Raw genomic sequence first — 55,211 nt, 5'->3', positions numbered from 1 at the left:
GAGCAGATGACGTCGGCGGAGGGGTCGTCGAGGTCCTCGGCGAAGTCGATGAGGGCCTCCGACAGCGGCTCGCGGATGCGCAGCCGGTCGACGAGGAGGTTGAGCGAGGACCGGATGGAGGGCCCGGCGTTGACGGCCGTGGCGGGGATGGCCTGCTCCAGCCCGACGGCCCCGGCGATGGTGTCGCGCAACGACTCGGTCCACGTGGCCAGCGCCTCGAGCTTGTTGATGCCGGCGGTCTCGGCGCGGGAGTCGCCGGTGAGCTGGTCCCACAGCCCGGCGAGCAGCCCGATCCCGACCGCGGCCACCACCCAGCGGGTCAGCAGGAGCACGAGCAGGCCGACCACGACGCCGGCGACGAGGCGACGGCTGACCCCGCCCAGCGTGACGTTCTCGAAGCGCCGCGGCGTGGACGGGTCGCGCTCGGGCAGACCGACGACCGCGAGGACGGCGACGTAGAGCCCCAGCCCGACGACCGCACCCGTCGCCATGGGCAGGAGCAGCGTGTAGAGCTGGCCCATCAGTCCCACCGGGTGACCGGCGTCGGCGTGTAGCCGAAGGGCACCAGGTCGTCGATGCACTCGATGGGCGCCTTGGCCCGCGCCACGCCGTCCGGTCCGGCCGCGAAGACCTCGGAGGAGAGCACCCGCCCGTCGACACCGGTGACCTCCCGGATCGACTGCACCCCGCGCATGAGGCCGCCGCCGGTCGCGTGCTCGTTCTTCTTGCGGAGGAACACGACGAAGTTGACGGAGCCCGCGATGAGCATGTGGGTGGCCTCGACCGGGAGGTTCTCCTCGGCCTGCAACGCATACGTCGCGATGCGGTTGAACACCTCCATCGAGGAGTTGGCGTGGATCGTCGACAGGGACCCGTCGTTGCCCTGGCTCATCGCGTTGAGCATGGTGACGATCTCGTCGCCCAGCACCTCGCCGACGATGACCCGTGAGGGGTTCATCCGCAGGCTACGGCGCACCAGCTCGGCCATCGACACCATGCCGACGCCCTCGGAGTTGGGCAGCCGCTCCTCGAAGGCGACGACGTTGGGGTGCTGGTCCTCGAACTTGTCCAGCCCCAGCTCCAGCGCCCGCTCCACCGTGATGAGGCGCTCCTCGGGCGGGATCTCGGCGGCCATCGCGCGCAGCATCGTCGTCTTGCCGGAGTTGGTGGCCCCCGCGATCATGATGTTCTTGCGGGCCGCGACCGCCGCCTTGAGGAAGCGCATGACGTCCTCGCTGAAGGTCTGGGTCGACAGCAGGTCCTCCAGGCTGACCTGGCCGAGCCGGGCCCGGCGGATCGACAGCGACGGCCGCTGGCAGACGCCCATGACGGCCGAGAGCCGGGAGCCGTCCGGCAGCCGCAGGTCCAGCTGCGGGTTGGCCGAGTCGAAGGGTCGGGAGGTCAGACCCACGTTGGCCGCGAGGATCTGGATGAGCTCGATGAGCTCCTCGTCGCTGTCCGCGACCGGGGGTGCGATCTCCTCGTGACCGTCGGCATACCCCACGAAGACCCGGTCGCAGCCGTTGATGTCGATGTTCTCGACCTCGCGGTCCTCCAGCAGCGGCTGCAGCCGGCCGACCCCGAAGAGCGCGGCGTGGATCGCCGCGGCGACCCGTTCCTCCTCCTCCGCGGTGGGCGGCACCCGTCCCTCGGTGATCATGAGGGTGGCGTGGTCCTCGAGGACCTGGACGATGAGGGAGCGGGCGAAGTGCCGCTCGTCCTCGCTGCTCATGGGCGAGCGTCCGGCGACCTCGTCGCGGCGGCGCTGCTGGTTGAGCCGGTCGGCGACCTGCGAGCGCAGGGTGCGGACCAGCTGGTTCATCTCCGCCTGCTGCTCGGGGCTCGCGCCCGCCAGCAGGGGGGTCGAGGACGTGGTCATCGCAGGCTCCACCTGGTCTTCCTGGGTCGCTCGCGGCGCCGGCGCCTCTCGCCCCGGCCCGCGTCCTGGTCACCGGCGTCGGCGTCCGCGGCCTGGCCCTCGGGCTCACGCTCGGGTATGCCGTCCGCCCGCTCCTGCTGCCCCGTCGCGGGTGCGGGGGGCTGGTCCCCGGTCGCGGCGTCTGTGTCCGCGTCCGCGTGCCCGGCGGCCCCCGTGTCGAGGACCACGGCGGGGCCGAGGGCCGCGACGAGGCGCTCGACGAGGGAACGGCCCGAGCGCACCAGCATGGTGCGCTCCGGGCGCGACACCGGGTCGCCGTGGAACATCCGCTCCGGGCGGGGGTCGAGGGCGACCTGGCCGAGGTCCAGCACGTCGGGGAAGTCGGCCCGCACCGTGGTGATCGCCGAGGACGCCTCGTCCTGACGCTGCACACCGGAGAGCGCGACGAGCCCGACCCTCGGGGCGTCGGCCCCCAGGGCGGCGAAGGTCTGGGTCAGCACCGTCAGCCGCTCGCGCATGTGCATGACGCTGGCCGGCTCGGCCCGCACGACCCCGACGACGAGGTCGCTGCGCTGCACCAGCGAGAGCTGGCCGGAGCGCGCGGCGAGCTGGCCGGCGTCGACGACCACGTCGGTGCCCGGCACCTCGCGGAAGGCGCGGGCGAGGGTCGGCCACAGCGCGGCCGACGCCTCGGCCTGCTCGGAGGTCTCCAGTCCCACGAGCACCTGCTGGCCACCGAGGGCCACCTGCGAGTGGTCCAGGACGACGCCCGAGGACAGTCCGTGCCGGGCGAGCGGCAGCAGGGTGAGCAGCCCCGGGTGCTGGGTCAGCGGCAGGCCCGACTCGGAGGGGAGCCGCATGAGCAGGTCGCCGCCGTTGCCGTCGGCGTCGACGAGCAGCGTCGGGCGCGGCCAGAGGGCGGCCACGAGCATCGCCGTGCTCGTGACGCCGGGTGCGCCCTTGGCGCTGAAGAAGGAGATCAGGGCCATGTCGAGCTCACTCCGTGCGCCAGTCGACCACCGGCGCGGTGTCGGCCGGCAGCAGCGACAGCGCCACGGTGCCGGTCGCGCTGGCGGCGACGACGGCAGGTGCGGCGTCCTCGGGCAGCAGCAGCGTGACGTGGATGGTGTCGCTGGTGTCCACGACCGGACCGACCGCGACCACCTTGGCGGCCTCGACCAGCTGCTGGGCGTCCTCGGCGGCGGCCACCGCCGACTCGGGGGCGGTCGCGAAGACGCGCACGATGTCACCGGCCCGCATCGCGTCGGCCGGCCGCCCCGCGGACGCCACGACCACGCCGACCTGCTGCACCCCGGGCTCGGCCAGCTCGGACGGGGTGAACATCTGGCCCGAGACGAGGCTGCCCTGGGGGATGGTGCTCACCGCCTGGGAGCCGACGAACTGCGGCAGCGACTCGGCGCTCACCACCTGGGCGCCCTCCTCGAAGGCGATCTCGGTCACGGTGAAGTCGTCCTCGGTCACCTCGGCACCCTGCTGGATGGTCTGGGAGGCGACGAGGACCGGCACGCGGTTGCCGGTGCGGTAGACGAGCAGCGCGCTGCCGAGCGCCCCGACGAGGACCAGCAGGAGCGCGAGCAACGCGAGGGCGGGACGCTTGTCGCGGCTGCGCGCAGGCAGGCGTGACGCGTTCGCGCCAGAGGTGGCGGTGGTCATACGGTGTCGTCCCCTCCCGGCACAGACCGGAACATCGAGTCGGTGGTGCGGCGATCACCCTTGTGCGGTGCCCAGCCGCGGACCATGCTAACCCCGCCGCCGACTTCCCCCTAGCGCCACGCGACCGGGAGCGGTGCCATAGTGAGGGCATGAGCGACATCCCCAGCATCCCCGTCACCGAGCTCGCGGACGACGCGGTCGTCGTCGACGTGCGGGAGCCCGAGGAGTGGGCGGCCGGCCACGCGCCCGGCGCCGTCCACCTCCCCCTGGGCGACATCCCGGCCCGCATCGACGAGCTGCCCGAGACCTCCGCGTCGCTGCCGGTCGTGTGCCGCAGCGGTGGACGGTCGGGCCGGGCCGTCGAGTGGCTCGTGCAGCAGGGTTTCGACGTCGTCAACGTCGAGGGCGGCATGCAGGCGTGGAACCGGGCGGGCAAGAGCATGGTCGGCGGGGCGGACGGCCAGGAGCCGACGGTCGTCTGACTGCCTCTGCGCGAGTCTTCCTCTTTCTTACCGTGGGACAAGAGATGGGCATACTCTCCTCGCGAGTCCGGTGGGGTGCCCGTGCCTGATCCCCGTCGACGACCCCTGACGGTCGGATCCCGGGTCGTGGTGCGTCACCTCGTCGAGGCCGGGGAGCGGGCGACCGACACCATCGGCGAGCTGATCACCGCCACCGAGGACGAGCTGGTCGTCGTCGGCCGGCGTGGCGAGGTGCGCATCCGGCAGGTGGACGTGGTCGCCGCCAAGCCGGTCCCCGACCGGCCCTGGCGGGTCGCCGCCTTCCTGCGACGCGCCGGCGTGGCCGTGCTCGACCTCGACGGGGTGCCTCTCCATGGCCCCGTCGTGCCGCTCCTCGACACCCTGGCGACAGGCGGCGCACCCGTCGTCCCGCTCACCGACCGGCCGGACCGGGTGGCGGCCGAGCTGGAGGAGATCGGCCTGGCCCGCGTCATCCCGATGCTGCTCAACACCGACGACCTGGGCGCCGCCAAGCCCGACACCGAGGCGTATGCCGCAGCGCACGCCGCGATCGAGCGGCGCCTCGGTCGTCGCGTGGCGCCGGCGGAGGTCGCCTTCACCGACGACCGCGCCGACCACGTCGACGGCGCGCGGGCCTTCGGCTGGCGCGGCCGGCTGTTCACCCTCCCGCGCTGACCCGCTCCGCGCAGCCCGACGTCCCGCTCGGCCCGGTCCCGCGTCCGGTGGTGCGCGACTGCAGCGGATGTGTCGCCCAGCAGGGCAGTTGCGCGACATACCCGGTGCAGTCGCGCGCTGTCCGGCCGGGAAGCGCTCAGCGCAGGAGGCGGGACATGCGGCGGTCGGCGAGGGGCTTGCCGCCGGTCTGGCAGGTGGGGCAGTACTGCAGGGAGGAGTCGGCGAAGGAGACCTCGCGGACGGTGTCGCCGCACACCGGGCAGGCCTCGCCGGTGCGGCCGTGGACGTTCATGCCGGCGCGCTTGGCGTCCTTCAGCGCGGCCGCCGGCTTGCCCTCGGCCGCCATCACCGCCGCCTGCAGCGTGGTGCGCAGCGCCTGGTAGAGCTCACCGACCTGCTCGGGGGTGAGACCGGCCGCCAGGGCGAAGGGCGAGAGCCGGGCCGCGTGCAGGATCTCGTCGGAGTAGGCGTTGCCGACCCCGGCGAGGATCGACTGGTCGCGCAGCACCCCCTTGATCTGGGTCCGGCGTCCCTGCAGCAGCGCGGAGAGGGCCGCCTCGTCGAAGTCGTCGGCCAGGGGGTCCGGACCCAGCGAGGCCACCCCCGGGACCTTCGCCGGGTCGGTCACGACGTAGGCCGCGAGGCCCTTCTTGGTCCCCGCCTCGGTGAGGTCGAAGCCGGCCCCGTCGTCCAGCCTCACCCGCAGCGCGATGGGGCTGCGCCCGGGGCGGACCTGCGTCCGGGGCACCTCGTCGTACCAGCGCAGCCACCCCGCCCGGGCCAGGTGGAAGACCAGGTGGGTGCCGTCGACGTCGAGATCGACGAACTTCCCGTGCCGGCGGACCGCGTCCACGGGCGCCCCGACGAGGGCGGACGGCGGCGGGTCGAAGGTCTTGAGCACCGCGATCGAGCCGAGCTCGGTGTCGGTGACGACCCGTCCGGTGACCCGCTCGGACAGGAAGTCCGTGAGGGCCTGGACCTCCGGCAGCTCGGGCATCAGGCCTGCCCCCCCGGCCGGGTCCGGTTCCGGGCGCCGACGAGGAGCTGGTGCAGCCCGAAGCCGTTGGACGCCTTGAGCATCGGCACCTGCACGCGCTTGCCCAACAGCTCGTCGGTCGCGACCGGCAGACCGCTGGAGAGGACCTGCTCGGCGGGGGTCAGCTCACGCAGGCAGATCGCCTCGACGGCCTCCGGGTGCTCCTGGGCGAACTGGCCGTAGATCACCGGGTCGTGCTGGCCGTCGTCACCGACGAGGATCCACCGCATCCCGGGGAAGTCCTCCCGGAGCCGTCGCAGCTCGGCCTCCTTGTGCTCCTGCCCCGACCGGAACCAGCCGGTGTTGGTGGGCCCCCAGTCGGTGAGGAGCATCGGGCCGACCGGGAAGTCGTGGCGCCGCAGGAAGCGGGTGAGGGCGGGCGCGGTGTTCCACGCCCCGGTCGAGAGGTAGAAGACCGGCATGAGCGGGTCCTCGGCCAGCAGGGCGCGGTACATCGCGCTCATGCCGGGGACGGCCTGGCGCACCTGCTCGGAGCGGACGAAGGTGTTCCACCCCGCGATGAGGATGCGGGGCAGGTGGGTCACCATCACCGTGTCGTCGATGTCGCTGACCAGCCCGACGCCGACGGCGGGGTCCACGACCAGCACCGACACCGTGAGCGAGTCGCCGTTGCCGAGGTCGAGGTGCGCCTCCTGCCAGCCCGGGCCGAGCCCGTGGCCCTCCAGCTCGACGTCGACGTAGCCACCGCGGTCGCTGCGGGCGCTCGCCTGCGCCTCGCCGAGCCGGACGTGCACGGTCACGCCCACCGCGGGCGCGGTGAGGAAGAGCCGCCACCCGCGCTGCGCGATGTCGAGCAGCGAGTCCTGCGCGTGGGTGAGTGCGGTGCGCGACTCCTCCGGTTCGTGCCGGGACAACAGCACCCGCGCGAAGACCCGCACCCGGTCGGGCGTGCCGTAGCCGGTGTAGCCGAACAACCGCTCGTGCCAGCCACGTCGACGCAGGCTGGAGCTCATGCGCCGTCGGACGGAGTCCTCGAGCTGCGCGGCGATGTGGGGACGCGCCATACCACCCACCCTATCCGCCCAGCCGCGACCAGGCCGCCGCGAGCAGCAGCAGCCCGGCGAGGACGCTGCCGGTCCGTTCGAGGACGCGCGAGTGCCCGGCCAGGAAGGTCTGCCACCCGGGTGACCCCAGGCCGATCCAGAGCAGGACCGCCCAGGACCGGGAGAGGCCGAAGGCCGCGCCCAGGAGGACGGCGACCCACCACGGCGGCACGACGAGCAGGACGAACAGCGCAGCGAGGTATGCCGCGGCCGACGGCACGAGGGTCCGCCACCCGCAGCCGTACTCCAGGCCGAAGCGCAGCCCGCCGCGGGCCATGCCCCGGGCGAAGACCTCCTGCGGGATGAGGATCGAGCGCTGCGGCAGCGGCAGCCGGGGCGTGAGCGCGTCGAGCACCACCAGGGCCAGGACGAGCACGACCAGCAGCACCAGGCGCACCTGCTCGGGCACCGGGCTGACCAGCCCGGCCAGCACACCGAGGGCCAGCCCGGTGGTCGCACCGCCGAGGGTCGTCCCGGCGGCGAAGGCTCCCCAGAGGGAGAGCTGTCGTTGTCGGCCCCGGACCGAGGCCACCAGCGCCCACGCGCTGTTGACGCCTCAGGTGGAGCCGGAGAGCGCCACCCCGGCCACGGTCACCGCGAAGAGGGCCGGGACGACCCACGTCGGTCCGGACACCGGGAGCAGCAGCAGGCAGGCCAGCCCGCCGGCCCCGAGGAGCAGCAGCAGCGGCAACGGGTCGGCGGCCCAGCGGCGACGCGCGGAGACCCCGGTCGCGGCGTCCGCCACGACCGGCAGGTCCGGGTCCTCTAGATCGCCCACGGGCAGATCGTCGCGACGCAGGAGCCGGAGCCGGAGCAGGTCCAGCCGTCGGAGCAGCGGTAGGTCCGGCCGTCGCTGAACTTCCAGTGCCAGGAGTCGTAGACGCCGCCCCAGCAGTCGTCCGGCCGGTGGGTGTAGTAGCGGTCGACGCCCGGTCCGTTCTTGTGCCAGGCCACGACGTTGCCGGCGCCGGAGCGGTACTTCCAGCAGCAGGACCCGTCACGGCACATGGGCGAGGGACCGCACTGGATGCCGTTCTCGGTGTGGTCGCGGGCGTAGGTGGCGCACGGCCCGGTCGAGGTGTCGGTGTAGTCCAGGAAGTAGGCGGCCTGGGCCCGCACCTGGCTGCCCCCGCGGTTGACCAGCGCCAGCGACCCGACACCGACCGCCGTGCCCGCCCCCAGCACGCGGGCCAGGAAGCCGCGCCGGCTGGGGCTCTCCCGCAGCCGGTCCCGCAGCCGGCCGGTGTCGGCCACCGGCAGGTCCTCGAAGCGCATCATGACGGGCCGTCCTCCCTCGTCGACGGTCGTGCCCCGGCCTGGTGAAGCGTCGTGTCGGCCTGGCGGAGCCAGCCGCCCAGGTCGGTGTCCTCCTCGGGCAGGAGAGCCGCCCGGAGGGTGCCCGAGGCGTCGAGCAGCGCGAGGTAGGGGGTGGCCGGGACGGCCAGCCGGTCCATCGCCGTCCGGCCCTGCGGCAGGCAGCGCAGCCGCCCGGCCCCCTCGGCGTCCCGGAGGGCGGGTGCGCAGGAGCCCGCGGAGACGAGGGTCAGTGCCACCGACCCGTCCGCGACCTCAGGGTCCAGGGCGAGCGCGCGCAGGGTGAGCGAGCACGAGCTGCACCCGGGCGAGACGAAGGCCAGGAGGGTATGCCGTGCGGCCGGGTCGACGAGATCGGTCGCCAGATCACCCGGTAGCCGGAAGCCCACCAGCTCGCGGGTGGTCCGTGCCCCGGCGCCCTGGCGCGGTGCCGCCGCGCCGCCCTCGAGCTGCTGGGTGAGGAGGCTGACCTGCCGCAGCAGCCCGGCCAGCCCCAGCGCCAGGAGGGCGATGGCGACGAAGGCGAGCACCAGGGCGGAGGCGGTGAAGCTCATCGCGCCGCCCCGGTGAGGGTGGTGAGCCCGGCGGGGACGGCGCGCGCGGCGGGCAGCGCGGCCGTGGCCACGGCGAGCGCCAGCCCGCCGGCGGCGGCCACGACGACCTGTGCCCAGACCGGCGCGCCGGTGCCGGCGTCCCACGGACCGGTCGGCAGGGCCGCACCCGTGAGCGCCAGGGCACCCAGCAACCCGGCCCGCACCACGCTCCAGCCGGTGACCGGGGTGGTGCCGAGGCCGCAGCCGCAGGGGACCTCCTGCCCGGCGGTGCGCCGCCGCACCACCCGGAGGTAGGCCGCGAAGGCCAGGCAGAGCAGGGCGGCGCCCAGACCCAGGGCTCGCACCGCCGCAGCGTCGAGCACGCCCAGCCCGCCCGCGAGCAGGCCCAGGGCCAGCACGAGCTCGACGGGGCCCAGCACGAGAGCCACCCCCCGGTGGGCGGCGGGCGGGAGCGTGCCGTGGGCCCGCAGCGCCACCCGCGTCGACCGGGGCGCCCGCGCGTGCGACAGCCCCGAGACGAGCAGCACGAGGCCGACGGCCCACAGGCCGGCCGCCGCGAGCACGCTCACCGGACCAGCCCCACGGTGACCTCGGTCATCGAGGCGATGACCGCGTCGACGGCCTCCTCGCTGCCCGGCATGCCGTAGGTCACGAAGTCGGCGCTCTCGAGGACGGCGTAGGGGTGCCGCTCCTCGCCCGAGGACCGCGACAGCAGCCCGCCCCGCACGGGTGCGCCGGAGGAGCGCCCGCCCTGCAGCTGACCGGTGCGGGCCCGCCGGATGTCGAGCAGGTAGCCCGGGGGCGAACCGTCGCCGCCGCCGGTCCCGGCCAGCTCGACCACCTGGGCGAGGGTCTGCGTGCGGTAGGGCGACCAGCTGGCCCGGCCGGTGGGGGTCAGCACCGGTCCCAGCCGGTCCTCCCGGACGTCCACGTCGGCGAGGTAGCCGCTGAGGGCCTCGACGTCCATGGCCGGGACGGTCGAGCCGTAGACGTGGTGGGCCCCGACCGCGACCGACCAGCCCAGCCCCTGCTCCGGGTCGCCGCCGAGGCGGCCGTAGCGCAGCGACCGGCCGTCGCGCAGCGCCACCTCCCGCTGCAGGGTGGTCCCGGTCACCTCGAGGTAGAAGCCGAGGTCCGCCTCGGTGCCGGAGGTGACCTCCAGCTGGCCGGCGCCCTCCAGGGCCAGGACCGCCAGCGCCGTGCCACCCGGCAGGGCGGTGGCGTCGGGCACGTCGACGAGGACCCCCTCACCGGAGAGCAGTCGGTGCGTGGTCTGCATGGGTCCTCCTCACCCGACCTGCGCGCCGACCTGGTCCATGACGACCGAGCTCAGCGCGACCTGCCCGCCCAGCAGGACCCCCCGCAGCGGGTCCAGCGCCTGCAGGGCCGACCGGGCGTCGCTGACGAGCTGGTCCTGCCGGGTGAGGACCACCGGCACCCCCTGGCTGCCTGCGCGCGCGGCGCCCACGAGGGCGTCCGGGAACGCGGTGCCGGTGGCGACGTAGACGCGCGCGGGCTCCTCGTCGAACTGGCGGGCGACGGCGGCGGCCACGGCATACCGGTTGCTGCCGGTGAGGCGGGTCACCGAGCCCGAGGTGTGCCGGCGCAGCTGGCCGACCACGGTGTCGGAGACCGCGACCGGGCCACCGACCACGACGATGCGGCCCGGGTCGAGCCGGCCGATCTGCTCCTCCACCGCCGGGTGCAGCCCCCCGGTCGGCGTGAGCAGCACCGGGGCCCCCTGGTCGCCCGCCAGGGCACCGATGGCCAGGGCGTCGGGGAAGTTGGCGCCGCTGGCGACGTAGAGGACCGGCCGGCCCGGGGCGTAGGTCTCGGCGAGCGCCGCCGAGACGTCGTAGCGGGTGGCGCCGGTCACCCGGCTCGTCGTGCCGGCGTAGGCCCCGGCCTCCTGGGCGACCGTCGAGCTGACCGCGCCCGTGCCGCCGAGCACCACGAGGCGCTGCGGCGAGAGCCGGTCCAGCTGGGCCGCGGTCGCGCCGGGCAGGCGGTCCGAGCGGGTGAGCAGCACGGGCGCGTCCCGCTGGGCCGCCAGCGCCGAGGCGCCGATGGCGTCGGGGAAGTTCTCCCCCGTCGCGAGGTAGGCGACCGGCACCCCGGCCGGGTACGTCGCCGCGATGCGGGCGGCGGAGGCATACCGGTCCGAGCCGGAGATGCGGGAGACCGGCGCGTCCCGGCAGGTGTAGACCTGGACGTTGTCGACGTCCCAGCGGGTGCTCGCCCCGTCGCGGCTCGTGTGCTCGAACCACGTGCCGAGGTGGCCGTTCTCGTCGTCCGTGGCGGCGGTGACGTCGTAGACCCGGCCGTCCCAGGACGACCCGGCGTAGACCCGCAGGTCCACGGAGTTCATCTGGACGCGGGTGTGCGCCGAGTTGCCCTGGGTGCCGCGGGTGGACAGGGCGAGCATGGTGCGACGGTCGACGGAGACCTTGACGTAGGGCAGGAAGAAGTGGTCGCTCGGGTCGGCGGCGGACACCACCGCCCAGGCGGCCCCGCCGTCGCGGGAGGACACCCGGCCCCAGCCGTCGTTGAACCGCGCCTGCGGGACGGCCGAGTCCATGCTCCAGCTGCCCACGCTCACGCGCCGCGTCATGCCCTCCGGGCAGGGGGCCTGCCCCAGGCCGGACCACCCGACCGCTCCCGGGGTGGCCGCCTGCACCTGCGACCAGCCGGGCTCCCCCTCCGCCCCGGGGTCCGCCGCCGAGGTCGCCACCACGCCGAGACCGCCCGCGCCCAGGATCCCCACGAGCAGTGCGGAGGCCAGGACAGCGCCGCCGCGACGTCGACGTGGGTGGCTCATCCGCGGGAGGGGCCGGTCAACGGCCGGCGTCCTCGACGGCCGCCTCGTGCCGCTCCCGGGCGCGCTGCCGCTCCAGCTCGGCCTCACGCTCCTGACGCTTCTCCTCCTGGCGCTCCTTCTCCTTCGCGGCCTCCTCGCGGGCGCGCTGCGCCTCCAGGCCGGGGGCACCCGCCACGCGCTCGGCGTCGATGGCCGCCGCCTCGACCGCGACCCAGGTGGGGCCGTCGACCTCGCCGGTCGCCTCGAGCCCAGCGTCCTCCTGGACCTCGCGGACGGCCTGCGCGGTCAGCGGGCCGAAGCTGCCGTCGGCCTCGACACCGAGCAGCTCCTGGAGCACGGCCACCGCGCCGCCGGCGTAGGGGCTGTCGTCACGACCCTCGACCGCGGCGCGGGCGGCGAGCTCGCCGTCCGGGTCCGCGCCGATGTCGCGGCTGCCCTCGGCGAGCTCGACGTCGCGCAGCGCCATGGTCGGGTGCGCCGCCCGCTCGAGGTAGACCCAGGTCAGCGGGGTCACCACGGCGGGCTCGTCACCCCGCCGCTCGGCCTGCTCGGCGAGCACCGGGACGGTCTGCTCCCACTCCGCCAGCGCCTCGGCGGTCTTCGGCCCGAAGTCCCCGTCGGGCTCGGCGCCCAGGGCCTCCTGGAGCACCGTGACGGCCTTGCCCTGGTCGCCCTGGGTCACGGTGGTGCGCCGGTAGGGGGTGAACTGCGAGACCTGCCAGTCCTCGGGGGTGACCGAGAGCGCCGAGGCCGGGACCTCGTCCAGGTCCCACCCCTGGGCCGCGGCGTAGGTCAGGGCGTCCGCGACGCCGGTCGCCGGCAGCTCGTGCTCGGTCTGCCACTCGACGAGGGCGGTGCGGGTGGGCGCGTCCAGGACCCCGGTGGGCTCGATGCCGAGGACGGTCTGCAGCATCGACACCCCCGGCCCCGACTCACCGGGACGCACCCGCGCGAGGTCGCTCGCGGGGGCGGCCACGGCCGGGTCGGCGCACGGCTCGAACCGGGGGAAGGTGTGCAGCGCGGCGTACTCCCGCGTGACGGTGTCGCACGGCCCGAGGTCGGGCCGGGTCACCGCGACACCGGTCCACCAGGAGGTCCGCATCATCGCGCCGTCCCAGGTGAAGGACAGGTGCACGTGGTCGGTGTGCGGGCTGGGGCCGACGTAGTGCCGCCACTCGTTGTCGTCCTTCATGAAGACGAGGCCGTTCCAGATGATGTACTCGATGCCGAAGCGGCGCATCATCTCGCCGTCGTCCTCGGTCAGCCAGGCCACGGCGGCGTCCCCGATCCGACGCTCGTGCGGGTCGAAGGCGTCCAGCTGCCAGTCCAGGGCACGGCCGTCGTGGTGCTGGCTCATGTAGTCGATGCACGGGCGCGCACCGGTCCACCCCGGGCGGCCGTAGTGCTCGGTGAGGAGGAGCGCGAAGGCGATGACGCCCGGACGGTCCTCGGGGTCGCAGGACAGCTGGTTCTGGTATGCCGTGTCCTCGTCGACCTCGACCGGCAGGTCGTCGTTCTGCGGGGGCCCGGGGACGGGATAGGCGGGGTCCTCCGGCAACTGCACGAAGCTCGCCGGCCCGGCGGGCGACCCGCTGTGCGAGTACCCCCCGCCGCCCGGGGCGGGGGCGGTCGGGGCGCCGGTGCCCTGGGTGCCGTCCCCCGAGGCGCCGTCGGCGGGCGGGTCGGCGTCACCGGTGTGGTCGTGCCCGTCGCCCGCACCCCCGGTGCGCTCCGCGCCCGCGGCGACCGGGGCGGCGGGATCGGTGCTCGTCTCCTCGTCGGCGACCGCCACCGAGCAGGAGAGCGCGAGCGCCCCGGTCAGCATCGTCGTCACGAGCAGGCGGACCCCACCCCGACGTCGTCCCCCTGTGCCTGCCATCGACCTCTGACCCCTGACCTGTCTCGTGGACGCCGCGGCGACCTGACGTGTGCATGACGAGCGCCGACCACCACCTCGGTGGGGCGGTCCGGCGCTGCCGTCAGCCTACGTGGCCCGCGCCGCCCGCGGTACCCCTCACCAGCCCTTCTTTACCAAGTCGTCATCCGCGCGCCCCCAGAGTCCTCACTGACCACACCATTCCCTTGCGCACCACGGGTGCACCCCGCGAGCCTTCTCGGGTTCACCAGACCGTGACCTTCTCGTCGGGTGCGGGCGGGCGACGATGGGCTACGTTGCTTCCGGCGGGTTCGCCGAGGAACCTGCGACGGACACCCTCATGAGGAGAACACCACGCATGTCCCCCCAAACCCCTTCCGCACGTCGTGGCCTCGTGGCCGTCGGCGCAGCGGTCGCCCTCGTCGGTGGCGGTGCCGCCGCCGCGACGAGCGCGCCCAGCCTGCCCGCGGCCCCGGAGATCGATGACCCCACCCAGGTGCACCGCATCGCGGGCGCCGACCGCTACGAGACCGCCGCCGAGATCGCCCGTGCCTTCCCCGAGGAGGCGACGGGCACCGTGGTCATCGCCTCCGGGCAGTCCTTCCCGGACGCGCTCAGCGCGCAGATGCCGTCGGGCTCCGCCGGCGCCGCCGGCGGGATGTCCCGCCCGGACAACGCCGAGGCCGCCGGCCTGCCGGTGCCGATGCTGCTGACCAAGCAGGACACCCTGCCCGAGGCGACCGCCGAGGCGCTGAGCGACCTGGCGCCGAGCCAGATCATCGTCGTCGGCGGCACCGTGGCCGTCTCCGACGAGGTCGAGACCCAGCTCGAGGGCTTCGGCGCCGAGGTGGTGCGCGTCTCGGGCGAGAACCGGTACGACACCTCCGCCGAGATCGCCGCGCTCTTCCCCAGCGGCCTCCCGGTCCTCTACCTCGCGACCGGCACCGACTTCCCGGACGCCCTCACCGGTGGGGCGCGCGCCGGGCGTGACGGCGCCCCCCTGCTGCTCACCGACCCGGACGAGCTGCGCGCCAGCACGGCCGAGGCGATCGCCGCGCTGCAGCCCCAGTCGGTCGTCGTGCTCGGGGGGTCCGGCGCCGTCTCCGACGACGTCGTGGAGGCGGTCACGGCCCTGGTGCCCGACACGACCCGGGTCTTCGGCGCCAACCGCTACGAGACCGCCGTCGCCCTGGCCTCCTCCTACGAGTTCGACTCGGTGTCCTACCTCGCCAGCGGGCAGGACTACCCGGACGCCCTCACCGGTGGGGCGCTGGCCGCCTACTACGGCGGTCCGCTCCTGCTGAGCCGCGCCACCGAGGTGCCCGCACCCACGGTCGGCGCGCTCGACCGGATCTCCCCCCAGGGCATGGTGCTCTTCGGCGGCGAGGGAGCCCTCTCCGACGCGGGGGTGGCGACGCCCCTCGAGACGTGGCTGCCCGTCTGGGTCGACGAGCTCGTCGTGCAGATGCTCTCGTTCAACGACTACCACGGACACATCGAGGAGGAGGACGGGACGCTCGACGAGGAGCAGGACCCCGACCAGAACCTCGTCGGCGGTGCGGTCAACCTCAGCTCGACGCTGGACGCGCTGCGGACCCGGTCCTTCGAGGACCAGACGCTGACGGTGGCGGCGGGCGACCTCATCGGCGGGTCGACGTTCGTGTCCGGTCTCTTCCAGGACGAGCCGTCGGTCGAGACCCTGGAGGTCGCGGGCCTGGACATCTCCGGCGTCGGCAACCACGAGTTCGACGAGGGCGTGGACGAGCTCCTGCGGATGCAGGAGGGCGGCTGCCACCCCGAGCGGGGCTGCTTCGGTGACGAGCCCTACGACGGGGCCGACTTCCAGTGGCTCGCGGCCAACGTCGTGGACAAGGAGACGGGCGAGTCCATCCTGCCCGCGACCGAGGTCCGCACCGTCGACGGCGTGGACGTCGGCTTCATCGGCATGACCCTCGAGGAGACCCCGACGCTGGTCAGCCCCGGCGGGGTCGCGAGCGTCGACTTCCTCGACGAGGTCGAGACCGCCAACGCCCAGGCCGCGCAGCTGCGGGAGCAGGGCGTCGAGTCGATCGTCGTGCTGCTGCACGAGGGCGGCTACCAGACCGGCACCTACGACCAGTGCGAGGGCATCTCCGGGCCGGTCGTCGAGATCGCCGAGAACCTCGACCCGGCCATCGACGCCGTGGTCACCGGTCACACCCACCAGCCCTACGTCTGCTCCATCCCGGACCCGGCCGGTGCCGACCGCCTGGTGACCAGCGCCAACCAGTACGGCCGCGTGGTCACCGAGACCGCGCTCACCATCTCCCGCAGCTCCGGCGACGTGACCCGCGACCGGGCCTACGCCGACAACCACCTGGTGCTGCAGTCCATCGCGGACGACCCGGAGATGGCCGAGGTCGTCGACACGTGGGTCGCCCGGGCCGAGGTCCTGGCGGGCGAGGTCGTCGGCACCGTCGCCGAGGACATCACCGGTGACGCCGGTGGCGACCGCGGCATCGAGACCCCGATGGCCAACCTGGTCGCCGACTCGATCCTCGCCGGCACCGACGGCGACGACGAGGGCGGGGCGCAGATCTCCTTCATGAATGTCGGCGGGGTGCGCGCGAGCCTGCTCGTCGACCAGATCAGCAACGACGAGGAGGCGGGCGAGGTCACCTACCAGGAGGCCTACAACGTCATGCCGTTCGGCAACATCATCGTCTCGATCGACATGACGGGTGAGCAGATCAAGGCCGTGCTCGAGCAGCAGTACGTCCCCGACCGTGGCCGCCAGTACCTCGCGCTGGGCGTCTCGGAGGGCTTCACCTACACCTGGGACGACAGCCAGCCCGAGGGCGGCAAGGTGAGCGACATGGCGCTGGACGGCGTCGCGCTGGAGATGGACGAGACCTACCGGGTCTCCACCCTGAACTTCCTCCAGCAGGGCGGCGACAGCTTCACCGCGTTCACCGAGGGCACCGACCTCGTCGGCGGCCCCGAGGACCTGGCCAACCTGGTCGACTACCTCCGGGCCAACCCGGACCTCACCGCTCCGGAGAGCCGCGTCGACGGTCTCTGAGCACCACGGTCCCGCGGCGCCGGACGCCGCGGGACCCACCCGCCGCTGACCTGACGGTCCGTCGGAAGGACCACCGAGGGCCGCCACCCATCCCGGGTGGCGGCCCTCGGTGCGTTCGTCGGGGCCTCACGGCCGCCCTCCCGGTCCTGAACGGCGACGACCTGACCGCGACGGCCCCCACGCGGTACAGTCAGCCTACGTTGTTCAATGATCGTCACACTTTTGTCCTAGATGGAGAGGCGGCCGCGACCATGGGGCAGGCGCGCTACACGGTCAAGCAGGTGGCCGATCTCACCGGGGTCGCCCCCGCCACCCTCCGCGCCTGGGAGCGCCGGTACGCCGTGGTCGAGCCGCAGCGCAGCAGCTCGCGCTACCGGCTCTACGACGACACCGACATCCGGCGGCTGAGCCGCATGGCCGAGCTGGTGCGCGGGGGCAGCCCGGCCTCCCTGGCCGCGACGCAGGTGCAGGAGGAGACCTCCGAGCCGACGAGCAACGGTGAGTTCCGCCCCGGTGAGGGCCCACCCGTCGCCGACCTCATCCTGGCCGCCCAGCGCTACGACCAGACCCTGCTGACCGCGGTGCTCGACCGGGCCATGGCGCGGACGTCCTTCGAGCACGCGCTCGAGGGGTGGCTCATGCCCGCCCTCACCGAGCTGGGGCACGCCTGGGAGCGCGGTGAGGTGGACGTGGCCAGCGAGCACTTCGTCTCGGCCGCGGTCCACCGGCGGCTGTCGGCCGCCTTCGACGCGGCCGGGCTCAACGAGGGCGCCCCGGTGACGCTGGTCGGACTGCCCCCCGGGGCGCTGCACCAGCTCGGCGCGCTGGCCTTCGCCGTCTGCCTGCGTCGTCAGGGCATCGACGTGCGGTTCCTCGGCGCGGACGTCCCGGTCGCCAGCTGGGACCACTCGGTGCGGACCCTCGGCCCGGCGGGTGTCGTCGTCTCGGTGCCGATGCCGCAGGACGCGGAGCCGGCGGGCGAGCTCATCGAGCGGCTGACCCAGGCCCACCCCGGCCTCCCGGTGTGGGTCGGCGGCCACGGCAGCTCCACCCACCCCTTCGGGCGCACGCTGCCGCCCTCGGCCGTGGAGGCCGCGCGCGCCGTGTCGCGCGACCTCCTGCGGCGGTGACGGGAGCGCTCAGAGGTTCCCGTCGACGAACTCCCGGGCCACCTCGGCCGGGTCCTGGCCCTCGGTCTGCACCTGCACCATCATCGAGGTGAGGTTCTCGGTGTTCAGCGCGGCCGACACCTCGTTGAGGGTCTCCTCGATGGTCGGGTTGACCGCGTCGGCACGCAGGAGGGGCACGATGTTCTGGGCCGCGAAGAGCGACTCGGGGTCCTCGAGGACGACGAAGCCGTTCTCCTCGACCGCGGGGTTGGTGGTGAAGATGTTGGCGACGTCCACCTGACCGTTGGCCAGCGACTGCACGGTGAGGTTGGCGCCGGCCGCCAGCGAGCGGAAGCTGCCGAACTCCAGGCCGTAGACCTCCTGGAGGCCGTCGACGCCGTTCGGTCGGGTCTCGAACTCCGGCGGGCCCCCGAGGGTCATGTCCCCGGCGTGCTCGGACAGGTCGCCGATCGTGGTGAGCCCCAGCTCCTCGGCCGTCTCCCCGGTGACGACCAGGGAGTCCTTGTTCTCCGCCTCGCTGATCTCCAGGACCTGCAGGTCGTCCGGCAGGTTCTCCTGCAGGTCGGCGAGCACGTCCTCGGAGGAGGTGGCGGTGATCTCGGGGTTGAGGTAGGTGGCGAGACCACCGGAGTACTCCGGCAGCGCGTCGATCGACCCGTCCTGGATGCCGGCGATGTAGGCCTCACGGCTGCCGATGTTGAGCTGGGTGTCGACGTCGACCCCGGCGTCGGAGAGGGCGGCCGCGTAGATCTCCGCGAGCAGCTCGTTCTCCGGGAAGTTCGCCGACCCGATGGTGATGCTGCCGGCGCCGGCGTCCTCGCTGCCACCGGCGTCGGAGTCACCGCCGGTGTCCATGGGGTCGCTGCCGCCGCCGCAGGCGGCCAGGCCGAGGGTCGCGCTCAGGGCAAGGGTGATGACTGCGGTGCGTCGCATGAGGGGTGTCCTCCCGATCGGGTTGGGTTGTCTGGTCGAACGTCGGGTCCGGGTGGGGTATGCCGGGTGCTGGGTCACGATGTGGTCACGGGATCGGGGCGCCTCAGTGCTCCTTGGCGACGACGAGCCCGGGCGAGACGACGACGCGCTGGACGCCGGCCATGACCAGGTCGACGAGCAGCGCGAGTAGGGCGACGACGATGGCGCCGCCGGCCATGACCTCGTACTGGCGGGAGGCCTGACCGTCGATGAGGTAGCGGCCCAGCCCGCCGATCCCCACGATGGCCGCGATGGTCGCCGTGGCGATGATCTGCAGCATGGCCGAGCGCAGCCCGGAGATGAGCAGGGGCAGGGCGGCCGGGAACTCCACCTGCCACAGGATCTGGGCCTCGGTCATCCCGACGCCGCGGGCGGCGTCCCGGGCGGCCGGGTCGACGGCCTCGACCCCGGCATACGTGCCGGACAGCACCGGGGGGACGGCCAGGAGCACCAGCACGAGGACGACCGGCAGCTCGAAGGCCAGGTTGCCGCTCAGCCGCGGCAGGAGCAGCAGGGTGGCCACGAAGAGGACGCCGAGCGAGGGGATGGCGCGGAACGCGCCGGCCAGGTTGATCGCCAGCCACCGACCACGGCCCGTGTGGCCGATGAACAGGCCCACGGGCACGGCGACGAGCGCCGCCAGGACCAGCGCCACGACGGAGATCCGCAGGTGGGTGAGGCTCTGGGCGATGATCCCGCCGGGGCCGGTCCAGGTGGCGGGGTCGACGAGCCACTGCCAGGTGAGCGAGATCATCGGGCCACCCCCGCCCGCAGCCACGGCGTGAGCACCCGGGAGAGCAGCGCGATCCCGGCGTCCAGGACGAGCGCCAGCGCGACGCACGCGGCGATGCCGACGACGATCGGCCCCATGTCGTTGCGGTTGAAGCCCTCGGTGAACAGCTGCCCCAGCTGGCTCACCCCGATGAGCGCGGCCACCGAGACGATGGAGACGTTGCTCACCGCGGCCACGCGCAGGCCCGCGGTGATGACCGGGACGGCCAGCGGCAGGTCCACCACGAGGGTGCGGCGCAGCTCGCCGTAGCCCATGGCCGTGGCCGCCTGGCGGGTCGCCCCGGGCACCGAGCCCAGGCCGTCGGCCACCGTGCGGGTGAGCAGCGCGACCGAGTAGAGGGTCATCGCCACCAGGACGTTGGCGTCGTCCAGCACCCGGGTGCCCAGCACCAGCGGCAGCAGGATGAACAGCGCCAGCGAGGGGATGGTGTAGAGCAGCCCGGTGCCTGCGATCATCGGCGGGGCCAGCCAGCGGTACCGCGTCGCCAGCCACCCGAGGGGCAGGCTGATGAGCAGCCCCACCAGCAGCGGCACGCCGGCGAGGTAGAGGTGGCGCAGGAGGAGGTCGCCGACAGTGGACCAGGCGACGCCCCCGATCACGCGGCGCTCCCGCCCTGGGCCCTGATCGCCTCCAGCACGCGCTCGGGCACCACGGTCCCGACCACCCGGCCGTCCTCGACCACGACCCCCCGGCCGGAGGGCGCCGAGAGCGCGGCGTCGAGGAACACCCGGGCGGAGTCGCCGACCTCGGCGAGCGACCCCATACGGTGCAGCTCCTCCTCGCGCACCGCGCCGCCCGGACCGGACCGACGGTCGACCCACCCGAGCGGCTGCCCGTCCTCGTCGGCGACGAGGACCCAGCCGCGCCCGGCCGCGACGTCCTCGCCCAGAGCGACGGTCTCCTCCGGGTCGGACTCGACCTGCGTGGTGGTGAACCCCAGCTTGCGGTAGCCGCGGTCCTTGCCGACGAAGCTGGCCACGAAGTCGTCGGCGGGCTCGGTGAGCAGCTCCCCGGGGCTGGCGAGCTGGGCGAGGTGACCGCCCTGGCGCATGACCGCGACGTGGTCGCCCAGGCTGATGGCCTCGTCGATGTCGTGGGTGACGAGCACGACGGTGATGCCGAGCTCGCGCTGCAGTCGTCGCACCTCGTTCTGGAGGTCGGTGCGCACCAGGGGGTCGACCGCGCTGAAGGGCTCGTCCATGAGCACCACCTCGGGGTCGCTGGCGAGCGCGCGGGCGACACCGACGCGCTGCTGCTGCCCCCCGGAGAGCTGGGCCGGGTAGCGCGAGGCCTGGTCGGCGGTGAGGCCGACCTTCTCGATGGCCTCCATCGCGGCCGTGCGGGCACGGCCCTTGTCCCACCCGATGAGGGTGGGCACCGTCATGACGTTGGCCAGCACGGTGCGGTGCGGGAAGAGCCCCGCGTGCTGGATGACGTAGCCGATGGACCGGCGCAAGCGGGCGGGCTTCCGGTCGGCGACGTCCTCGTCGTTGATGAGGATCCGCCCCTCGGTCGGCTCCACCATGCGGTTGATCATCCGCAGGCTCGTCGTCTTGCCGCAGCCCGACGGCCCGACGAAGACGGTGATGCCGCCCCGGGGGACCTCCAGACTGAGGTCGTCCACGGCCGTGGTGCCGTCGGGATACCTCTTGGTCACGCTCTCGAAGCGGATCATCACCCAGACCCTACGGGGTGAGCCCGACACCGGCACCCCAGGCGGTCCCCGGGAGGGTGGGCGGGCGCGGGAGGCGCTGCCGGCACGGGCTAGCGGGTGCCGACGGCGGACCGCACGGCGTCGCGGTAGGGCGTCGGCCCCCCGGGCGGGGCACCCACCATCTCGCGCAGGTCGTCCTCCTGGCAGACGACCTCGTGGACCAGCGAGCCGACCAGCGGCTTGGCCACCCCCGCGTCGACGGGCGTCACGAGGCCGACCCAGTGACTGGCGAGCCACGGGGTCAGCACGGGCAGGGTGACGATCATCCGGTGCCGCAGGCCGGTCTCCTCGGCGAAGCCCTGCATCATCGCCTTGTAGGTCAGCACGTCCGGGCCACCGATGTCGAAGGTCCGGTTGACCTCCGGCGGCAGGTCCGCGGCCGCGACGAGGTAGTGCAGCACGTCGTCGATCCCCACCGGCTGGATCCGGTTCTTCAACCACTTCGGCGCGACCATGACCGGGAGCCGCTTGGTGAGGTGGCGCAGCATCTCGAAGCTCGCCGACCCCGAGCCGATGACCGTCGCGGCCTGCAGCACCGCGGTCGGCACCCCGCAGGCCATGAGGATCTCGCCGACCTCCACCCGGGAGGCCAGGTGCTTGGACAGCTTGCCCTGCGGGTGCAGACCGGAGAGGTAGACGATGCGGCCCACCCCGGCCTCGCGGGCCGCGCGACCGAACTCGCGGGCCAGCCGTCGGTCCCGCTCGACGAAGTCCCCCGAGCCGTCCATCGAGTGGATGAAGTAGTAGGCGAGGTCGGCACCGATCAGCGCCGACGCCAGGTCGGCCGGCTCGTTGGCGTCCCCCTCGGCGACCTCGACGCGGTCGGCCCACTCCTCGGGCAGCTTGTCGGCCGACCGGGTGAGGGCACGGACCGTGTACCCGGCGTCCAGCAGGCGCGGGACGAGGAGCCCACCGACGTAACCGGTGGCGCCCGTGACCAGGGCCACGCGGGCGTCGCCGGCGGGGGTGGGGGTGTCGGAGGGGGAGGAGGTCATGGTGTCAGCTCACGATCGACAGGAGAGGGGGCAGGATGAGGAGCATGCCGGAGGACCAGGTGATGTGCGTGATGGCCGGGCCGAGGATCCCACCGGTGACCCGGCGCTGCAGCCCGCACACGAGCCCCAGGCACACGGCGGCGAAGACGAGCAGCGGCACGCCGGCCACGACGGTCGTCAGGGCGTAGATCGCCGTGCTGAGGATAACGGTCCAGCGCTCGGGGATGGCGGCGTAGAGCGCCCCGCGGAAGAAGATCTCCTCGGCGATGCCGTTCATGACCGTGATGACGAGCACGAGCGGGACCGAGGCGAAGCGGACGTGGTCCAGCAGCTCGTTGACCGGGCCGAGCAGGAACGGCACCTGGGCGATGAGGAGGGCACCGGCGGTGAAGACGGCGAGGAGCAGCACGCCGAGGGCGAGGGACTGCACGACCGGGCGCGCGTAGGACTCCCCCCGACGGGTGTGGCCGCGCCCGAGGTAGAGGCGACCCGAGGCGAAGGCGCCGACGACCCATGTGGCGGCGAGGGCGGTGCTGCCCAGGTAGAAGAGCGGGTTGCCGGGCTCCAGGCGCAGGGACCACCACAGCAGGGCCGTGCCGACGAGCAACGTCAGGCCGGCCACCACCTGGCGGCGCACCCGGACGGCCGGCGGGTCACGGTGGTCCCGGGGCACCTTGGTCACCAGGGCTGCACGGAGGAAGGCGCGCAGCTCGGTGACGGGGTTCACGCTTGCCCACCCTGCCGTACCTGGCACCGGTCCGCCTCTCGAAGCCTGTCGTCCCTCCTGTCACAAACATGCTACAGCCGGGCCGAGGCGGGCGCCTTCCGGACGCGCACAGGACGCCAGGGCGGCAGAACCACGCGGCTGAACATGTGACAAACCCTTGACAACAGCGGGCCTTCGGCGTCATCCTGGTGGTGGTGACGCCGTGTCCGTCTCCGTCGAGAGCGGGTGCGGAAACCCCCTCCGGGCTGTGCACGGGACAGCGGCCGGTACGGGTGGCGGGAAACACTCGTACCGTCCGCCGTCGCGTGCACAGCCCACTTCCGTGTGGGATCGCGCCTCTGGTGCAGGCCGGCCCGTCAGCCCGCCGCCACCGGGCCCCGCACGGGGCGAGCGAGGACCACCTGGCCCACGTCGATGGTTCCGGCCGTGAACCCGGCCTGGCAGTAGGCGAGGTAGAACTCCCAGATGCGCCGGAACCGCTCGTCGAAGCCGAGCTCGGCGATACGCGGCCAGGCCTGCCCGAAGCCGGTCCGCCAGCGGCGCAGCGTCTCCGCGTAGTGCTGACCGAACACGTGCGCCTCGCGCAGCCGGAGCGAGGTGTGCCGGGTGCACGTCCGCTCCATCGCGTCGAGGCTGGGCAGCGCGCCGCCGGGGAAGACGTACTTCTGGATCCAGCCGTAGGTGTTGCGGGTCGACAGGTAGCGGTCGTGCGGGAGGGTGATCGCCTGGACCACCGCCGTCCCTCCCGGGGCAAGCCGGGCGTCGATGGTCCCGAAGTAGGTCGGCCAGAACTCCTCCCCCACCGCCTCGACCATCTCCACCGACACCACGGCGTCGAACTCGCCCTCCACCTCGCGGTAGTCCTGGACCCGCACCTCGACCCGGTCCGCCAGCCCGGCCTCGGCCACCCGCTTCTCGGCCCAGGCCGCCTGCTCGCCCGAGAGGGTGATCGTGCGCACCTGCGCCCCCCGCTGGGCCGCCCGGACGGCCAGCGTGCCCCACCCCGTCCCGATCTCCAGCAGCCGGCTCCCCTCCTGGACCCCCGCCCGGTCCAGGGCCGCGTCGACCTTGCGCAGCTGCGCGTCCTCGAGCGTCTGGGCGTGCCAGGGGGCGTCCTCGTCGAAGAGCGCGCAGGAGTAGGTCATCGACTCGTCCAGGAACGCCGCGAACATCTCGTTGGACAGGTCGTAGTGCGCCTCGATGTTGCGGCGCGACCCGTCCAGGGTGTTGCGGGTGGACCGGGGCAGCGCCTGGTCGGCCAGGTGTCGCAGGGCCCGCAGGGGGCGGGGCAGGCCGTCACCCAGCCGCTGCGCGAAGGGGAGCAGGACCGCGGCGAGGTCGTGGCCGGGGGCCGGGCTCCAGTCGCCCTCGGTGTAGCCCTCCCCCACCGCCACCTTGTGCGAGGCGCCGAGGCGGGCGTAGAAGCACTCCGGTTCGTGCAGGACGACGACCGGCCGGCCCTCGGGCCCGGCGGCCCGGTCGGTCCCGCCGGCGGAGCGGCGGCGCTCGTCCGCCTCGTCGACGAGCTCCACCTCGACCCGGCGCAGCACCTGCTCCATGACCCGTCGGGCGGCGGCCGCGCGGGCCCGGGCCACGGGGTCGGTGCGGACGGGGATGGGGGCTGGGCCGGTCATCGGACGGCCTCCTTCGGGTGCGTGAGGCGGTCGTGGAGGGGCAGCCGGCGCCACAGGCGCAGCCCGTGCAGCCGGATGAGGAGGGTGACGACCTGCGGCATGAGCAGGTGTCGGCGGACCACGCGGGCCACCGCCCGGGGGGTCGCCGGGCGGGGCGTGCCGTCGGTCACCGCGGTGATGACCCGCTCGCCCTCGCGCTCGAGGCCGACGCCCACGACGACGCGCCCGGGGGTCAGCCGCAGGGACACGGCATACCGCCCCCGGGTGTCGTTGAAGGGCGAGACGTAGAACTCCTTGTCCATGCTGCCGCGGCCGGCCTCGTCGAGGTCCAGCAGGTAGCCGTGCCGCTCGCCGTAGGTGTTGTGGACCTCGAGGACGACCGTCCGCAGGCGCCCGTCGGCGGTGCGGACCCAGAACACGGTGAGCGGGTCGAAGACGTAGCCCAGCACCCGGGCGTTGGCGAGCATGAGCACCTGGTCGTCGGGCGCGAGCGGCACCCCGCGCCGCGCGCAGAACCGCTGCAGGTCGCCGCGCAGCCCGCCGCCCAGCCGGCCGCCGTCGAGGTGGTCGGCCGCGGAGAACCCGCTGACCAGACGCCGCCACCCGCGGTGGGCAGGAAGGTCGTCGATGTCGACGAGCCACTGGTAGGCGCGGTAGCGGAAGGCGTGGTGCACCGGCCGGTGCCGGGTGTGCGCCACGGTGCCGACGACCAGGGCGGGCACCGCCGGGGGATCCAGGACGGCGCTGCTCATGCCACCCCGCCGAGCGCCAGCTCGCCCTCCAACGCTCGCGCGGCCTGCAGGCCCGAGCGCGCGCCGTCCTCGTGGAAGCCCCAGCCCAGGTGCGCGCCGGCGAAGGCCAGCCTCGGCCCGCCCGCCTCGCGCAGTCGCGCCGCGGCCCCGATGGCCTCGTGCGTGAACACCGGATGAGCGTACTCCCGCTCCACGAGCACCCGGGCCGGGTCCACCCGCCCGACGTGGTTGAGGGTGACGACGTAGTCGTCGGGGACGTCGGGGCCCAGCCGGTGCAGGGTGTTCATCCAGTAGCTCACGAGCACCCGGTCCTCGCGGGCCTCGCACCCCGTGAGCCGGTAGTTCCACGCCGCCCGGGCCCGACGGGCCGTCGGCAGCACCCCCGGGTCGGTGTGCAGGACGGTCGGGTTGAGCGAGTAGCGGATGGACCCGAGGTCGGCACGCTCCGCCTCGGTCGCGTCGTCGAGCACGCGCAGGGCGACGTCCGCGTGCGTCGCGAGGACCACCCGGTCGACGGTCTCGGTGGCCGGCGCGGCACCACCGGTGCTCACCTCGACCCGGTCCGCGTGCCGGCGCACCGCCGTCACGGGGACGCCCGTGCGCACCGTCGCCCCGGCCGCGAGCAGCGCCTCCCGGATGCGCTCGACGTAGATCCGGCTGCCGCCGACGACCGTGCGCCACGTCGGCGACCCACCCACGGTGAGCAGACCGTGGTGGTCCAGGAACTCGAAGAGGTGGTGGGCGGGGTAGGCCGCGGCGTCCTCGTGCCCGGAGGACCAGACGCAGGAGATGAGCGGGATGGCGTAGTGCTGCACGAAGTAGGGGTCGAAGCGACCCCGCTCGAGGAAGCCGCCCCAGGTGATCGGTGCGGCCTCGCCACGGCGGGACGCCGCGAGCTCGTCGAGCGCGGCCCGATGGAAGCGGGGCACCTCGCGCAGCAGCCGCCGGTAGCGACGGTCCAGCACACGGGTCGGCTGCGCCAGCAGCCCGCCGAGACCCTTGGCGCCGGCGAACGACAGCCCGCACCCGTCGCAGGTGACCGACATGGACATCTCGGTCTCCTGCGTGGGGATGTCGAGCTCGTCGAAGATGCGCCGCAGCACGGGGTAGGTCCGGTCGTTGTGGACGATGAACCCGGAGTCGACGGCCAGCCGCTCCCCCGGTCGGTGAGCACGTCGTGGGTGTCCGCGTGCCCGCCCAGCCGCCCGTCGGCCTCGAGCAGCAGCACCCGGTGACTGTGACGCAGGTGGTATGCCGCGCTCAGGCCCGCGACACCGGCACCGACGACGGCCACGGAGGGTCGCTCGTCGGTGGCGTCGGTGACGTCGGCAGCGGCGGCGTCGGAGGTCGTCGGCGGGGGGCTGGTCATGCCGGGTGTTCGTGCCCCGGGCACCGATCGGATTGCCCCACCGGGGCCGGGCACCCACGCTGACCTGCACCCCCGTCCCGTCGGGGCACCGCCCGCACCTCGGGCGGCCGGTGCCCGGACGGGGACCTAGGCGGTCCGGCCCCGACCCTCGACGCCCGGCCGGGACCGGGCCAGCGCCCACACCGCCACGGCGGCGACGACGACAGCCGTCAGCGCCGCGGCGACGCCGACGACCTCGGAGCGCAGCTCGCCGGTCAACCGCCCTGAGGCCACCCAGGCGGTGCCCCAGACGACGGCCGCGGCGAGGCCGAGCTGGAAGAGCCGCTGGTCGGTCCTGCGCAGCAGGAGGGTCGCGATGACGACGACGGCGGCGAGCACCGCGACGGTCACCCAGGTGGACGCGGCGCTGTCCGTCGCCACGCCCAGGCCGACCAGCCAGGAGGCGATGTTGGCGCACGTGGCGACGCAGATCCAGCCGAGGTAGAGCCCGAAGGTCGCCGACACCCAGACGTCCGCCCCCACGCCCTGCCGGGGCAGGCCCGCGGTCGCGCGCAGGACCAGGCCGAGCGAGACGACGATGCCGAGCATGACGAGCACGGAGACCAGGATCCATCCGGCGAAGACGACGAGCAGCCAGATCCCGTTGAGCGCGATGGCCGCCGCGGCCGGGAGGCGGGTGACGTCGGCCCAGCGGGAGCCGGCGACGGCCGGGAGCCACTGCCACACGACGTAGCCGGCCAGACCGAGGTAGATGACCGACCAGATGGAGAAGGCCGGGCCCTGCGGCGCGATGAGCGTCGCGCTGTCGGAGAAGAGCCCGCCGCCCTGGGTCTCCACCCCGCCGCCGGCGACGACGCCGGTGCCGAGGAGGGTCCCGCCGACCCACACGACGGCGGCCAGGGTCACGAGGACCTGCTGGGCGCGGGTGCTCACGGCAGCTCGACGACGGTCGGGCCGGCGTCCTCCTGGTCCCCCCTGCCGGTGATCATCTTGAGGGTGTCGATGGCCGTCCCGACCAGCGACCCCCCGCCCCAGTACATGACGGTGTCGCCGTTGACCTTCAGCACGACGTTGTCCGGGTTGTCCGGACCGCCCTCCATGAAGGCGTCGGCGCCCTTGGACCACAGCTGCTCGACCAGCTCGCGGTCCTCGATGACGGTGGCGCTGCCGGCGAGGGAGACCCAGGCCTTGGCCGAGGAGTAGGCGACGTTGACGTTGGGGTGGGCCCGCACGTCGGTCACCACGGCGCTGCTCGCGCGCACGAGGAAGAGCACGTCGCCGTCCTCCTCGTGCACCTGGGTCGACAGCGGCCGGCTGGTGAGGCGGCCGTCGCCCGAGCTGGAGTCGACGGTGGTGAGCATGGCCACGTCCATGGTGGACATGACCTCGTGGGCCTCCTTCACCGCCTCGGGGTCGGAGGTGACGGTCACCGGGTCGGACGGGCTGGAGTCGTGGTGCTCGGTCATGGTCGTGCCTCTCGGTCGTGGGGGGACGTGGTGTCGGTCAGGAGGTCGGTGGCCACGGGTGGCGGGTCGGCGGGGACGGCTCCGCTCGCGCTGGCGGTCTGCAGCTCGCCACGGACGAGGCTCTCGCCACCGTGCGAGGGGTCGCCGTCCACCTGCTCCCGCGAGATGTCGACGACGGGGTACTCCTCGAGGTCGACGGTCGCGGGGAGGCTGAACTCCGCGGTGGTGCCCGAGATGACGCCGACGGTCACCAGCCCGCTGACGTCCGGCCGCAGCAGCCACACCTCGAGGTAGCCCGACCCGGTGTCGGGCAGCTCGTCGAGCTGCACCCGCAGGCGCCGCTCCCCGTCGACGCTGATGACCTCCGCGCTCCCGTCGACGGTCTCGCCGGCCTCGGGCAGGTCCTGCAGCGTCGCGTCGGCGACCACGATCTCCTCGTCCTGCTGGCCCGCCCCCACGACCTGCGTGCCGACCCAGGCGACCAGGGCACCGGCCGCGGCCGCCGCGAGCAGGGGCCAGCGCCCGGGTCGACGCCGCGCGCCCGCACCCCGCGCCCGGCGGCGCGACGCGAGCTGGTCCTCACCGGCGACCTCCGCGCGGATGCGCTCCCACACCGCGGGCCCCGGCGCCTCGTCCAGGGCGCCGCCGCGCGCCAGCAGCTCCGGCGCACGCTCCGGCGTGCCGTCGTCGTCGGCGGGCCGTCCGGCATACCGCTCATCGTGGTTCATCGCGCACCTCCGAGAAGAGTTCGGAGCCGTGCCAGGGTTCGGTTCGTATGGGTCTTGACCGTGCCCAGCGGGAGGTCGAGCCGCTCGGCGATCTCCCGCTGCGTGAGGTCCTCCACGTAGGCGAGCAGGATGATGCGGCGCTGCGGGTCGCCGATCCGCTCCAGCTCCTCGTAGATGGTGAGCAGGTCGGTGCTGTCGGCCGCCGTCCAGGCGCCGTCGTCCGGGACGTCCTGCTGCTCCTGCGCGACGGGGGCCTGGCGCTGCCGGGCACGCAGCTGGTCGGCGATGCGGCGTCGGGTGATGCCGACCAGCCAGGCCCCGAGCGGGGCCGAGGCGCGGTCGTAGGTCGCCCGCCCGCGCCAGGCCGACACGAAGACCGCCTGGGTGACGTCGTCGGCGTCGTCCGGACCCACGGCGCGTCGGGCGAGGCCGTGGACGAGCCCGCCCCACCGCCGGTAGGCGCGCTCCAGCGCGTCCGGCTCGGTGTTCTCCCACGCCGCGGCGATCGCGTCGTCATCGCCGTCCTCCACACTCATGGCGCAACCCTAGGCGAACCGCCGCGCGACGCGGGCATGGTGTGCTTAGGTCGAGGGTATGCCCTCCCCCGTCGCCCCCCGTCTGACCACCCTGCTCGAGCCGCTGGCCGGTGGCCCGCTGCCGGTCCACCTCGTCGCCTGGGACGGGTCGACGGCGGGGGCCGACCCGGGGTCCCACCCGACGGTGCGGCTGACCAGCCCCCAGGCCCTGCGGCGGCTGCTCTGGGCGCCGGGTGAGCTCGGCGCCGCCCAGGCCTTCGTCACCGGCGAGGTCCTCGTGGACGGTGAGCTCGGCGTGGCCCTCACCCAGGTCCGGGACGAGCTCGCGCGCCGCGCCCCCCGGCCGACCCCGGCCGAGCGGGCCCGGGCGGTCGCCGGGCTGGGCCTGCTCGCCAAGGACCTCGGCCTCATCGGGCGGCCACCCGCGGCACCGGCCTCCCAGGCGGTCGTCCGGGGACGCCTGCACAGCCTGACCCGCGACCGGGCGGCGATCAGCCACCACTACGACCTGTCCAACGACTTCTACGAGCTCGTCCTGGACGCGCAGATGGCCTACTCCTGCGCCTACGTCACCGCCGACGGGGCGGACCTGCTCGGCGGCCGGGAGGACGCGGCATACACCCTCGAGCAGGCGCAGTCGGACAAGCTGGAGCTGGTCTGCCGCAAACTGGGCCTGCACACCCGGCCGGACCAGCGGCTGGCCGACGTCGGGTGCGGCTGGGGCTCGCTCACCCTGCACGCCGCCCGCGAGCACGGCGCGCGGGTCACCGCGGTCACCATCAGCCGGGAGCAGCAGGCCTTCGTGCAGGCCCGGGCCGGGGAGCAGGGGGTGAGCGACCTGGTCGACGTGCGGCTGCAGGACTACCGGGAGGTGCCGGAGTCCGGCTTCGACGCCGTGGCCTCGATCGAGATGGGCGAGCACGTGGGCGACCGCAACTACGCGACGTACGCCGCGACGCTGCACCGGCTGGCCGCCCCGGGCGCACCCGTGCTCGTGCAGCAGATGAGCCGGCCGGGCCGCAACCCCGGTGGGGGCCCGTTCATCGAGTCGTTCATCGCCCCGGACATGTCGATGCGTCCGGTCGGCGCGACCGTGCAGCTGCTGGAGCGGGCCGGGCTGGAGCTGCGCGGGGTCGAGGCGCTGCGCGAGCACTACGTCTGGACGATCCGCTCCTGGGAGGAGCGGCTGCGGCGTCGGCGCGAGGACGTCGCCCGCCTCGTCGGGGAGGAGGTCACCCGGGTCTGGGAGCTCTACCTCGCGGGCGCGGCCTGGACCTTCGCGGCGGGTCGGATGGGCGTGGACCAGCTGCTCCTGCGGCGGCCCGGGGGCTGAGGCCCCGCCGCCGGGCTCAGGGCGCCGGCGTGGCGGTGATGACGAGGTTGTCGGTGTAGCTCCCGGCACGCTCGGACCACTCGCCGGTGCAGGTGATGAGCTGCAGGCGCTGCTCTCCCTCACGGTCGAAGAGGTCATCGACGGGCAGCTCCTTCTTGTCGGTCGTCCGCCGCGCGGTGACGACGTAGTCGAGCCGAGAACCGTCCTCGCGGACGATGGTCACCGGGGTGCCCTGCTCGGCACTGTTGAGGGCGAGGAAGGCCCCGGGCCCCTCCCGGTCGTCGACGTGGCCGGCGATGACCGCGGAGCCGTCCTCCCCCGGGGCCGGCCCGTGCCGGTACCACCCGGCCCGGTCGGCGTCCTCGGGGATCTCCATGAGTCCGTCGCCGGTGACGCCGACGGCGTCCAGGGGCACGTCCAGCCCGAGACTGGGAGCCAGCAGGCGCGTGGGGGCCGGAGCGCCCTGCGCCGCCGCGGCCTCCACCGAGGCGTCCCGGACGTCGGGTGGGGGCACGACGACCCGCGGGGCGGCCTGCCCCGCGGGTGCGTCGTCCCCTCCGCCCCCCGGTGGCGCCGCGGTGGGGACAGGGTCCACCGCGGCGCCCGGTGCTGCCGGACCGGTCGTGGGCGCCGGGGCGGGCGACCCGAAGTCGGCAGCAGCCGGGAGCGGTCCTCGCTGCAGGCCCCAGAGGGCCCCGACGACGACCGCGAGACTGAGGAGCAGGGCCGCCGCCGCGGCCGGCGAGAGCCGGCCGCGGCGGGGCTGGGTCCGGTGCAAGGGTCAGGCCACCTCGCGACGGACCAGGCGGCTGCCGGCGAGCACCGCGCCCGCAGCGCCGGCCATGAGGAGCACGGTGAGCACCCCGGTCGAGGTGGCGATGCCACCCTGGCCGGAGGGCACGCCGCCCGGGTCGCCGTGCAGGCCGTCGATGGTCTGCACCGCCAGGTCGAGGGTGCCCTCCTCGGCGGAGCCCCACGCGTAGACGATCGTGTTGGTGCCCTCGGCGAGGTCCAGGTCGGCCGGGCCGATGACGACGTCCTCGGTGCCCGCGAGCACCACGTCGGCCGACACGGTGCCGGCGTCGAGGTTGAGCACCTCCTCGTCGGGGTTGGTCAGGCCCTCGATCACCGGGCTGCCACCCGCACGGACGTCGACCGCCGGGGCGGCGGCGGCGTGCCGGACGGTGAGCCTGGACTGCCCGGCGTCCAGCGTGGAGGTGTCGTTGACGAAGGCGGACAGCATCGGGGTGCCGTCCTCGGCCAGGTGGGCGGCCAGGGTGAGGTTCGCACCGCCCGGCACCTCCAGACCCTCGGCGGAGATCGCCGGCTCGGCGGACTCCGGGTCGTCGCCGTCGGCGTAGACCTCCACGTCGTAGGTCCCCTCCGGAAGCATGAGGGGGTCGGTCAGGGTGCCCGGCTCGAAGTCGGGGACGGTCTCCTCGCCGTTGACGTAGACGTCGACGGTCAGCCCGGGTACGGCGTGCAGGACCGAGACGGTGGCCTCGTGGTTGTCCGCCATGGCCGGGGCGGCGAAGGCCGCCGTGCCGGCTCCGGCCAGCAGGGCCGCCGTGGTGGTCGCAGTGATCTTCCGCATGAGGGGTGCTCCTTCATCGCAGCTGGGACAGACCTGTTCTGCCCTCACCCCCCACTACGTCCGGGCACCGGGCTGCGGATTCAGCCTTTGTCCACAGTTTGTGCGAAAGCTGTGGAAGGGGTCCCGGATCTGCGGTTGCGAGGGTCCGAGGCGCGGTCCATAGTGGGACAACATTGAACACACATTGGACGTGTTCCCCGACGCAAGGAGCTGAGCATGAGCGAGCAGCAGGGACAGATGACCGGGACCAGCGGCGAGACCGTGTCGTGGACGGACCTCGGCAAGGAGATGTGGAACTACCTGACCGGCCAGGGGGCGGCGATCAACTACACCTTCCAGGACATGTCGGTCGAGGTGCCCCGCGACACCGGCCCGGACGCACCGCGCGCGACGTGGAAGCTGGACGGGACGCTGCGGATCACCACCGAGGACCGCGAGCACCAGGGCTGAGCGATGGTCGAGCAGCTGCGCGTCGAGGCCGACCTCACGCTCACCGTCTCCCCGTCGCCGTCCGACGGCTCCCAGGACGACGGGCTGACGGCACACATCCGGGGTGACGGCGCACAGATCGAGGTGACGCTGGACCGCCTGGTCGGGCTGCCGCTCGGCATGGGCCGGCGGCAAGCCGCCGACCTCGCCTCGGACGTCGGCACCCTGGCGGCCGAGGCCGGGCTGACGGTGGTCGTGTCCGGCCCGGACGGACCGGTGCTCGCCCTCGGCGACGTCCGCTCCCGGTTCCTGGACCGCGCCGTCACGGGCTCGCGTCACGTGGCGGTGCGGGACCGCCGGGCCGCGCTCCGCATGCTGCGGCGCTCCGGCGAGGCAGGTCCGTCGCTGGCCGACCTCACACCCCCCGGCACCCCGTGGCCGCCCGTGCCCGTCGTGCCGTCGCAGCGGCGGCGCCGCGTCACGACGACCCACGACCCGCTCGGACGGGGCGACCCCCGCCTCGTCTACTACCTGCCCCCCGGCCCGGAGCAGGGCAGCCCGCGGGAGACGGCATACCTGCGACGGGGCACGACCACGATCGGGTCGGACCCGGGCAGCGACGTCGTCGTCCCCGGCCTCGCGGCGCACCACGCCGAGGTGCGGCGCGACCCGTCCGTCGACGAGTACCTCGTGCACGCCGTCGACGGGGACGTGTCGGTCGCCGGGGCGGTCGTCGGCGAGGGCGTGGTCCTGCGCACCGGGGCCACGGTGACCTGCGGGGACCAGCGGTTCGTCTACGTCCGGGAGGAGTTCGCCGACCACGGTCGGCCCTACGGCGGGCGTGAGGGCGGGGAGTTCAGCCGCCAGCGGCCGCAGCGACGGCCGGACCGCTACGAGCGCTGAGGCGCGGGGCCCCGCGTACCGGGACGAGCTCAGGCGAGGAAGCCGCGCAGCAGGGACGCCGTGCCCTCGAGGTGCTCACCCATCGCCTCCCGCGCCTCCGCCTGGCGGCCGGCCAGGACCGCGGCCACGACCGTCTCGTGCTGGTCGGTGGAGTGGGCGAGGTTGGGAGGCAGCAGCGGGATGCGGTCGAGCATCGCCGTGACGCGGTCCCGGACGTCAGCCACCACCCCGGCCAGGCTGGGCGAGCCGCTCAGCTCGGCCAGGGTGAGGTGCAGCCGGGCGTCAAGGGGTCGGTACTGCTCCACCCCGGCCGCGGCACAGTCCCCCGCGACGTCCCGCAGCCGCTGTCGCTGCTCTATGGAGAGGTCCCGGGCGGCGGCCAGGCCGGCCGCGGCGGGTTCGACGATGGCCCGCAGCGTGAGCAGGTCGTCGACCTCCGCCGGGTCGAGCGCTTCCTCCCCCCGGCGTGGCGGCAGCGTCGGTGCGACGTGGGTGCCGCCGTACCTGCCGCGGCTCACCGTGACGTAGCCCGCCTTCTGCAGCTCGCCCAGGACCTCCCGCAGGGTGGTCCGCGAGACCCGCAGCGACTCGGCCAGCTCCCGCTCGGCCGGCAGCTTGGCGCCGGGCGGGAAGGTGCCCAGGTGCAGCAGCCGGAGCAGGTGCTCGGTGGTCTCCTCGAAGACGTTGCCGCTGCGCACCGGCCGCACCCACGGTGGCTCTGAGGAGGACATACGACCAAATCTAGGCTCCCGCACCCTTGACGGGGTCGCCCGGACCGCACCAGACTCGACCCACACCAATGGACCACACCTGATCCATTGATCTCAGGGAAGGCTTCCCCATGGCCAAGCGCAGGGTCGACTACCAGAACGTCGCGGACGACTACCACCAGCACCGGCAGCTCAAGAAGGGGGCGGCCGGCTGGATCCTGCTGGCCGGCCTGGGGGTCAGCTACGTCATCTCCGGCGACTTCGCGGGCTGGAACTTCGGCATCGACGAGGGCGGGTGGGGCGGTCTGCTCATCGCCACGGTGCTCATGGCGGTGATGTACACCTGCATGGTGCTCGGGCTGGCCGAGATGTCCTCGACCCTGCCCACGGCGGGCGCCGGCTACGGCTTCGCCCGGCGGGCGCTGGGTCCGCTCGGCGGCTACGCGACCGGCGTCGCCGTCCTCATCGAGTATGCCGTCGCCCCCGCCGCGATCGCGGTGTTCATCGGCGGCTACGTCGAGGCCCTGGGGCTGTTCGGGCTGACCAACGGCTGGCCGATCTACCTCGTCGCCTACCTCATCTTCATCGGCCTGCACGTGTGGGGCGTCGGCGAGGCCCTCAAGGTGATGTTCGCCATCACCGCCATCGCAGTCGTCGCCCTGGTGGCGACGGTCGTCGGCCTGCTGCCGCACTTCCGGGTCGACAACCTCTTCGACATCACCGTGACCGACGCCGCCGGCGCCAGCGCCTTCCTGCCCTACGGCTTCGCGGGAGCGCTCGCCGCGCTGGTCTACGGCATCTGGTTCTTCCTGGCCGTCGAGGGCGTGCCGCTGGCCGCGGAGGAGACCTCCGACCCCAAGCGGGACATGCCCCGCGGGATCATCGTGGCGATCAGCATCCTGCTCGTCTTCGCCGCCCTCATGCTCCTGCTCGTGCCGGGGTCGGCGGGCGCGGAGACCGTGCGCGACTCGGACAACCCGCTGCCGCTGGCGCTGCGCACCGCCCTCGGCGACGACTCGGCGATCGCCGCGTTCGTCAACTACGCCGGGCTCGCCGGGCTGGTCGCGAGCTTCTTCTCCATCATCTACGCCTACTCCCGGCAGCTGTTCGCCCTGTCCCGGGCCGGCTACCTGCCCCGGGTGCTGTCGCTCACCGGCTCACGACAGACGCCCTGGGTGGGACTCCTCGTCCCCGGCACCATCGGCTTCCTGCTCGCCGCCATCACCCAGAACGGCGCGCTGCTCATCAACATCGCGGTCTTCGGCGCCACCGTGTCCTACGTGCTGCTCAACCTCTCGCACATCGTGCTGCGCCGGCGCGAGCCCGACCTCGAGCGCGGCTACCGCACCCCCGGAGGTACGGTGACGACCGGCATCGCGCTCGTCCTCAGCGTCGTCGCCGTCATCGCCACCTTCGTCGTCGACATCCTGGCCGCCGGCATCACGGCCGCCGTCTTCGCCGGGTTCCTCGCCTACTTCTGGTTCTACAGCCGCCACCACCTCGTCTCCTCCGCCCCGGAGGAGGAGTTCGACCAGATCAGCACAGCCGAAGGAGACCTGCGATGACCCACCCCCGCAGCGAGCGCATGCTCACCGTCGACCAGCTCCGGGCGGGGGTCGCCGACGAGAGCATCGAGACGGTCATCGTCGCGTTCACCGACATGCAGGGCCGGCTCCAGGGCAAGTACCTGCATGCCCCCTACTTCGTCCAGCACGCGCTGGGGCACGGGGTCGAGGGCTGCAACTACCTGCTGGCCGTCGACCCCGAGATGAACACCGTCGACGGCTACGCCATCTCCTCCTGGGAGGCGGGCTACGGCGACATGGAGTTCACCCTCGACACCGACACCATCCGCCGGGTGCCGTGGCTGGAGCGCACGGTGATGGTGCAGTGCGACCTCGCGCTCACCGACGGGTCCCCGGTCCCCATGTCACCGCGCTCGATGCTGGCCTCGCAGGTCGAGCGGGCGGCGGGGCACGGGTGGTCGGCGGTCGCCGGCACCGAGCTGGAGTTCGTCGTCTACCGCGACTCCTACGAGGAGGCCTGGGCCAAGGGGTATACGGGTCTCACCCCGGCGAACCAGTACAACGTGGACTACTCGATCATCGGCTCGGGCCGGGTGGAGCCGCTGCTGCGCCGGATCCGCAGCGACATGTACCAGGCCGGCATGACCGTGGAGTCGGCCAAGGGCGAGTGCAACTTCGGCCAGCACGAGATCGGCTTCCTCTTCGACGAGGTCGTCACCACGTGCGACAACCACAGCGTCTACAAGACCGGCGCCAAGATGATCGCAGCCCAGCTCGGTCAGTCCCTGACCTTCATGGCCAAGCCCAACGAGCGGGAGGGCAGCTCCTGCCACATCCACCTCTCGCTGCGCGGGCTGGACGGCTCGACGGTCTTCTGGGACGAGGGCGGGCGCACCGCGCTCTACGACCACTTCATCGCCGGCGTGCTCGCGACGATGCGCGAGTTCACCCTCTTCTACGCCCCCAACATCAACTCCTACAAGCGCTTCGCCCAGGGCTCCTTCGCGCCGACGGCCGTGGCGTGGGGGCAGGACAACCGCACCTGCGCGGTGCGCACCGTGGGTGAGGGCTCCGGCGCCCGCATGGAGAACCGCGTGCCCGGCGGGGACTGCAACCCCTACCTCGCGGTCGCGGCCATGATGGCCGGCGGGCTGCACGGCATCGAGCAGGAGCTCGAGCTGGAGCCGATGATGACCGGCAACGCCTACGAGTCCGACGCACCGCTCGTGCCGCACACCCTCCGCGAGGCCCGTGACCTCTTCGCCGCCTCCGAGGTGGCCAGGGAGGCCTTCGGGCAGGAGGTGGTGGACCACTACGTCAACATGGCGGACATCGAGATCACCGCCTTCGACGCGGCCGTCACCGACTGGGAGCTGCGGCGGGGGTTCGAGCGCCTGTGACCGACCGCCCACGGATCGGGCTGACCACCTACTACAAGGAGGCGGCCTGGGGAGTCTGGCGACGGCCCGCGGCGATCGTGCCGGCCGTCTACGTGGAGGGGGTCGCCGCCGCCGGTGGCACGCCGTTGCTGCTGCCACCCGTGGGGTCCGACCCCTCGGTGCTCGACGTGCTCGACGGGCTGGTCCTCATCGGCGGGGCGGACGTCGACGCCGCGCAGTACGCCGGCACACCCCACCCGAGCACCGCGCCCGAGCCGGTGCGCGACGCCCCGGAGCTCGCGCTGGCGCGCGCGGCGCTGGAGCAGGGGGTGCCGCTGCTCGCGATCTGCCGCGGGGTGCAGGTGCTCAACGTCGCCCTCGGCGGCACCCTCGACCAGCACCTGCCGGACCGGCTGGGGCACACGGCATACCAGCCGAGCCCGGGGGTCTTCGGCGAGGTGACCTTCCGCACCGAGCCCGGGTCCCGCATCGCCGAGGTCCTGGGGGCGGAGGCGGCCTCGCCGTGCTACCACCACCAGGGGGTCGACCGGGTCGCCGACGGGCTCGTCGTCACCGCGCGCTCGGCCGACGGGGTGGTGCAGGCCCTGGAGCCCGCCGACGCCCCCGGCTGGGCGGTCGGCGTGCAGTTCCACCCCGAGGAGAACCCCGCCGACCGGCGCCTCTTCCAGGCTCTGGTCCACCACGCCAGCACCCCCCGCACCAGCACCCCCCGCGCCGCCACCCCCCGAAGTGGACATAGCAATCTGGGGGACGGGCACCAGAAAGCGATGTCCAGAACCGCAGCAGGAGAGGAGAGATCGACCGCATGAGCACCACCACCGACGTCGTCGACCCGGCCACCGAGGAGGTCATCACCACCCTCGAGCTCGCCGACGAGGAGCGGACCGACGCCGCCGTCGAGGCGGCCCACCGGGCCTACCAGACCTGGCGCGAGGTGAGCCCCGCCGACCGGGCCCGGCTCCTGCGGCGCTTCGCCGCCGTGGTCGACGAGCACGTCGAGGAGCTGGCCCGCCTGGAGGTCGCCAACGCCGGGCACACCATCGGCAACGCGCGCTGGGAGGCGGGCAACGTCCGCGACGTGCTGGCCTACTACGCCGGGGCGCCGGAGCGGCCCGGCGGCGAGACCATCCCGGTGGACGGCGGTGTGGCCATGACCTTCGCCGAGCCGCTCGGGGTGGTGGGGGTCATCGTGCCGTGGAACTTCCCCATGCCGATCGCCGGGTGGGCGATCGGACCCGCGCTCGCCGCCGGCAACACCGTGGTCCTCAAGCCCGCCGAGCTGACCCCGCTCACCGCGATGCGGCTGGCCGAGCTGGCCCTGGAGGCCGGGATCCCCGAGGGCGTGCTCCAGGTGCTCCCCGGCGCCGGGTCGGTCGTCGGCGAGCGCTTCGTCACCCACCCGCTCGTCCGCAAGGTGGTCTTCACCGGCTCGACGGCCGTCGGCAAGCGGGTCATGGCCGGGTGCGCCGACCAGGTCAAGCGGGTGACCCTGGAGCTCGGCGGGAAGAACGCCAACATCGTCTTCGCCGACGCCGACCTCGACGCGGCCGCCGCGGCGGCGCCCGGCGGGGCCTTCGACAACGCCGGCCAGGACTGCTGCGCCCGGTCGCGGCTGCTCGTGCAGGCCGAGGTGCTCGACGCCTTCCTGGTGCGGCTCGAGCCCGCGGTGCACGGCTTCGTGTGCGGACCACCGGGTGAGGCCGCGAGCGGTATGGGCCCGCTCATCTCCGCGGGCCAGCGGGACACGGTCGCGGGCTACGTCCGCGACGCCGAGGTACTCATCCAGGGCAGCGCCCCGGAGGGTCCCGGCTTCTGGCACCCGCCCACCGTGCTGCGGACCCGCGCCGAGGACGACCCCGCCTTCACCGAGGAGATCTTCGGGCCGGTGATCTCGGTGCTGCCGTTCCGCGACGAGGAGGACGCGCTGCGGATCGCCAACGACACGGCCTACGGGCTCGCCGGCTCCATCTGGACGCGCGACGTGGGACGGGCGCTGCGGGTCGCCCGCCGGCTGGAGGCGGGCAACCTCGCCGTCAACAGCCACGCCTCCGTCCGGTACAACACCCCCTTCGGAGGCTTCGGGCAGTCCGGGCTCGGCCGCGAGCTCGGCCCGCACGCGCTGGACGCCTTCACCGAGACCAAGACCGTCTTCATCGCCACCGGCGACTGACCGACCAGGAACGAGGCACGACATGAGCACGAGCATCGACCTGACCCAGCGCCTGGCCGGCCGGGTCGCCGTCGTCACCGGAGGCGCCAGCGGCATCGGCCTGGCCTCGGCCCGCCGCCTGGCCGCCGAGGGCGCCCGCGTGGTCCTCGCGGACATCTGCGAGCAGTCCGTCGGCGAGGCGCTGGCGCAGGACCTCGGCGGGCTCTTCGTCCGCACCGACGTCACCGACGCCGAGCAGGTGGAGCGGCTGTTCGCCACCGCCAAGGAGACCTACGGCAGCATCGACATCGCCTTCAACAACGCCGGCATCTCACCGCCCGAGGACGACTCGATCCTCACCACCGACCTGGACGCCTGGCGACGGGTCCAGGAGGTCAACCTCACCAGCGTCTACCTGTGCTGCCGGGCCGTGCTCCCGCACATGCTCGAGCAGGGACGCGGGTCGATCATCAACACGGCCTCCTTCGTGGCGGTCATGGGGGCGGCGACCTCGCAGATCTCCTACTCCGCCTCCAAGGGCGGGGTCCTGTCGATGACCCGCGAGCTCGGCGTGCAGTTCGCCCGCGAGGGCATCCGGGTCAACGCGCTGTGCCCCGGGCCGGTCGACACCCCGCTGCTGACCGAGCTCTTCGCCTCCGACCCCGAGCGGGCGCAGCGACGGCTGGTGCACGTGCCGATGGGGCGCTTCGGCCGTCCCGAGGAGATGGCCGCGGCCGTGGCCTTCCTCGCCAGCGACGACAGCTCGTTCATGACGGCGGCCGAGTTCCTCGTCGACGGCGGGATCAGCTCGGCGTACGTCACGCCGCTCGCCGACTGAGCGTGGCCGGCCGACCGAGGGCGGCTGGACCTAGGCTCTGGGCATGGCCGAAGGTCACGCCGTCCACGGGATGGCCGCGCGGGTGCGTCGGCTGGTCGGTCAGCCGGGACGGTCCTCGGGCCCGCCGGGCGAGGTCTTCGACCCGGCCGTCCACGACGGGCTGGCGGTCCGGGACGCCGAGGCGCACGGCAAGCACCTGCTCGTCCGGATGACCGGCTCCCCGGTCACGGCGCACCTCCACCTCGGCATGCACGGCCGCGTCTCGGTACGTCGCCACCGGCGGGCCCTCGGCGCGGACGGTCTGCCCCGGACCGACCCGCCGACGCCCGAGGGTCTGGCCTGGAGGTTCCTCACGGCCACCGACTGTCTCGAGGTGACCCGGCCGACCATCTGCGAGGTGCTGGACGCCGAGGGCGTGGCAGCGCTGCACGACCGACTCGGCCCGGACCCCCTGCGCGACGACGCCGACCCCGAGGCGGCGGTCGCTCGCCTCCACCGCTCACGGCGGGCGCTCGGCGTGCTGCTGCTCGACCAGGGTGTCGTCTCCGGTATCGGCAACGTCTACCGGGCCGAGCTGCTGTGGCGGGCCCGGATCGACCCGCACTCGCCCGGCCGGGCGGTCCCGGTCGAGGCGCTGCAGGGGCTGTGGCAGGACGCCATCGACCTGATGACGGTCGGGCTCGGAGCGGGCTGGATCGTCACCGATGCCCGGCAGCTCGGCGACGCACGCGACCTGCTCACCCGCGGGGCGCCCGTCCCTCGCTGGCGTCGGCGCTACGCCGTCTACCTGCGCCGTGGCCGGCCCTGCCCGCGCTGCGGCGACACGGTCCGCGCCGAGCGGATGGGGCTGCAGACGGCCTACTGGTGCCCCGGTTGCCAGGTGCTGCACGGCTGAGGGTGGGACTGCCGCGGTCGTCGGGCTGCCGCCGGACCTCGCCCGGGCGTCAGGGGTCCGCGCGGACCAGGAGGGTGTCGGCGAAGCCGTCGACCTCGGCGCCTCCAGGTCGGCTGACGAAGGCGTAGTCGCCCTCCTGGTCGGGCGCCTCGAAGGTGACGAAGGTCCGGGCCGGGACGTCGACGTCGAAGGCGGAGACCCCGCCCGCGGGGCCGTCGGCGGTGAGGGTGGCGGCGGCGTCGCTGCTGTTGTAGACGGTGACCCGCTGACCGGGCCGGACGGTCGCGGTGACGTGGAACCGTTCGTCGTCGACGAGCACCGTCACCGAGAGGTCGCCGTGGTCGTGCCCGCTCATGTCCTCGACGAGCGGCTCGTCGGAGGGCCGGGCGCCCACCGGCTCGTCCCCGGCTCCGGGGTCGTCGGCCGTCCCCGGGTCGCCGTCGTCCTGGAGGGTGTCCGCACCAGTCTCGCCCGACGTCCCCCCACCGGCTCCCGGGTCGGCGTCCTGCGACGCGGCGCTCCCCACGGCCCCGGAGTCCGGGCCGGGAGGAGAGGTGGGGGACGGGGACGTCCCGAGCGCCACCGAGACGGCGATCGTCGCCGCCATGAGGGCGACCTCGACCGCCCCCAGGCGCACGAAGGCCCCGGGCCTCCCGGCCGCCAGCGCCGGCAGGGTGGCCCTCCGGTGCTGGGCCCCGAGGAGCACGAGGGCGGCCAGCAGCACGCTCTTGACGACGAGCAGGTGCACCCATCCCTCGCCCGCCCACGACCAGGACGGCGACCCGGCGACCAGCAGGGCCGACGCCACCCCGGACAGCAGGAGCAGCAGCACGCAGCCCAGGGCCAGGGCGCTGAACCGGCGCACCGTGTCGACGCGGCCGGACCGGCCGCGCCCGTGCAGGAGCACCGCGGCCAGACCACCCACCCAGAGGCTCGCGGCGAGGATGTGGACCGACAGCGCCAGCACGGCGGGCACGTGGTTGCCCGCCGCCGCGGAGTGACCGGCGAGGACGGCCGGCACGAGGACCACGCCGCAGGCAGCGACCAGGAGCGTGCCGGCCGCGGCCCGGGCGCGGTGCGCGGGGCGGCGGGCCAGAGCCGCGCTGCCGGCCACGACCGGGAGGAGCAGGACGGTGACGCCCAGCGCGGCGCGGCCCACCGGCAGGGCGGTGAGCACCGCCAGCACGGACTGGGTGGACAGCCGCCACACCGGCACGCCGTAGATCGTGCTCACCGTCAGCACCAGGACCACCAGCTCGGCCACCAGCCAGCCCGTGGCCGTCCAGGAGGCACCGCGCAGCGACCTCGAGGACGCCCCGGAGCCGAGGGGGGCGAGCACCGCCGGGAGCAGGAGCTGACCGACGGTGAGGACGGCCAGCACGCGGACGGCCAGGTCGGCCACGGGGAGCCCCCAGCCGGTCAGGGCACCCGCGTCGGGCAGTCCTCCGGGGGGCGGGCTCGGCGTCCCGCCACCGACGACGAGCGCGAGGACCAGGACCGCGAGCAGGCCGGCGACGACGACCACGACCGCGGCGGCGGCTGGTCGGCGCCGGGGGTGCCGCGGCCCTCCGGCAGCGACCGGGCGGGCGGACTCACCAGCGTCCTCGGCGGTGGCCTCCGGGCGGTCCGTGGACGGACGCTCCAGGGGAGACAGGGCCACCGGTCACACCTCGCGGGCGAAGACGATGATGTTGTCGTCGTAGTGGCCGGTNNGGCCGGCGGCGCCGCTGACGTGGCCGAGGATGACGGCGGGGCCGTGCTGGCCGGGTCGGGGGGAGTCGTCGTACCAGGCGGCGGAGTCGTAGTCCTCGCCCTCGGGGACCTCGAGCGCGCCCCCGGTGTCGAGACCGAGGTGCAGCAGGTCGGAGGTGACGCCGATGGCGGGGATCGAGACCGAGGCGGGCTCGGCGACCGGGGCCGGGGTCTCTTCGACGGCGTCGTCGGGCTCGTCGGCCGGGGCCGACGGCTCCCCAGGCACGGCGTCCTCGTCGGCGTCGTCGCGGGGGTGCTGCTCGGCGCCGGGGTCCTCCGGGTCCTCGGTCGGTGCGGGCCGGTCGGCCGGCGCCGCAGGGTCGGTCGTGTCGTCCGTGACCACGGGGCGGCCGGCCAGGGACGGGGGGGCCGGGGCGGGCCCGGGCCCGGAGGCCCCCACCGCCACGGCGGTGCCGCCCCCGAGCACGAGCACGAGGGCGGCCACCGTGGGGAGGACAGGACCGCGACGCCGGGCAGCACGGTGCGCGCCCGGCCGCCCGACGTCGTCAGTCATCAGCTGGTCCTCGTCAGCTCCGGGTCAGCTCTGGTCGGCGCTGCGGCGACGCGACACGAGCAGCGCACCACCCGCGGCGAGCGCCACACCACCGGCCGCGATCAGACCGAGGTTCTGACCGTCGACGGGAGCCTGGCCGGTCTCGACACCGCCACCGGGGACGCCACCCATCTGGGAGACCTCGACCACGCCGCACAGGGCGGGGTCGGTGGCCTCACCGGGCAGCGCGGGGTCCAGGTCGGACATCCCGCGGTCACCCTCGTCGTAGGCGCCGCTGCCGTCGTGGTCCACACCGTGGACGACGACGACGGCCTCGCCGTCGGCGAGCGCGTCCGCGGTCTCCTGGTCGACCTCGACCCCACCGCGGGAGTAGCTCACGTCGTCACCGACACCGAAGCGGTCGACGGCCAGGCCCGAGTCCGGGCTGGTGTCACCCTCGGTGGTCAGCGACACCTTGATGCCGCCGTAGGCCGGGCCGCCCTCGGTGGTGGTGAGGAAGCCGTCGCCGTCCGCGTCGTCCTCGGCCGTCGGGCACATGTTGCGCGCGTCCTCGGCGTAGTGGATGTGCGCGGCGTGCGGGGCGTCCGCCAGCAGGCCCTGGTAGGCCAGGGTGAAGTCCAGCGTGGTGCCGTCGAGGGTGATCATCGCCGAGCCCGAGCCCGGGGCGTCGTTGACGGGGACCGGCTGCAGGTCACCCATGCCCTCCCAGGCGCTCGAGGAGGCCAGGGCGGGAGCGGCGGTCATCATGAGGACGGCCGCGCCGGCGGCCGGGACGGCGAGAAGCTTGCGAGACATGTTCATGGAGACATCCTTCTGGTCGGCCCGCAGCACGGCGTCGTGCGCGCCTACAGGCGGTGGGCTTCCCTGCTGTCGCAGGGCGTGCACGAGGCATTCGGTGCCGACCGCCGGGCGGATTGCACCGGATCGACAAAATTTTCCCGACCGTTCCCGGGTCGTCCCTGCGCGCCGTCCCGTCGAGCGGGCGGCGTCAGGCGGGCGGGTCGTGCGGACCGGGTCCCTTGGGCGCCTCGTCCGGACGCTGCGGGTCCGGGTCGTCGTGCCTGGCCGGGTCCGACGCCGGGGGCGGGCCGGGGCTCTTCGGACTCGTCGGCGCGTCCTCGTGGGGGACGGGGTCGGAGGGGCGGCCGGGGCCGCCCGGCTCGGTGCTCTCGGTGCTCATGTCAGCTCCCCTGGTGAAGGGCGGTGGGTGGTCCAGCACCTCCGACGGTACTCCCGCGTCGGACCGCGTGCGGGCTGGATCACCCACCGCGCGACGGGGACGTCGGGCGACCGGCGCGAGGACGGGCTACCGTCGGCCCATGACCGACCCCTCCCGCACGGCGGCGGCCCTCGCCGCCGGGTACGCCGACGGCTCGCTCTCCCCGACCGACGTCGTCACGCAGGTGCAGCGGGTCGTCGACGAGCGGGAGGACCAGCTCAACGCGTTCGCCGTCCGCGACCCGGTCGACGCCACGCTGCAGGGCGCGGCGGCCTCGGCGTTGCGCTGGGAGCAGGGGCGTCCCCTCGGCCCGCTGGACGGCATACCGGTCACCCTCAAGGAGAACCTCGCCCGCGCGGGGGTGCCGATGACCATGGGCTGCGCGGGCGTGACGCCGGTCGTCCCCGAGGTCGACTCTCCGGTCGCCCGCCGCTGCCGTGAGGCCGGGCTCGTCGTCCTCGGCTCCACCGTCATGCCGGACTGGGGCATGCTCTCCTCCGGCGTGTCCAGCCGGCACGGCATCACCCGCTCCCCGCTGGACCCGTCGTGGACGACCGGCGGGTCCAGCTCCGGCGCCGGGGCCGCGGCGGCCGGCGGCTACGGCCCGCTGCACCTGGGCACCGACATCGGCGGCTCCATCCGGCTGCCCGGGACCTGGCTGGGGCTGGCCACGCTCAAGCCCAGCGCCGGCCGGATCCCCCTCCACGCGCCCTACCTCGGTCGGGCCGCCGGGCCCATGGCGCGCACGGCCCGGGACTGCGCCCTGCTCATGGCGGTGCTCGCCGGCCCGGACGCGGTCGACTGGACGTCGCTGCCGGAGCAGCGGACCCGCTGGGAGGACCTCGACGTCGACGGCGGCGGGCTGCGCGTCGCGGTATGGACGCAGGCCGGGTACGGCGTGGAGCCCGACTCCGAGGTCGTCGCCGAGGTCGAAGGAGCCGCCGGGCGGTTGGCCGACGCGGGGGCGCAGGTGAGCAGGGTCGGGCCGTGGCTGACCCAGGACCTGCTGGACGGGGTCAACCTCTTCTGGCAGGCGCGGTCCTGGGCGGACTTCTCCCGGCTCGACCCGCAGGCGCAGGACCGGGTGCTGCCCTACATCGCCGAGTGGGTCGCCGGGGCGCGTGACCTCACCGGCACCCAGGTCATGGACGCCTACCACTGCTTCGCCGAGGTGCAGGCCCGCACGGTCGCCGCGTGGGCCGCCGCCGGTGACCCGGACGTGCTCCTCTCGCCGGTCGCACCCGGCGTGGCGTTCCCCGCCGAGCAGCCCATGCCCTATCCCGACGACGGGCGCGGCATGTGGCACATCAACTTCACCATGCCGTGGAACATGACCGGCCAGCCCGCCGGGACGGTCGACACCGCCCGCACCGCCGAGGGGAAGCCGGTGGGCGTCCAGGTCGTCGGCCGGCCCTTCGACGACCTCGGCGTGCTGCGGGTCATGCACCTTCTGGAGGCGGACCGCCCGACCCCGGGCTGAGCGGCGTCTGCCTCGTCCCGGCGACCCGCGCCCACGCGCGAGCGGTCACAGGTGCGCGGTCACGGGTGCGCGGCCCGCCAGTGCTCGACGACGACGTCCGGCGGGACCGGCTCGACCGCGTCGGCGTCCAGGAAGCACGGACCCGACGGTACGCCCTGCAGCCGGGCCCGACCGGAGCCACGGGTGACCCGCACCTGCACGCCGCTCGCCGGGTCCTCCGTCCACGGGGAACGGGACGGGTCGGGGACGTCCACCCGGGCCGGCCACGGCCGCCAGGGCAGCCGGTGCACCCAGACCGGCCGGGTCAGGCGCACCTCGGCCCGGGCCCGGGCGAGGACCGCGGCCGGTAGCCGGCCCCGGTGGAGGCGGAGGTCCGGCGGCAGCCCGTCGCCCGGGCCCGGGGTCTCGTGCCCCGCCGTGGCGTCCGTCCCGGTCAGCCAGACCCCCACGTCACCCTGCCGCAGCACCGACTCCACGACGAGCAGGACCTGGCCGGGCGTCCAGCCCTGGACGTCGAGGTCCACGACGACGTCCGGCTGGGGGTAGGTCCACCCGCGGCCGCGGACGAGGGGGTGGGGCAGCAGGTGGGCCAGCCGGGCGGTCTCGGCGTTCTTGACACCGGCCAGCCCGGTGCCCGCGGCGTCCGCGCGGCCGGCGACGTCCGGACCGTCGTGCCAGGCCACCGCGTCGGGCACGTGCCGCAGGTCCGCGCCCGCCAGCCAGCACCGCCAGGCGAACTCCCAGTCCTCCCCGCCGTACCCGGTGAGGCGACCCTCGAACCCGCCGACGGCGTCCAGCACCGCACGGGACACCCCTGTCACGGCGCCGATGACGAAGCGGAACGACGTGTCGTCGGCGGACCGCAGGTCCTGCGTCCCCGCATACCCCTCGGCCAGCCAGGCGGGGGCCGGCAGCTCCGCGGACGGGGGCCAGTGCGCCTCCCCGCGCAGGTCGGGGTGACGGCGCAGGTCGGCGTGGCGACGCCGTCCGACCGCGAGGGTCGGCGCGTCCACGCAGACCCGCTGCAGGGCGGCGACGTAGCCGTCCTCGGGCACGGTGTCCCCGTCGAGCAGGACCAGGACGCGACCCGTCGCCGCCCCCAGGCCGAGGTTGCGGGCCGCCGCGAGCCGGAAGCCCTCGTCGGGCTGCCGCAGCACCCGGATCCGCCCGAGCGCCCCGTGCGGGGCGGCGGGCAGGGTGGGCGGCCGGGGCGAGCCGTCGTCCGCGACCACCAGCTCCAGACCGCCCCGGACCCCGGTCTGGGCCGCGAGGCGTGCGACCAGCAGGTCGAGCAGCTCCTGGTCGCGGTAGTAGGGCACCACGACGGAGACCGCCGGCTGGCGGGCCGGGCCGGCGACCCGCCCTCCCGCCTCCTCCCAGGTGGGCCCCAGGCGCACGTCGGGGGACGACCAGGTCGGGTCCGCGCCGTCCCGGGAGGACGCCGCCACCAGCGCCTCGGCGAGCGCCGGGGCCAGCCCGTCCTCGGGGACCGTCCGCACGGTCCCGGGCAGCCGGTCGGCGAGCTCCCGGGCATACCGCGAGTCGAGCAGCAGCGGCCGTCGTCCGGCGGCGAGCCAGGTGGCGACGGAGCCGGACGCGGACACGTGCCGGTGCGCCGCGACGGGCACGGTCGCCGCGGCGAGCAGGCCCGGCAGCGCCTCGTCGGGGACGTAGCCGGTGGCGTGCCAGCGCACCCCTGCCTCCCGGGCCCGCCCGGCGAGCTCCTCCAGCAGGTCCTCGTGCCCCTGCGACGCGCCCCCGAGGTTGACCACCTCGACCGCACGGTCCTGCAGCCGGGGGTCCCGGGCGGCCAGCGCCACGGCGTCCACCACCTCCTCGAGCCCCTTGCCCGGGTAGACGAACCCGAGCGTCACGACGGTGAGAGGAGGTGGCGGGGTGGTCGGCGACGAGGGTCGGGGTGCGGCGCCGGGGTCGGGCTCGACCGGCAGCGGGACCACCTCGGTGCGGTCCAGGACCGCGGTGGCGACGTCGGGGCGGGCCCAGCGCAGCGCGGCCGCGAGCAGCAGCCGCTCGTGCGCGCTCGCCACGACGACCGTGTCCGCGGAGGCGGCCAGCCCCGCGTAGAGCTCGCTGCGCGCCCGCCGGTGGCGCCCGTCCGAGCGCTGCGGCAGGTCGTGCAGCACCACCGTCACCCGGACCGCCCCCCGCAGCACCCGGCGCCACTGCTCCAGCCCCTGGTCCGGCGAGGGGGCCAGCAGCCGGTCGGTCACCTGCGCGAGCACCACCCGTCCGGCGACGGCGGCGTCGGGCAGCTCGTCCAGCCGGTCGCAGCGCAGCAGCTCGGCCTCCCCCAGGTGTGGGTGGACACCCAGCCCGTGCCGCGCGACACCGTGCTCCTCCGGCCCGGGCACGAGGTGGACCAGCGACCGGCTCACGGGCGCCAGCCCCACCGCCGCAGCAGGTCCTCCTTCTTCTCCATCCCGACCTCGACGACCCGCGGGTGGCGGGCGTAGAACTCCCGGTGCGCCGCCCCCACCTCGTCGTCGGCGACGGCCTCTCCCTCGACCAGCCACCCCTCGCGGGGCTCCCCCCGCAGGTCCAGCGCCTCGAGGACGCTGCTCGACAGCGGGGTGGAGACGGACGCGAGCAGGACGCGACCCGGGTCCTGGACGGCGGCCCCCGACCCGGGCACGACCTCCTCCAGCACCCGTCGGGCCAGCGCCAGCAGCACCTCGTTGCCGGGGTGGTCGACGGTCCGGCCGGCCTCGGCCCCGGCAGCGCGGACGACGTCGCTGATGCACAGGCTCTCCTGGGCCCGCTCCCGCCGCTCGAGCTCGGCCAGCGAGTCGGCGGCGAGCTCGCGGACGAGGGCGGCCGGCGCCTCCCACGGACCGTCCCACCCGGCGGCGCGGGCCAGCCGCCGCACGTCGTGGTAGGGCACGACGGGCGGGTCCTCGACGTCGGGGTGGCGCACCAGCACCTGCTCGGGGTAGAGCCCGGTGAAGAAGTAGTTGGGCACGGCCACCACGCGCGCCCCCGCCCGCAGCCGCGCGGCGACCTGGTCCGTGCCGAGCGGCATACCCCGGTAGCCGTCGGCCACCGACTGGGCGACGAGGACGTCGACCCACCCCAGCAGCCGGTCGAGGTGCGGCAGGTCCGCCTCCTCCAGCTCGTGCACCGGCGGCATCCGCACGGTGTCGAGGACGTCGGCGGTGTCGAGGGCGACGCGCAGCGCCTCGGCCTGGCAGTTGCCGAAGACCGCCAGCCGCGGCCGTCCGGTCGCGGGCAGCTCCTCCAGCCCGTAGAAGCCGCCGTAGTGGCGACGCCGTCCGTCCTCGCTCACGGTGGGCTCCCTCCGTCGATCCGTCGTCCCTCGAGGACACCGGCATACACCTGGGCGTGCCGTCGCGCCAGCTCGGCCCGCTCCGCGGACCGCGCCGCCCGACCGGGGCGGGCGGGGGGTCCGTCCGCGCACCGTGCGAGCAGATCGGACAGCCGCGCGGCGGCGGGCGCCCGGCCCGGGGGCCCCCAGGTCCGGACCATCCCGCCCCCCTGCTCCTCGAGGTGACCGACCTGCGGCGCCAGCACCCAGGTGCCGAGGTCGCGGCACGCCTCGACCCAGCCCGAGTGCGTCGCCCAGGCGTAGGGCAGGACCGAGACGTCCAGCGCCTGCAGGGCGGACCAGAGCTGCGCGTCGTCCAGGCGGGGGCCGACGACCACCTCCACCCCGGGCGGCGGGTCGTCGAGCAACCGGCGCACCAGCCCGGCGAGCGCCTCGTCGTGCCGGGGGAAGTCCGGGTCCAGCACCTCGGGGTGCGCCCGGACCTCCAGCACGACCGGGCGCCCGGTCCGCGCCGGGAGGTCCGGCAGGGCCTCGAGCAGCGCCGGCAGGACCCGCATCGGCGCCAGGTTGGTCCGCAGGCTCTTGAGGTGCAGCCCCACGCGCAGCTCCTCGTGCACCGGGCGCGGCCCGTCCAGCAGCGCCAGCGGGACCACGTGCGGGTGCGGCAGGACGAGCGGGCGGCGCCCGTGCTCGCGCTCCACCCGGTCCGCCGCTCCCTCGCTGAGGGTCAGCAGGCCGTCGGAGCGCTCGACGAGCAGGGCCAGCTGGTCCCGGTGGTGGGTCTGGTCGTGCAGGTGGGGGTGGTCGACGTCGTGGACGGTGTGGACGAGCGGCAGGCCGAGGTCGGCCAGCGCGTCCAACCACGCGCGCAGCTCGGGCAGGCTGCGCCCCTCCACCCCGAAGTGGACGTGCAGGACGTCCTGGTCGTGCGCGTGCTCGCGCACCCAGGCCTCCTCCAGCGCGGGGTGCGGCCACCACCGGCCCGCGGGCGCACCGGGGACCGGCGGGTCCGGCAGCACGCTCACGGCGGGCGGGGACGCCGCCGGCGGTGGCTGCACGTGCTCGACGTAGGGATGGGCGGCGGGGACGTGCCGCACGCGGACGGGGCTCACCCGCTGACCACCCATCGCCCCGACCCGTCCTGCTCGGCCAGGCCGAGCCGGCGGAAGGCCTCGAGCCAGCCCTCCATCGGCCACCACCCCCAGCGGTCGGCGAAGACGCCCGCGTTGCGCACCACCGCCTCCAGGTGCGCCACCGGCGGGGAGGCCGAGGCGTGGTGCTGGTGGTAGGCGGTCGCCCCGCCGACCCAGACCAGCCTCCCGCCGCGCGCCCCGAGCAGCTGGCCGAAGTCGGTGTCCTCCCCGCCGTAGCCGACGTAGTCGGTGCAGAACCCGCCCACGGCCTCCAGGTCCTCGGCCGTCGTCGCGAAGCTCAGCGACCAGAACCGGGTGAGGTCGGGCTCGTGCCGCTGCTCCCCCTCCGGCAGCCGCACCCGGTCGGGCCGGTGCTCGCCCAGCCGCGCGAGCTGCGCCGGGTCGGACCACCCCTGCGGTCGGGGAGGCAGGTAGGCCACGTCCCCGCCCAGGACCAGCGGCCCGGCCTCGACCCGCGGGGCGGCCAGCCCCGCGGCATACGTCGCGACCGTGCCAGGACCGGGTATGCAGTCCACGTCCAGGAAGACGAGGGTCTGCGCGCCCTGCCGCACGGCCGTGGCGGCTGCGGCGTTGCGTGCGAGCGCCAGCGGCAGCCCTCGCGGGTCGGCCCCGACCTCGACCACCTGCAGCCGCGGGGCGGCGGGCCCGGGCCCCGGTCGCGGCCCCCCTCCCGGGGCGGCGGGCCGGGCGGGCTGGCCGTGCTCGTCCCAGGCCTCCCGCGCCACCCGGGCGACCTCCGGGTCGTCGATGGCCGCCACGACGTGGAGGTCGGGGCGGCGCAGGCCCGCGGCGAGCCCGGCGATCTGACCGCGCAGGTGGTCGTGCCGACCGTGCGCCAGGGTGAGGACCGCGACGCTCATGCGCCCCGCTCCACGCCGGGGTGGACCGCCGGACCGGTCGGGGTGCGGGCCACGCCCTCGTGGTCGACATCGACCGGCCGCGCCAGCGAGTCGGCCAGCGCGTCCAGGTGGCCAGCGGCGACTCCCGGGCCGTCCTGCCCCCAGCGCGACCACGCCTGCCCGCCGAGCTCCAGGGCGCGTGACAGCAGCCCGGGCCACCGCGGGCCGTCGGGCCACCCGTCCGCCGTCGCGGCGATACCGAGGCGGGACAGCGCGGCGGCCGTGGCGACCTGCTCGTCGAAGGGGCGCGTCTGCGCCAGGACGACCGCCGGGCGGCGGGCCAGCGCGACGTCGGCCACCGCGCCCTGGCCGGCGTGGCAGACCACGACGTCGGCCCGGGACAGCTCGGCCGGCAGGTCCGGCGACGCGGGGTGCCCGCCCCCGCGGACCACCCAGGTCCACCCGGGGGTCGCGGCCCGCGCCTGCTGCAGCTGGGCCGGGTGCAGCGGTTCTCCTCCGTGACCCCAGAGCACCAGCACCTGCCGGGCGGCCCCGTCGGGCCCGCCCGCCCCCCGGGTCGCCCGGGACGGGGCCGGGGCGGACGCGTCGGTGGGGGACGGCGGTGCCGCGGCGAGCGCGCTGATCCCCCCGACCTCCCAGGTCTTGAGGCGCCAGCGTGCGGGCCAGTCGTCCCGGGGGTGCGCACCGGCGGGCCAGGGGGCGAGGATGGCCTCCGCCACGTCGTAGCCCAGCGCGTGCACCGCATCGGTGCGCCGGCCCGGCATCCCTCCCACCACCACGGGCACCCCGCACAGCCGCGCGAGCAGGCATACCTCCACCGACACGTCGACGACGAGCAGCTCGGGGCGGGCCTGCTCGAGCCAGGCGAGCAGCTGCGCGTGCCGCCGCAGCAGGCCGGGGTGGTGCAGCGGCACCCAGTGCAGCACCCCGCGGGCGGTGACGTCGGCCCCCTCGGGGTCCACGGGCGGGTCGTCGTCCCGGGCCAGCTCGACCCAGTCCCCCGGCCAGCCCTCCGGGGCCGGCCCGCTGCCGAGACCGGTGACGGCGTGCCGGGTGCGGCGGGCCACGGCGGTGGCGCGGCGCCGGTGGCCCGACCCCTGGTGGTGCAGGTAGTAGCCGATCACCGGCCGGGCTCTGCCTCGGCCTCGGAGAGGGCCAGCGACCCCACTGTCCTGGGGCGCGGGGTGCGCTCGACGAGGGCGCGCTCCCGGCGACCCACCCGCTGCGCGGCCCGGCCGGCCCCCCGGGGCTGACGCAGGGAGCGGCGGCCCAGCCGTGCGGCCGACTCGTAGACCCGCTCGAAGCGCTCGACCATGGCGTCCACCGAGTGGTGCTCCAGGGCATGGGCCCGGGCGAGCGGGCGGGAGAGCCCCAGCACCTCGCCCAGCAGCTCGGCGCCGCTGCGCACCAGCTCGGTCTCCGGGAGCGGGTGACCGGCGCGGTCCTGCACCGGGACGAGCCGTCCGACGTGCTCCCCCACGACCTCGCCGAGCCCACCCCGGTCGAGCGCCAGCACCGGGGTGCCGCAGGCCAGGGCCTCGGCGGCCACGAGCCCGAAGGGCTCGTCCCAGTCGGGGGTGACGAGCGCCGCCGCGCTGCGCCCCACGAGCGAGGCGAGCTCGGAGGTGCGCAGGTGACCGGCATACGTGATGCCGTCTCCCAGGAGCGGCCACAGCACCTGCCGCGCGTAGGTCTCGTCGGACAGCGGGCCGGCCAGCACGAGCGGCAGGCCCGCGCGCCGGGCGATGGCCACGGCCAGGTGCGGCGCCTTCTCGGGGGTGATCCGCCCGGACCAGACGAGGGCCGGGCCGCCGGGCCCGGCGCGCCACTCCCGCGTGTCGATGCCGTTCGGCACGAGCTGGGGGCGGACCAGGTCCGACCAGGCCCGGGCGGTGTGCCGGCTGACGGCCGTGACCACCGGTTGGCGACCCGGTATGCCCTGGGCCGCCCGCAGCGCGGACTCCAACCAGGGTGTCGGCGGGGTGTGCAGCGAGAGCACCGTCGGCGCGGGCAGCAGGGGCGCCATCGCCACGGGGAGGTAGTGCAGGGCGTGGGTGTGCACGACGTCGACGTCGGTCCGCTGGGCCAGGTGCATCATGAGGCTGAGGTGGGCGTGGTGCTGCTGCATCCACCCCGCCTCGGGCATGGAGACGTCGGTCTGCGCCGCGGCGCTGAGCTCCAGGCGCTCCGGCCACAGGTAGTCCACGCCGGGGATCTCCTGGCTGCCGCGGGCCGCGAAGACGCTGACCCGGTGCCCCCGGGTGGCCAGACCCGCGACGAGGTGCGCCGTCAGCGACTCCAGGCCGCCGGCGAAGGGCTCGGCCAACGGGTGCCGGGCGTGGGCGACGACCACGACGTGCATAGCAGAACCTCCAGTCATCGGGTGGGCGACGTGACGTGGGCATACGCCTGCGCCGACATGCTCGGCCATCGAACGTCAGTCTGGACACTAGGCCGAGTCCGGCGATCGCGCCGTCTGGACCGGCACCTCCCCCGTGGGGGTGGGTGCTGCGGTGGCCGGGCGTGCCGGGTCGGGTCCCCTCACCACGACATGACGCGCGCCGCGTGCGGTCCTATCGTGAGGGCATGTCCCCATCTGTCGAAGTCGTCGTCGTCGGAGCCGGACTCGCCGGGCTCACCTGCGCCCGCGCGCTGCAGGACCAGGGGGTGGGGGTGCGCGTGCTCGAGGCGGGTGACGCCGTCGGGGGGCGCATCCGCACCGACGAAGTCGACGGCTTCCTGCTCGACCGCGGCTTCCAGGTGCTCAACCCGGCCTACCCGGCGCTGCGGCCCCACGTCGACCTCGACGCCCTGGACCTGCAGTCCTTCCGGGCCGGGCTGGCCATCCGCAGCGAGCGGACGGAGTCCCTGCTCGTCATGGCCGACCCGCGCAGGGAGCCCCAGCTCATCGGGCAGACCATGCGCTCGGGCAAGCTGCACCCCGCCGCGCTGGGCGCGCTGGCCCGCTGGGCCGCACCCGCCCTGCGGGTGGACTGGGCCCTGCGCAACGAGCGGGAGGACCTCTCGCGCCGGGAGTCGATGGACCGGGCAGGCCTGCAGGGGCCGTTGCGCCGGGTGGTCGACACCTTCCTGTCCGGCGTCGTCCTCGAGGACGACGGGAGCACCTCCACGGCCTTCACCCACATGCTCACGCGCATGTTCGCCCGGGGGAAGCCGGGGCTGCCCGAGCGTGGCATGCAGGCGCTGCCCGAGCAGCTGGCGGCCGGCCTGGACACCCCCGTGGAGCTCGGCACCGAGGTGGTCTCGGTCGGTCCGGGCCGGGTGGAGACGGCCGGGGGGGAGCAGATCACCGCCGACCTGGTGGTCGTCGCGACGGGGGCCGAGGCCGCCGCCGCCCTCACGGGTCGGGAGACGGCACCCGGCAAGGGGGTGACGACCCACTGGTTCGCGGTGGACGAGGCGCCCACGGAGCACGCCATGCTGGTCGTCGACCAGCGGACCGACCCGGGCCCCGTCATCAACACCGCGGTCCTGAGCAACGCCGCCCCGTCCTACGCCCCGCCGGGGCGGCACCTGGTGGTGTCGAGCTGCCTGCTGCGCCCCGGGCAGGAGCCGGTCACCGACGCGCAGGTGTCGGCCCAGCTCGCCGGGATCTACGGCGTCCCCACGGAGGGTTGGGAGCTGCTGCGGCGCGACGACATCCCCTACGCCCTGCCCGCCCAGCCCGCGCCGCTGAACGTGCGGGAGGCGCTCGAGGTCGAGCCGGGCCTCATCATGGCCGGCGACCACCTGGACACCGGCTCCATCCAGGGCGCCATGGTCTCCGGGCGGCGGGCGGCCGAGGGCTACCTGCAGCGCCGCGCGGGCGAGCTGGCCCACCAGGGCTGAGCCCGCGCGCCGGTCGGCGGGCCGGTCGCAGGTGGGCCGCCGCAGGCGCCCCC

The 55,211-nt window shown here is 74.7% G+C and carries 54 protein-coding genes and 1 pseudogene (1 of these 55 only partly in view); 15 read left to right on the top strand and 40 right to left on the bottom strand.

Features of this window, described 5'->3' with window-relative positions:
* The 4 genes in view from AVL62_RS12145 to AVL62_RS12130 are tightly spaced (at most 7 nt apart) and all read right to left on the bottom strand, a layout consistent with a single transcriptional unit that may run on beyond the window.
* On the bottom strand, positions 1–521 hold the 5' portion of the coding sequence (locus tag AVL62_RS12145; RefSeq protein WP_058891924.1) for a type II secretion system F family protein. Its footprint begins 421 nt before the window's first position; 521 of the gene's 942 nt are visible here — the first part of the coding sequence; the start codon lies at positions 519–521; its stop codon lies off the left edge, out of view.
* Positions 521–1,879 carry a CpaF family protein gene (locus tag AVL62_RS12140; protein WP_235585685.1) on the bottom strand — a complete coding sequence of 453 codons (1,359 nt, stop codon included), beginning with the start codon at positions 1,877–1,879 and terminating at the stop codon, positions 521–523. The genes AVL62_RS12145 and AVL62_RS12140 overlap by 1 nt, the downstream gene beginning before the upstream one ends.
* Positions 1,876–2,868, bottom strand: coding sequence for a hypothetical protein (locus AVL62_RS12135; protein ID WP_058891923.1), 993 nt, complete (start codon positions 2,866–2,868; stop codon positions 1,876–1,878). The genes AVL62_RS12140 and AVL62_RS12135 overlap by 4 nt, the downstream gene beginning before the upstream one ends.
* 7 nt (positions 2,869–2,875) lie before the next feature.
* On the bottom strand, positions 2,876–3,553 hold the full coding sequence (locus AVL62_RS12130) for an SAF domain-containing protein (RefSeq protein WP_058891922.1): 678 nt from the start codon (positions 3,551–3,553) through the stop codon (positions 2,876–2,878).
* A gap of 149 nt (positions 3,554–3,702) precedes the next feature.
* Here AVL62_RS12130 and AVL62_RS12125 point away from each other — a divergent pair, with 149 nt between their 5' ends.
* Positions 3,703–4,035, top strand: coding sequence for a rhodanese-like domain-containing protein (locus tag AVL62_RS12125; protein ID WP_058891921.1), 333 nt, complete (start codon positions 3,703–3,705; stop codon positions 4,033–4,035).
* Positions 4,036–4,161: 126 nt separating this feature from the next.
* On the top strand, positions 4,162–4,710 hold the full coding sequence (locus tag AVL62_RS17555; RefSeq protein ID WP_058891920.1) for an HAD family hydrolase: 549 nt from the start codon (positions 4,162–4,164) through the stop codon (positions 4,708–4,710).
* Between the two features lie 136 nt (positions 4,711–4,846).
* Here AVL62_RS17555 and AVL62_RS12115 read toward each other — a convergent pair whose 3' ends face one another.
* From AVL62_RS12115 to AVL62_RS12070, 10 genes are read right to left on the bottom strand one after another with little or no spacing between them, the layout of a single operon-like run.
* Entirely contained in the window at positions 4,847–5,707 is an 861-nt protein-coding gene (locus AVL62_RS12115; RefSeq protein WP_058891919.1) for an Fpg/Nei family DNA glycosylase, read from the bottom strand.
* A complete protein-coding gene (locus tag AVL62_RS12110; protein ID WP_058891918.1) occupies positions 5,707–6,771 on the bottom strand; it encodes an App1 family protein in 1,065 nt (354 codons plus the stop codon). The genes AVL62_RS12115 and AVL62_RS12110 overlap by 1 nt, the downstream gene beginning before the upstream one ends.
* A 10-nt stretch (positions 6,772–6,781) precedes the next feature.
* Positions 6,782–7,342 (bottom strand): hypothetical protein, encoded by a 561-nt coding sequence (locus tag AVL62_RS12105; RefSeq protein WP_058891917.1) that lies wholly within the window; start codon positions 7,340–7,342, stop codon positions 6,782–6,784.
* A gap of 24 nt (positions 7,343–7,366) precedes the next feature.
* The gene (locus AVL62_RS12100) at positions 7,367–7,588 is read right to left on the bottom strand and encodes a hypothetical protein (RefSeq protein ID WP_058891916.1); all 222 of its coding nucleotides are present in this window, start codon (positions 7,586–7,588) and stop codon (positions 7,367–7,369) included.
* Positions 7,576–8,088, bottom strand: a complete 513-nt coding sequence (locus tag AVL62_RS12095; RefSeq protein WP_058891915.1) for a hypothetical protein — start codon at positions 8,086–8,088, stop codon at positions 7,576–7,578. Before AVL62_RS12095 ends, AVL62_RS12100 begins: the two co-directional genes overlap by 13 nt.
* The gene (locus tag AVL62_RS12090; RefSeq protein WP_058891914.1) at positions 8,085–8,678 is read right to left on the bottom strand and encodes a hypothetical protein; all 594 of its coding nucleotides are present in this window, start codon (positions 8,676–8,678) and stop codon (positions 8,085–8,087) included. The genes AVL62_RS12095 and AVL62_RS12090 overlap by 4 nt, the downstream gene beginning before the upstream one ends.
* A complete protein-coding gene (locus AVL62_RS12085; RefSeq protein ID WP_058891913.1) occupies positions 8,675–9,247 on the bottom strand; it encodes a MauE/DoxX family redox-associated membrane protein in 573 nt (190 codons plus the stop codon). Before AVL62_RS12085 ends, AVL62_RS12090 begins: the two co-directional genes overlap by 4 nt.
* Entirely contained in the window at positions 9,244–9,957 is a 714-nt protein-coding gene (locus tag AVL62_RS12080; protein WP_058891912.1) for a hypothetical protein, read from the bottom strand. The genes AVL62_RS12085 and AVL62_RS12080 overlap by 4 nt, the downstream gene beginning before the upstream one ends.
* A 9-nt stretch (positions 9,958–9,966) precedes the next feature.
* Positions 9,967–11,496: a cell wall-binding repeat-containing protein gene (locus AVL62_RS12075; RefSeq protein ID WP_153011777.1), complete on the bottom strand. Its 1,530-nt coding sequence runs from the start codon at positions 11,494–11,496 to the stop codon at positions 9,967–9,969.
* Positions 11,497–11,512: 16 nt separating this feature from the next.
* On the bottom strand, positions 11,513–13,321 hold the full coding sequence (locus AVL62_RS12070) for a peptidoglycan-binding protein (protein WP_235585691.1): 1,809 nt from the start codon (positions 13,319–13,321) through the stop codon (positions 11,513–11,515).
* A gap of 445 nt (positions 13,322–13,766) precedes the next feature.
* On the opposite strand from AVL62_RS12070, the gene AVL62_RS12065 reads away from it, so the two are divergent.
* Together AVL62_RS12065 and AVL62_RS12060 are read left to right on the top strand one after the other, a co-directional pair.
* Entirely contained in the window at positions 13,767–16,433 is a 2,667-nt protein-coding gene (locus tag AVL62_RS12065; protein WP_058891909.1) for a cell wall-binding repeat-containing protein, read from the top strand.
* A gap of 251 nt (positions 16,434–16,684) precedes the next feature.
* Complete coding sequence (locus tag AVL62_RS12060; RefSeq protein WP_058891908.1) at positions 16,685–17,563, top strand: MerR family transcriptional regulator; 879 nt, start codon at positions 16,685–16,687, stop codon at positions 17,561–17,563.
* Between the two features lie 9 nt (positions 17,564–17,572).
* Here the strand turns inward: AVL62_RS12060 and AVL62_RS12055 are convergent, their stop codons facing one another.
* From AVL62_RS12055 to AVL62_RS11995, 14 genes and pseudogenes are all read right to left on the bottom strand, one after another.
* On the bottom strand, positions 17,573–18,496 hold the full coding sequence (locus AVL62_RS12055) for an ABC transporter substrate-binding protein (RefSeq protein ID WP_058891907.1): 924 nt from the start codon (positions 18,494–18,496) through the stop codon (positions 17,573–17,575).
* A 103-nt stretch (positions 18,497–18,599) separates the two neighbouring features.
* Positions 18,600–19,289 (bottom strand): ABC transporter permease, encoded by a 690-nt coding sequence (locus tag AVL62_RS12050; protein WP_058891943.1) that lies wholly within the window; start codon positions 19,287–19,289, stop codon positions 18,600–18,602.
* Positions 19,286–19,927, bottom strand: coding sequence for an ABC transporter permease (locus AVL62_RS12045; RefSeq protein WP_058891906.1), 642 nt, complete (start codon positions 19,925–19,927; stop codon positions 19,286–19,288). Before AVL62_RS12045 ends, AVL62_RS12050 begins: the two co-directional genes overlap by 4 nt.
* A complete protein-coding gene (locus AVL62_RS12040; protein WP_153011776.1) occupies positions 19,924–21,003 on the bottom strand; it encodes an ABC transporter ATP-binding protein in 1,080 nt (359 codons plus the stop codon). The genes AVL62_RS12045 and AVL62_RS12040 overlap by 4 nt, the downstream gene beginning before the upstream one ends.
* Positions 21,004–21,092: 89 nt before the next feature.
* Positions 21,093–22,037 (bottom strand): NAD(P)H-binding protein, encoded by a 945-nt coding sequence (locus AVL62_RS12035; RefSeq protein WP_058891904.1) that lies wholly within the window; start codon positions 22,035–22,037, stop codon positions 21,093–21,095.
* 4 nt (positions 22,038–22,041) lie between these two features.
* Positions 22,042–22,764, bottom strand: a complete 723-nt coding sequence (locus AVL62_RS12030; RefSeq protein WP_058891903.1) for a CPBP family intramembrane glutamic endopeptidase — start codon at positions 22,762–22,764, stop codon at positions 22,042–22,044.
* Between the two features lie 356 nt (positions 22,765–23,120).
* Positions 23,121–24,398, bottom strand: coding sequence for an SAM-dependent methyltransferase (locus AVL62_RS18060; protein ID WP_058891902.1), 1,278 nt, complete (start codon positions 24,396–24,398; stop codon positions 23,121–23,123).
* On the bottom strand, positions 24,395–25,150 hold the full coding sequence (locus AVL62_RS12020; protein WP_058891901.1) for a DUF1365 domain-containing protein: 756 nt from the start codon (positions 25,148–25,150) through the stop codon (positions 24,395–24,397). Before AVL62_RS12020 ends, AVL62_RS18060 begins: the two co-directional genes overlap by 4 nt.
* A complete protein-coding gene (locus tag AVL62_RS12015; protein ID WP_235585684.1) occupies positions 25,147–26,253 on the bottom strand; it encodes an NAD(P)/FAD-dependent oxidoreductase in 1,107 nt (368 codons plus the stop codon). The genes AVL62_RS12020 and AVL62_RS12015 overlap by 4 nt, the downstream gene beginning before the upstream one ends.
* A 116-nt stretch (positions 26,254–26,369) precedes the next feature.
* Positions 26,370–26,519, bottom strand: a pseudogene (locus tag AVL62_RS17895) (NAD(P)-binding protein); the annotation flags it as partial.
* Between the two features lie 126 nt (positions 26,520–26,645).
* Positions 26,646–27,452, bottom strand: a complete 807-nt coding sequence (locus AVL62_RS12010) for a tryptophan-rich sensory protein (protein ID WP_058891900.1) — start codon at positions 27,450–27,452, stop codon at positions 26,646–26,648.
* Complete coding sequence (locus AVL62_RS12005) at positions 27,449–27,985, bottom strand: pyridoxamine 5'-phosphate oxidase family protein (RefSeq protein WP_058891899.1); 537 nt, start codon at positions 27,983–27,985, stop codon at positions 27,449–27,451. Before AVL62_RS12005 ends, AVL62_RS12010 begins: the two co-directional genes overlap by 4 nt.
* Positions 27,982–28,713, bottom strand: coding sequence for an anti-sigma factor (locus AVL62_RS12000; RefSeq protein WP_058891898.1), 732 nt, complete (start codon positions 28,711–28,713; stop codon positions 27,982–27,984). Before AVL62_RS12000 ends, AVL62_RS12005 begins: the two co-directional genes overlap by 4 nt.
* Positions 28,710–29,249: an RNA polymerase sigma factor gene (locus AVL62_RS11995; RefSeq protein WP_058891897.1), complete on the bottom strand. Its 540-nt coding sequence runs from the start codon at positions 29,247–29,249 to the stop codon at positions 28,710–28,712. The genes AVL62_RS12000 and AVL62_RS11995 overlap by 4 nt, the downstream gene beginning before the upstream one ends.
* 58 nt (positions 29,250–29,307) lie before the next feature.
* Between AVL62_RS11995 and AVL62_RS11990 the strand changes: the two genes are divergently transcribed.
* Positions 29,308–30,582: a class I SAM-dependent methyltransferase gene (locus AVL62_RS11990; protein ID WP_058891896.1), complete on the top strand. Its 1,275-nt coding sequence runs from the start codon at positions 29,308–29,310 to the stop codon at positions 30,580–30,582.
* 16 nt (positions 30,583–30,598) lie between these two features.
* On the opposite strand, the gene AVL62_RS11985 is transcribed toward AVL62_RS11990, so the two are convergent.
* Together AVL62_RS11985 and AVL62_RS11980 are read right to left on the bottom strand one after the other, a co-directional pair.
* On the bottom strand, positions 30,599–31,360 hold the full coding sequence (locus AVL62_RS11985; RefSeq protein ID WP_058891895.1) for a class F sortase: 762 nt from the start codon (positions 31,358–31,360) through the stop codon (positions 30,599–30,601).
* Positions 31,361–31,363: 3 nt separating this feature from the next.
* Positions 31,364–32,176 (bottom strand): DUF4397 domain-containing protein, encoded by an 813-nt coding sequence (locus tag AVL62_RS11980; RefSeq protein ID WP_058891894.1) that lies wholly within the window; start codon positions 32,174–32,176, stop codon positions 31,364–31,366.
* A gap of 216 nt (positions 32,177–32,392) precedes the next feature.
* Between AVL62_RS11980 and AVL62_RS11975 the strand changes: the two genes are divergently transcribed.
* Both AVL62_RS11975 and AVL62_RS11970 read left to right on the top strand, forming a co-directional pair.
* Positions 32,393–32,626, top strand: coding sequence for a hypothetical protein (locus AVL62_RS11975; RefSeq protein WP_058891893.1), 234 nt, complete (start codon positions 32,393–32,395; stop codon positions 32,624–32,626).
* A 3-nt stretch (positions 32,627–32,629) separates the two neighbouring features.
* A complete protein-coding gene (locus tag AVL62_RS11970; protein WP_058891892.1) occupies positions 32,630–33,508 on the top strand; it encodes an FHA domain-containing protein in 879 nt (292 codons plus the stop codon).
* Between the two features lie 29 nt (positions 33,509–33,537).
* Here the strand turns inward: AVL62_RS11970 and AVL62_RS11965 are convergent, their stop codons facing one another.
* On the bottom strand, positions 33,538–34,239 hold the full coding sequence (locus AVL62_RS11965; RefSeq protein WP_058891891.1) for a FadR/GntR family transcriptional regulator: 702 nt from the start codon (positions 34,237–34,239) through the stop codon (positions 33,538–33,540).
* 110 nt (positions 34,240–34,349) lie between these two features.
* Here AVL62_RS11965 and eat point away from each other — a divergent pair, with 110 nt between their 5' ends.
* The 6 genes from eat to AVL62_RS11935 are packed head-to-tail and all read left to right on the top strand — an operon-like array spanning position 34,350 to position 41,026.
* A complete protein-coding gene (gene eat, locus AVL62_RS11960; RefSeq protein ID WP_058891890.1) occupies positions 34,350–35,783 on the top strand; it encodes an ethanolamine permease in 1,434 nt (477 codons plus the stop codon).
* Positions 35,780–37,144, top strand: coding sequence for a glutamine synthetase family protein (locus tag AVL62_RS11955; protein ID WP_058891889.1), 1,365 nt, complete (start codon positions 35,780–35,782; stop codon positions 37,142–37,144). The genes eat and AVL62_RS11955 overlap by 4 nt, the downstream gene beginning before the upstream one ends.
* Positions 37,141–37,953 carry a gamma-glutamyl-gamma-aminobutyrate hydrolase family protein gene (locus AVL62_RS11950; RefSeq protein WP_201023267.1) on the top strand — a complete coding sequence of 271 codons (813 nt, stop codon included), beginning with the start codon at positions 37,141–37,143 and terminating at the stop codon, positions 37,951–37,953. Before AVL62_RS11955 ends, AVL62_RS11950 begins: the two co-directional genes overlap by 4 nt.
* Positions 37,950–39,314: an aldehyde dehydrogenase family protein gene (locus AVL62_RS11945; RefSeq protein WP_058891888.1), complete on the top strand. Its 1,365-nt coding sequence runs from the start codon at positions 37,950–37,952 to the stop codon at positions 39,312–39,314. The genes AVL62_RS11950 and AVL62_RS11945 overlap by 4 nt, the downstream gene beginning before the upstream one ends.
* Before the next feature lie 40 nt (positions 39,315–39,354).
* A complete protein-coding gene (locus AVL62_RS11940; RefSeq protein ID WP_058891942.1) occupies positions 39,355–40,131 on the top strand; it encodes a 3-oxoacyl-ACP reductase in 777 nt (258 codons plus the stop codon).
* 43 nt (positions 40,132–40,174) lie between these two features.
* Entirely contained in the window at positions 40,175–41,026 is an 852-nt protein-coding gene (locus AVL62_RS11935; protein WP_058891887.1) for an Fpg/Nei family DNA glycosylase, read from the top strand.
* A gap of 49 nt (positions 41,027–41,075) precedes the next feature.
* Here the strand turns inward: AVL62_RS11935 and AVL62_RS11930 are convergent, their stop codons facing one another.
* From AVL62_RS11930 to AVL62_RS11915, 3 genes are all read right to left on the bottom strand, one after another.
* The gene (locus AVL62_RS11930; RefSeq protein WP_058891886.1) at positions 41,076–42,686 is read right to left on the bottom strand and encodes a copper resistance D family protein; all 1,611 of its coding nucleotides are present in this window, start codon (positions 42,684–42,686) and stop codon (positions 41,076–41,078) included.
* A 630-nt stretch (positions 42,687–43,316) separates the two neighbouring features.
* Positions 43,317–44,093 (bottom strand): CHRD domain-containing protein, encoded by a 777-nt coding sequence (locus tag AVL62_RS11920; protein WP_058891941.1) that lies wholly within the window; start codon positions 44,091–44,093, stop codon positions 43,317–43,319.
* Positions 44,094–44,280: 187 nt separating this feature from the next.
* Positions 44,281–44,472, bottom strand: a complete 192-nt coding sequence (locus AVL62_RS11915; RefSeq protein ID WP_058891884.1) for a hypothetical protein — start codon at positions 44,470–44,472, stop codon at positions 44,281–44,283.
* 139 nt (positions 44,473–44,611) lie between these two features.
* Here AVL62_RS11915 and AVL62_RS11910 point away from each other — a divergent pair, with 139 nt between their 5' ends.
* On the top strand, positions 44,612–45,991 hold the full coding sequence (locus AVL62_RS11910) for an amidase (RefSeq protein WP_058891883.1): 1,380 nt from the start codon (positions 44,612–44,614) through the stop codon (positions 45,989–45,991).
* Positions 45,992–46,050: 59 nt separating this feature from the next.
* Here the strand turns inward: AVL62_RS11910 and AVL62_RS11905 are convergent, their stop codons facing one another.
* Genes AVL62_RS11905 through AVL62_RS11880 form a run of 6 tightly spaced genes read right to left on the bottom strand, consistent with a single transcriptional unit; the run spans position 46,051 to position 53,671 of the window.
* Positions 46,051–48,387, bottom strand: a complete 2,337-nt coding sequence (locus tag AVL62_RS11905) for a glycosyltransferase (protein ID WP_153011775.1) — start codon at positions 48,385–48,387, stop codon at positions 46,051–46,053.
* The gene (locus tag AVL62_RS11900) at positions 48,384–49,295 is read right to left on the bottom strand and encodes a WcbI family polysaccharide biosynthesis putative acetyltransferase (protein WP_058891881.1); all 912 of its coding nucleotides are present in this window, start codon (positions 49,293–49,295) and stop codon (positions 48,384–48,386) included. The genes AVL62_RS11905 and AVL62_RS11900 overlap by 4 nt, the downstream gene beginning before the upstream one ends.
* Positions 49,292–50,407 carry a glycosyltransferase gene (locus AVL62_RS11895; protein ID WP_153011774.1) on the bottom strand — a complete coding sequence of 372 codons (1,116 nt, stop codon included), beginning with the start codon at positions 50,405–50,407 and terminating at the stop codon, positions 49,292–49,294. The genes AVL62_RS11900 and AVL62_RS11895 overlap by 4 nt, the downstream gene beginning before the upstream one ends.
* On the bottom strand, positions 50,404–51,309 hold the full coding sequence (locus AVL62_RS11890; protein WP_058891879.1) for a glycosyltransferase family 2 protein: 906 nt from the start codon (positions 51,307–51,309) through the stop codon (positions 50,404–50,406). Before AVL62_RS11890 ends, AVL62_RS11895 begins: the two co-directional genes overlap by 4 nt.
* Complete coding sequence (locus AVL62_RS11885; RefSeq protein ID WP_058891878.1) at positions 51,306–52,433, bottom strand: glycosyltransferase; 1,128 nt, start codon at positions 52,431–52,433, stop codon at positions 51,306–51,308. The genes AVL62_RS11890 and AVL62_RS11885 overlap by 4 nt, the downstream gene beginning before the upstream one ends.
* On the bottom strand, positions 52,430–53,671 hold the full coding sequence (locus AVL62_RS11880; RefSeq protein WP_083518923.1) for a glycosyltransferase: 1,242 nt from the start codon (positions 53,669–53,671) through the stop codon (positions 52,430–52,432). The genes AVL62_RS11885 and AVL62_RS11880 overlap by 4 nt, the downstream gene beginning before the upstream one ends.
* A gap of 224 nt (positions 53,672–53,895) precedes the next feature.
* Here AVL62_RS11880 and AVL62_RS11875 point away from each other — a divergent pair, with 224 nt between their 5' ends.
* Positions 53,896–55,158, top strand: a complete 1,263-nt coding sequence (locus AVL62_RS11875) for an NAD(P)/FAD-dependent oxidoreductase (RefSeq protein ID WP_058891877.1) — start codon at positions 53,896–53,898, stop codon at positions 55,156–55,158.
* Positions 55,159–55,211: the final 53 nt, after the last annotated feature.

The organism is Serinicoccus chungangensis (assembly GCF_001483745.1).
GTDB classification, from domain to species: Bacteria; Actinomycetota; Actinomycetes; order Actinomycetales; family Dermatophilaceae; genus Ornithinicoccus; species Ornithinicoccus chungangensis_A.
The sequence above is the reverse complement of the archived record's forward strand: the minus strand, read 5'-3'. Positions and strand labels throughout refer to the sequence as shown.

What these genes read in the sequence shown, in the direction of transcription:
- AVL62_RS12110 (WP_058891918.1), bottom strand. Translation starts at nt 6,771, where the DNA reads ATGGCGCGTCCCCACATCGCCGCGCAGCTCGAGGACTCCGTCCGACGG.
- AVL62_RS11920 (WP_058891941.1), bottom strand. Translation starts at nt 44,093, where the DNA reads ATGAACATGTCTCGCAAGCTTCTCGCCGTCCCGGCCGCCGGCGCGGCC.
- AVL62_RS12035 (WP_058891904.1), bottom strand. Translation starts at nt 22,037, where the DNA reads ATGACCTCCTCCCCCTCCGACACCCCCACCCCCGCCGGCGACGCCCGC.
- AVL62_RS18060 (WP_058891902.1), bottom strand. Translation starts at nt 24,398, where the DNA reads ATGACCGGCCCAGCCCCCATCCCCGTCCGCACCGACCCCGTGGCCCGG.
- AVL62_RS11915 (WP_058891884.1), bottom strand. Translation starts at nt 44,472, where the DNA reads ATGAGCACCGAGAGCACCGAGCCGGGCGGCCCCGGCCGCCCCTCCGAC.
- AVL62_RS12125 (WP_058891921.1), top strand. Translation starts at nt 3,703, where the DNA reads ATGAGCGACATCCCCAGCATCCCCGTCACCGAGCTCGCGGACGACGCG.
- AVL62_RS11880 (WP_083518923.1), bottom strand. Translation starts at nt 53,671, where the DNA reads ATGCACGTCGTGGTCGTCGCCCACGCCCGGCACCCGTTGGCCGAGCCC.
- AVL62_RS12070 (WP_235585691.1), bottom strand. Translation starts at nt 13,321, where the DNA reads ATGCTGACCGGGGCGCTCGCGCTCTCCTGCTCGGTGGCGGTCGCCGAC.
- AVL62_RS11910 (WP_058891883.1), top strand. Translation starts at nt 44,612, where the DNA reads ATGACCGACCCCTCCCGCACGGCGGCGGCCCTCGCCGCCGGGTACGCC.
- AVL62_RS12090 (WP_058891914.1), bottom strand. Translation starts at nt 8,678, where the DNA reads ATGAGCTTCACCGCCTCCGCCCTGGTGCTCGCCTTCGTCGCCATCGCC.
- AVL62_RS12075 (WP_153011777.1), bottom strand. Translation starts at nt 11,496, where the DNA reads ATGAGCCACCCACGTCGACGTCGCGGCGGCGCTGTCCTGGCCTCCGCA.
- AVL62_RS12095 (WP_058891915.1), bottom strand. Translation starts at nt 8,088, where the DNA reads ATGATGCGCTTCGAGGACCTGCCGGTGGCCGACACCGGCCGGCTGCGG.
- eat (WP_058891890.1), top strand. Translation starts at nt 34,350, where the DNA reads ATGGCCAAGCGCAGGGTCGACTACCAGAACGTCGCGGACGACTACCAC.
- AVL62_RS12000 (WP_058891898.1), bottom strand. Translation starts at nt 28,713, where the DNA reads ATGAACCACGATGAGCGGTATGCCGGACGGCCCGCCGACGACGACGGC.
- AVL62_RS11995 (WP_058891897.1), bottom strand. Translation starts at nt 29,249, where the DNA reads ATGAGTGTGGAGGACGGCGATGACGACGCGATCGCCGCGGCGTGGGAG.
- AVL62_RS12130 (WP_058891922.1), bottom strand. Translation starts at nt 3,553, where the DNA reads ATGACCACCGCCACCTCTGGCGCGAACGCGTCACGCCTGCCTGCGCGC.
- AVL62_RS12040 (WP_153011776.1), bottom strand. Translation starts at nt 21,003, where the DNA reads ATGATCCGCTTCGAGAGCGTGACCAAGAGGTATCCCGACGGCACCACG.
- AVL62_RS12020 (WP_058891901.1), bottom strand. Translation starts at nt 25,150, where the DNA reads ATGAGCAGCGCCGTCCTGGATCCCCCGGCGGTGCCCGCCCTGGTCGTC.
- AVL62_RS12050 (WP_058891943.1), bottom strand. Translation starts at nt 19,289, where the DNA reads ATGATCTCGCTCACCTGGCAGTGGCTCGTCGACCCCGCCACCTGGACC.
- AVL62_RS11980 (WP_058891894.1), bottom strand. Translation starts at nt 32,176, where the DNA reads ATGCGGAAGATCACTGCGACCACCACGGCGGCCCTGCTGGCCGGAGCC.
- AVL62_RS11955 (WP_058891889.1), top strand. Translation starts at nt 35,780, where the DNA reads ATGACCCACCCCCGCAGCGAGCGCATGCTCACCGTCGACCAGCTCCGG.
- AVL62_RS11970 (WP_058891892.1), top strand. Translation starts at nt 32,630, where the DNA reads ATGGTCGAGCAGCTGCGCGTCGAGGCCGACCTCACGCTCACCGTCTCC.
- AVL62_RS12135 (WP_058891923.1), bottom strand. Translation starts at nt 2,868, where the DNA reads ATGGCCCTGATCTCCTTCTTCAGCGCCAAGGGCGCACCCGGCGTCACG.
- AVL62_RS12080 (WP_058891912.1), bottom strand. Translation starts at nt 9,957, where the DNA reads ATGCAGACCACGCACCGACTGCTCTCCGGTGAGGGGGTCCTCGTCGAC.
- AVL62_RS11975 (WP_058891893.1), top strand. Translation starts at nt 32,393, where the DNA reads ATGAGCGAGCAGCAGGGACAGATGACCGGGACCAGCGGCGAGACCGTG.
- AVL62_RS11935 (WP_058891887.1), top strand. Translation starts at nt 40,175, where the DNA reads ATGGCCGAAGGTCACGCCGTCCACGGGATGGCCGCGCGGGTGCGTCGG.
- AVL62_RS11965 (WP_058891891.1), bottom strand. Translation starts at nt 34,239, where the DNA reads ATGTCCTCCTCAGAGCCACCGTGGGTGCGGCCGGTGCGCAGCGGCAAC.
- AVL62_RS11945 (WP_058891888.1), top strand. Translation starts at nt 37,950, where the DNA reads ATGAGCACCACCACCGACGTCGTCGACCCGGCCACCGAGGAGGTCATC.
- AVL62_RS12115 (WP_058891919.1), bottom strand. Translation starts at nt 5,707, where the DNA reads ATGCCCGAGCTGCCGGAGGTCCAGGCCCTCACGGACTTCCTGTCCGAG.
- AVL62_RS12140 (WP_235585685.1), bottom strand. Translation starts at nt 1,879, where the DNA reads ATGACCACGTCCTCGACCCCCCTGCTGGCGGGCGCGAGCCCCGAGCAG.
- AVL62_RS11890 (WP_058891879.1), bottom strand. Translation starts at nt 51,309, where the DNA reads ATGAGCGTCGCGGTCCTCACCCTGGCGCACGGTCGGCACGACCACCTG.
- AVL62_RS11990 (WP_058891896.1), top strand. Translation starts at nt 29,308, where the DNA reads ATGCCCTCCCCCGTCGCCCCCCGTCTGACCACCCTGCTCGAGCCGCTG.
- AVL62_RS12005 (WP_058891899.1), bottom strand. Translation starts at nt 27,985, where the DNA reads ATGACCGAGCACCACGACTCCAGCCCGTCCGACCCGGTGACCGTCACC.
- AVL62_RS11875 (WP_058891877.1), top strand. Translation starts at nt 53,896, where the DNA reads ATGTCCCCATCTGTCGAAGTCGTCGTCGTCGGAGCCGGACTCGCCGGG.
- AVL62_RS12060 (WP_058891908.1), top strand. Translation starts at nt 16,685, where the DNA reads ATGGGGCAGGCGCGCTACACGGTCAAGCAGGTGGCCGATCTCACCGGG.
- AVL62_RS12055 (WP_058891907.1), bottom strand. Translation starts at nt 18,496, where the DNA reads ATGCGACGCACCGCAGTCATCACCCTTGCCCTGAGCGCGACCCTCGGC.